Source organism: Pseudofrankia saprophytica (assembly GCF_000235425.2).
GTDB lineage: Bacteria > Actinomycetota > Actinomycetes > Frankiales > Frankiaceae > Pseudofrankia > Pseudofrankia saprophytica.
Genome location: NZ_KI912266.1, coordinates 5,076,519 through 5,132,117 on the forward strand (window position 1 = coordinate 5,076,519; position 55,599 = coordinate 5,132,117).

General features: G+C 71.3%; 52 protein-coding genes and 2 pseudogenes (2 of these 54 running past the window's edge). 28 read left to right on the forward strand and 26 right to left on the reverse strand.

Annotated features, from left to right (window positions below; genetic code table 11):
* From FRCN3DRAFT_RS0221435 to FRCN3DRAFT_RS0221460, 6 genes are all read left to right on the forward strand, one after another.
* Window positions 1–1,056, forward strand: partial view of a sugar ABC transporter ATP-binding protein gene (locus tag FRCN3DRAFT_RS0221435; RefSeq protein ID WP_232794101.1) — the 3' portion only. The gene continues 483 nt to the left of window position 1, outside the view; 1,056 of the gene's 1,539 nt are visible here — the last part of the coding sequence; the start codon falls outside the window, past its left edge; its stop codon occupies window positions 1,054–1,056.
* The gene (locus FRCN3DRAFT_RS45565) at window positions 1,053–2,315 is read left to right on the forward strand and encodes an ABC transporter permease (RefSeq protein WP_007510088.1); all 1,263 of its coding nucleotides are present in this window, start codon (window positions 1,053–1,055) and stop codon (window positions 2,313–2,315) included. The genes FRCN3DRAFT_RS0221435 and FRCN3DRAFT_RS45565 overlap by 4 nt, the downstream gene beginning before the upstream one ends.
* 80 nt (window positions 2,316–2,395) lie before the next feature.
* Window positions 2,396–3,469 carry a substrate-binding domain-containing protein gene (locus FRCN3DRAFT_RS0221445; RefSeq protein WP_007510086.1) on the forward strand — a complete coding sequence of 358 codons (1,074 nt, stop codon included), beginning with the start codon at window positions 2,396–2,398 and terminating at the stop codon, window positions 3,467–3,469.
* Window positions 3,470–3,621: 152 nt separating this feature from the next.
* Complete coding sequence (locus tag FRCN3DRAFT_RS0221450; RefSeq protein WP_007510085.1) at window positions 3,622–4,836, forward strand: Gfo/Idh/MocA family protein; 1,215 nt, start codon at window positions 3,622–3,624, stop codon at window positions 4,834–4,836.
* Window positions 4,837–4,921: 85 nt separating this feature from the next.
* Window positions 4,922–5,929 carry a sugar phosphate isomerase/epimerase family protein gene (locus FRCN3DRAFT_RS0221455; RefSeq protein WP_007510083.1) on the forward strand — a complete coding sequence of 336 codons (1,008 nt, stop codon included), beginning with the start codon at window positions 4,922–4,924 and terminating at the stop codon, window positions 5,927–5,929.
* Window positions 5,930–7,343: 1,414 nt separating this feature from the next.
* Window positions 7,344–7,607, forward strand: a complete 264-nt coding sequence (locus tag FRCN3DRAFT_RS0221460; RefSeq protein WP_027140814.1) for a hypothetical protein — start codon at window positions 7,344–7,346, stop codon at window positions 7,605–7,607.
* A gap of 548 nt (window positions 7,608–8,155) precedes the next feature.
* Here FRCN3DRAFT_RS0221460 and FRCN3DRAFT_RS0221465 read toward each other — a convergent pair.
* Entirely contained in the window at window positions 8,156–8,599 is a 444-nt protein-coding gene (locus FRCN3DRAFT_RS0221465; RefSeq protein WP_007510078.1) for a DUF3592 domain-containing protein, read from the reverse strand.
* Window positions 8,600–8,806: 207 nt separating this feature from the next.
* Between FRCN3DRAFT_RS0221465 and FRCN3DRAFT_RS0221470 the strand changes: the two genes are divergently transcribed.
* Window positions 8,807–9,409: a PaaI family thioesterase gene (locus FRCN3DRAFT_RS0221470; RefSeq protein ID WP_007510077.1), complete on the forward strand. Its 603-nt coding sequence runs from the start codon at window positions 8,807–8,809 to the stop codon at window positions 9,407–9,409.
* A 219-nt stretch (window positions 9,410–9,628) separates the two neighbouring features.
* Here the strand turns inward: FRCN3DRAFT_RS0221470 and FRCN3DRAFT_RS45570 are convergent, their stop codons facing one another.
* The 5 genes from FRCN3DRAFT_RS45570 to FRCN3DRAFT_RS0221495 all read right to left on the reverse strand — a co-directional run bounded on the left by FRCN3DRAFT_RS45570 (window position 9,629) and on the right by FRCN3DRAFT_RS0221495 (window position 15,610).
* Window positions 9,629–10,834 (reverse strand): RCC1 domain-containing protein, encoded by a 1,206-nt coding sequence (locus FRCN3DRAFT_RS45570; RefSeq protein ID WP_198536013.1) that lies wholly within the window; start codon window positions 10,832–10,834, stop codon window positions 9,629–9,631.
* 681 nt (window positions 10,835–11,515) lie between these two features.
* A complete protein-coding gene (locus FRCN3DRAFT_RS0221480; protein WP_007510075.1) occupies window positions 11,516–12,025 on the reverse strand; it encodes a hypothetical protein in 510 nt (169 codons plus the stop codon).
* A gap of 287 nt (window positions 12,026–12,312) precedes the next feature.
* Window positions 12,313–13,197, reverse strand: a complete 885-nt coding sequence (locus tag FRCN3DRAFT_RS0221485) for a carbohydrate ABC transporter permease (RefSeq protein WP_232794102.1) — start codon at window positions 13,195–13,197, stop codon at window positions 12,313–12,315.
* Window positions 13,198–13,208: 11 nt separating this feature from the next.
* Window positions 13,209–14,276 carry a carbohydrate ABC transporter permease gene (locus tag FRCN3DRAFT_RS0221490; RefSeq protein WP_035928953.1) on the reverse strand — a complete coding sequence of 356 codons (1,068 nt, stop codon included), beginning with the start codon at window positions 14,274–14,276 and terminating at the stop codon, window positions 13,209–13,211.
* A 5-nt stretch (window positions 14,277–14,281) separates the two neighbouring features.
* Window positions 14,282–15,610: an ABC transporter substrate-binding protein gene (locus tag FRCN3DRAFT_RS0221495; RefSeq protein WP_007510072.1), complete on the reverse strand. Its 1,329-nt coding sequence runs from the start codon at window positions 15,608–15,610 to the stop codon at window positions 14,282–14,284.
* A gap of 150 nt (window positions 15,611–15,760) precedes the next feature.
* Here FRCN3DRAFT_RS0221495 and FRCN3DRAFT_RS0221500 point away from each other — a divergent pair, with 150 nt between their 5' ends.
* Window positions 15,761–16,534, forward strand: coding sequence for a DeoR/GlpR family DNA-binding transcription regulator (locus FRCN3DRAFT_RS0221500; protein ID WP_007510070.1), 774 nt, complete (start codon window positions 15,761–15,763; stop codon window positions 16,532–16,534).
* 9 nt (window positions 16,535–16,543) lie between these two features.
* Here FRCN3DRAFT_RS0221500 and melA read toward each other — a convergent pair whose 3' ends face one another.
* The gene (gene melA / locus FRCN3DRAFT_RS0221505) at window positions 16,544–17,869 is read right to left on the reverse strand and encodes an alpha-galactosidase (RefSeq protein ID WP_007510067.1); all 1,326 of its coding nucleotides are present in this window, start codon (window positions 17,867–17,869) and stop codon (window positions 16,544–16,546) included.
* Window positions 17,870–17,967: 98 nt separating this feature from the next.
* Here melA and FRCN3DRAFT_RS0221510 point away from each other — a divergent pair, with 98 nt between their 5' ends.
* Genes FRCN3DRAFT_RS0221510 through FRCN3DRAFT_RS0221530 form a run of 5 tightly spaced genes read left to right on the forward strand, consistent with a single transcriptional unit; the run spans window position 17,968 to window position 22,862 of the window.
* The gene (locus FRCN3DRAFT_RS0221510; RefSeq protein ID WP_051466331.1) at window positions 17,968–18,978 is read left to right on the forward strand and encodes a carbohydrate kinase family protein; all 1,011 of its coding nucleotides are present in this window, start codon (window positions 17,968–17,970) and stop codon (window positions 18,976–18,978) included.
* On the forward strand, window positions 18,975–19,937 hold the full coding sequence (locus FRCN3DRAFT_RS0221515; RefSeq protein ID WP_007510063.1) for an SIS domain-containing protein: 963 nt from the start codon (window positions 18,975–18,977) through the stop codon (window positions 19,935–19,937). The genes FRCN3DRAFT_RS0221510 and FRCN3DRAFT_RS0221515 overlap by 4 nt, the downstream gene beginning before the upstream one ends.
* On the forward strand, window positions 19,934–20,875 hold the full coding sequence (locus FRCN3DRAFT_RS0221520) for a 1-phosphofructokinase family hexose kinase (protein ID WP_007510061.1): 942 nt from the start codon (window positions 19,934–19,936) through the stop codon (window positions 20,873–20,875). The genes FRCN3DRAFT_RS0221515 and FRCN3DRAFT_RS0221520 overlap by 4 nt, the downstream gene beginning before the upstream one ends.
* Window positions 20,872–21,738 carry a class II fructose-bisphosphate aldolase gene (locus FRCN3DRAFT_RS0221525; protein WP_007510059.1) on the forward strand — a complete coding sequence of 289 codons (867 nt, stop codon included), beginning with the start codon at window positions 20,872–20,874 and terminating at the stop codon, window positions 21,736–21,738. Before FRCN3DRAFT_RS0221520 ends, FRCN3DRAFT_RS0221525 begins: the two co-directional genes overlap by 4 nt.
* Entirely contained in the window at window positions 21,738–22,862 is a 1,125-nt protein-coding gene (locus FRCN3DRAFT_RS0221530) for an ABC transporter ATP-binding protein (RefSeq protein ID WP_007510057.1), read from the forward strand. Before FRCN3DRAFT_RS0221525 ends, FRCN3DRAFT_RS0221530 begins: the two co-directional genes overlap by 1 nt.
* 388 nt (window positions 22,863–23,250) lie before the next feature.
* Here FRCN3DRAFT_RS0221530 and FRCN3DRAFT_RS53205 read toward each other — a convergent pair whose 3' ends face one another.
* The 5 genes and pseudogenes from FRCN3DRAFT_RS53205 to FRCN3DRAFT_RS57450 form a co-directional block, all read right to left on the reverse strand.
* Window positions 23,251–23,685: an HflX-like GTP-binding protein gene (locus FRCN3DRAFT_RS53205; protein WP_007510055.1), complete on the reverse strand. Its 435-nt coding sequence runs from the start codon at window positions 23,683–23,685 to the stop codon at window positions 23,251–23,253.
* Between the two features lie 209 nt (window positions 23,686–23,894).
* Window positions 23,895–25,133 carry a hypothetical protein gene (locus FRCN3DRAFT_RS49715; protein ID WP_106410499.1) on the reverse strand — a complete coding sequence of 413 codons (1,239 nt, stop codon included), beginning with the start codon at window positions 25,131–25,133 and terminating at the stop codon, window positions 23,895–23,897.
* A gap of 536 nt (window positions 25,134–25,669) precedes the next feature.
* Entirely contained in the window at window positions 25,670–26,296 is a 627-nt protein-coding gene (locus FRCN3DRAFT_RS57445; protein WP_342435344.1) for a WD40 repeat domain-containing protein, read from the reverse strand.
* 84 nt (window positions 26,297–26,380) lie between these two features.
* Window positions 26,381–26,548, reverse strand: a pseudogene (locus FRCN3DRAFT_RS57800) (hypothetical protein); the annotation flags it as partial.
* Window positions 26,541–27,167 (reverse strand): annotated as a pseudogene (locus tag FRCN3DRAFT_RS57450) (toll/interleukin-1 receptor domain-containing protein); the annotation flags it as partial. The pseudogenes FRCN3DRAFT_RS57450 and FRCN3DRAFT_RS57800, both read right to left, overlap by 8 nt.
* A gap of 290 nt (window positions 27,168–27,457) precedes the next feature.
* Between FRCN3DRAFT_RS57450 and FRCN3DRAFT_RS0221555 the strand changes: the two are divergent.
* The gene (locus FRCN3DRAFT_RS0221555; RefSeq protein WP_007517273.1) at window positions 27,458–28,936 is read left to right on the forward strand and encodes a VWA domain-containing protein; all 1,479 of its coding nucleotides are present in this window, start codon (window positions 27,458–27,460) and stop codon (window positions 28,934–28,936) included.
* Window positions 28,937–29,380: 444 nt separating this feature from the next.
* Here FRCN3DRAFT_RS0221555 and FRCN3DRAFT_RS45590 read toward each other — a convergent pair whose 3' ends face one another.
* The 3 genes from FRCN3DRAFT_RS45590 to FRCN3DRAFT_RS0221565 form a co-directional block, all read right to left on the reverse strand.
* Complete coding sequence (locus FRCN3DRAFT_RS45590) at window positions 29,381–29,704, reverse strand: carbonic anhydrase (RefSeq protein WP_007517272.1); 324 nt, start codon at window positions 29,702–29,704, stop codon at window positions 29,381–29,383.
* Entirely contained in the window at window positions 29,608–29,823 is a 216-nt protein-coding gene (locus FRCN3DRAFT_RS57805; protein ID WP_425343349.1) for a carbonic anhydrase, read from the reverse strand. The genes FRCN3DRAFT_RS45590 and FRCN3DRAFT_RS57805 overlap by 97 nt, the downstream gene beginning before the upstream one ends.
* A gap of 413 nt (window positions 29,824–30,236) precedes the next feature.
* The gene (locus FRCN3DRAFT_RS0221565) at window positions 30,237–31,112 is read right to left on the reverse strand and encodes an AraC family transcriptional regulator (RefSeq protein ID WP_007517271.1); all 876 of its coding nucleotides are present in this window, start codon (window positions 31,110–31,112) and stop codon (window positions 30,237–30,239) included.
* Window positions 31,113–31,175: 63 nt separating this feature from the next.
* Between FRCN3DRAFT_RS0221565 and FRCN3DRAFT_RS0221570 the strand changes: the two genes are divergently transcribed.
* A complete protein-coding gene (locus FRCN3DRAFT_RS0221570; protein ID WP_027140816.1) occupies window positions 31,176–31,604 on the forward strand; it encodes a DUF2000 domain-containing protein in 429 nt (142 codons plus the stop codon).
* 165 nt (window positions 31,605–31,769) lie between these two features.
* Here the strand turns inward: FRCN3DRAFT_RS0221570 and FRCN3DRAFT_RS0221575 are convergent, their stop codons facing one another.
* Window positions 31,770–32,132: a YybH family protein gene (locus FRCN3DRAFT_RS0221575; protein ID WP_007517268.1), complete on the reverse strand. Its 363-nt coding sequence runs from the start codon at window positions 32,130–32,132 to the stop codon at window positions 31,770–31,772.
* Window positions 32,133–32,234: 102 nt separating this feature from the next.
* Here FRCN3DRAFT_RS0221575 and FRCN3DRAFT_RS0221580 point away from each other — a divergent pair, with 102 nt between their 5' ends.
* Both FRCN3DRAFT_RS0221580 and FRCN3DRAFT_RS0221585 read left to right on the forward strand, forming a co-directional pair.
* A complete protein-coding gene (locus tag FRCN3DRAFT_RS0221580) occupies window positions 32,235–33,143 on the forward strand; it encodes a LysR family transcriptional regulator (RefSeq protein ID WP_007517266.1) in 909 nt (302 codons plus the stop codon).
* A gap of 290 nt (window positions 33,144–33,433) precedes the next feature.
* Window positions 33,434–34,270, forward strand: a complete 837-nt coding sequence (locus tag FRCN3DRAFT_RS0221585; RefSeq protein ID WP_007517264.1) for an acyl-CoA thioesterase domain-containing protein — start codon at window positions 33,434–33,436, stop codon at window positions 34,268–34,270.
* Window positions 34,271–34,322: 52 nt separating this feature from the next.
* Here the strand turns inward: FRCN3DRAFT_RS0221585 and FRCN3DRAFT_RS0221590 are convergent, their stop codons facing one another.
* Window positions 34,323–35,330, reverse strand: coding sequence for an antibiotic biosynthesis monooxygenase (locus tag FRCN3DRAFT_RS0221590; protein ID WP_232794103.1), 1,008 nt, complete (start codon window positions 35,328–35,330; stop codon window positions 34,323–34,325).
* Window positions 35,331–35,560: 230 nt separating this feature from the next.
* Here FRCN3DRAFT_RS0221590 and FRCN3DRAFT_RS0221595 point away from each other — a divergent pair, with 230 nt between their 5' ends.
* The gene (locus FRCN3DRAFT_RS0221595) at window positions 35,561–36,127 is read left to right on the forward strand and encodes a nucleoside deaminase (RefSeq protein WP_007517261.1); all 567 of its coding nucleotides are present in this window, start codon (window positions 35,561–35,563) and stop codon (window positions 36,125–36,127) included.
* Between the two features lie 57 nt (window positions 36,128–36,184).
* On the opposite strand, the gene FRCN3DRAFT_RS49720 is transcribed toward FRCN3DRAFT_RS0221595, so the two are convergent.
* The 3 genes from FRCN3DRAFT_RS49720 to FRCN3DRAFT_RS0221610 form a co-directional block, all read right to left on the reverse strand.
* The gene (locus FRCN3DRAFT_RS49720; RefSeq protein WP_051466333.1) at window positions 36,185–37,321 is read right to left on the reverse strand and encodes a phosphotransferase family protein; all 1,137 of its coding nucleotides are present in this window, start codon (window positions 37,319–37,321) and stop codon (window positions 36,185–36,187) included.
* 91 nt (window positions 37,322–37,412) lie between these two features.
* Complete coding sequence (locus FRCN3DRAFT_RS0221605) at window positions 37,413–38,162, reverse strand: SDR family oxidoreductase (protein WP_007517259.1); 750 nt, start codon at window positions 38,160–38,162, stop codon at window positions 37,413–37,415.
* Window positions 38,155–39,639 (reverse strand): DHA2 family efflux MFS transporter permease subunit, encoded by a 1,485-nt coding sequence (locus tag FRCN3DRAFT_RS0221610; RefSeq protein WP_232794104.1) that lies wholly within the window; start codon window positions 39,637–39,639, stop codon window positions 38,155–38,157. The genes FRCN3DRAFT_RS0221605 and FRCN3DRAFT_RS0221610 overlap by 8 nt, the downstream gene beginning before the upstream one ends.
* A 313-nt stretch (window positions 39,640–39,952) precedes the next feature.
* On the opposite strand from FRCN3DRAFT_RS0221610, the gene FRCN3DRAFT_RS0221615 reads away from it, so the two are divergent.
* Complete coding sequence (locus tag FRCN3DRAFT_RS0221615) at window positions 39,953–40,969, forward strand: sigma-70 family RNA polymerase sigma factor (RefSeq protein ID WP_007517255.1); 1,017 nt, start codon at window positions 39,953–39,955, stop codon at window positions 40,967–40,969.
* Window positions 40,970–41,118: 149 nt separating this feature from the next.
* On the opposite strand, the gene FRCN3DRAFT_RS0221620 is transcribed toward FRCN3DRAFT_RS0221615, so the two are convergent.
* Window positions 41,119–41,472, reverse strand: coding sequence for a DoxX family protein (locus tag FRCN3DRAFT_RS0221620; protein ID WP_007517254.1), 354 nt, complete (start codon window positions 41,470–41,472; stop codon window positions 41,119–41,121).
* 40 nt (window positions 41,473–41,512) lie between these two features.
* On the opposite strand from FRCN3DRAFT_RS0221620, the gene FRCN3DRAFT_RS49725 reads away from it, so the two are divergent.
* The 5 genes from FRCN3DRAFT_RS49725 (at window position 41,513) to FRCN3DRAFT_RS51690 (ending at window position 47,107) form a co-directional block, all read left to right on the forward strand.
* A complete protein-coding gene (locus FRCN3DRAFT_RS49725) occupies window positions 41,513–42,175 on the forward strand; it encodes a TetR/AcrR family transcriptional regulator (RefSeq protein WP_007517253.1) in 663 nt (220 codons plus the stop codon).
* Window positions 42,176–42,427: 252 nt separating this feature from the next.
* On the forward strand, window positions 42,428–43,270 hold the full coding sequence (locus FRCN3DRAFT_RS0221630) for an NAD(+)/NADH kinase (RefSeq protein WP_232794105.1): 843 nt from the start codon (window positions 42,428–42,430) through the stop codon (window positions 43,268–43,270).
* Between the two features lie 199 nt (window positions 43,271–43,469).
* Window positions 43,470–45,491 carry an FUSC family protein gene (locus FRCN3DRAFT_RS0221635; protein WP_007517251.1) on the forward strand — a complete coding sequence of 674 codons (2,022 nt, stop codon included), beginning with the start codon at window positions 43,470–43,472 and terminating at the stop codon, window positions 45,489–45,491.
* Between the two features lie 213 nt (window positions 45,492–45,704).
* Window positions 45,705–46,739: a DUF3592 domain-containing protein gene (locus tag FRCN3DRAFT_RS45605; protein ID WP_007517250.1), complete on the forward strand. Its 1,035-nt coding sequence runs from the start codon at window positions 45,705–45,707 to the stop codon at window positions 46,737–46,739.
* A 236-nt stretch (window positions 46,740–46,975) separates the two neighbouring features.
* Window positions 46,976–47,107 carry a metal-sensing transcriptional repressor gene (locus FRCN3DRAFT_RS51690; protein ID WP_198536015.1) on the forward strand — a complete coding sequence of 44 codons (132 nt, stop codon included), beginning with the start codon at window positions 46,976–46,978 and terminating at the stop codon, window positions 47,105–47,107.
* Between the two features lie 249 nt (window positions 47,108–47,356).
* Here FRCN3DRAFT_RS51690 and FRCN3DRAFT_RS0221655 read toward each other — a convergent pair whose 3' ends face one another.
* Entirely contained in the window at window positions 47,357–48,769 is a 1,413-nt protein-coding gene (locus FRCN3DRAFT_RS0221655) for an MBL fold metallo-hydrolase (RefSeq protein WP_007517247.1), read from the reverse strand.
* Window positions 48,770–49,123: 354 nt separating this feature from the next.
* Here FRCN3DRAFT_RS0221655 and FRCN3DRAFT_RS45610 point away from each other — a divergent pair, with 354 nt between their 5' ends.
* From FRCN3DRAFT_RS45610 to FRCN3DRAFT_RS0221670, 3 genes are all read left to right on the forward strand, one after another.
* Window positions 49,124–49,414, forward strand: coding sequence for a YgaP-like transmembrane domain (locus FRCN3DRAFT_RS45610; RefSeq protein WP_007517241.1), 291 nt, complete (start codon window positions 49,124–49,126; stop codon window positions 49,412–49,414).
* Window positions 49,411–51,519, forward strand: coding sequence for a TSUP family transporter (locus FRCN3DRAFT_RS58215; RefSeq protein ID WP_007517239.1), 2,109 nt, complete (start codon window positions 49,411–49,413; stop codon window positions 51,517–51,519). Before FRCN3DRAFT_RS45610 ends, FRCN3DRAFT_RS58215 begins: the two co-directional genes overlap by 4 nt.
* 243 nt (window positions 51,520–51,762) lie before the next feature.
* Window positions 51,763–53,130 (forward strand): phosphoribosyltransferase family protein, encoded by a 1,368-nt coding sequence (locus FRCN3DRAFT_RS0221670; protein ID WP_007517237.1) that lies wholly within the window; start codon window positions 51,763–51,765, stop codon window positions 53,128–53,130.
* An 87-nt stretch (window positions 53,131–53,217) separates the two neighbouring features.
* Here FRCN3DRAFT_RS0221670 and FRCN3DRAFT_RS0221680 read toward each other — a convergent pair whose 3' ends face one another.
* Genes FRCN3DRAFT_RS0221680 through FRCN3DRAFT_RS0221690 form a run of 4 tightly spaced genes read right to left on the reverse strand, consistent with a single transcriptional unit; the run spans window position 53,218 to window position 54,443 of the window.
* Complete coding sequence (locus FRCN3DRAFT_RS0221680) at window positions 53,218–53,469, reverse strand: acyl carrier protein (protein WP_007517235.1); 252 nt, start codon at window positions 53,467–53,469, stop codon at window positions 53,218–53,220.
* Window positions 53,399–53,770 (reverse strand): 2-oxo acid dehydrogenase subunit E2, encoded by a 372-nt coding sequence (locus tag FRCN3DRAFT_RS57820; protein ID WP_083401928.1) that lies wholly within the window; start codon window positions 53,768–53,770, stop codon window positions 53,399–53,401. Before FRCN3DRAFT_RS57820 ends, FRCN3DRAFT_RS0221680 begins: the two co-directional genes overlap by 71 nt.
* A complete protein-coding gene (locus tag FRCN3DRAFT_RS0221685) occupies window positions 53,677–53,937 on the reverse strand; it encodes an FCD domain-containing protein (protein WP_007517234.1) in 261 nt (86 codons plus the stop codon). Before FRCN3DRAFT_RS0221685 ends, FRCN3DRAFT_RS57820 begins: the two co-directional genes overlap by 94 nt.
* Complete coding sequence (locus FRCN3DRAFT_RS0221690) at window positions 53,934–54,443, reverse strand: DUF4440 domain-containing protein (RefSeq protein WP_007517233.1); 510 nt, start codon at window positions 54,441–54,443, stop codon at window positions 53,934–53,936. Before FRCN3DRAFT_RS0221690 ends, FRCN3DRAFT_RS0221685 begins: the two co-directional genes overlap by 4 nt.
* Window positions 54,444–54,912: 469 nt before the next feature.
* Here FRCN3DRAFT_RS0221690 and FRCN3DRAFT_RS45615 point away from each other — a divergent pair, with 469 nt between their 5' ends.
* A protein-coding gene (locus FRCN3DRAFT_RS45615) for an MMPL family transporter (protein WP_232794106.1) crosses the window boundary here: on the forward strand, window positions 54,913–55,599 show its 5' end (the start). The gene runs 1,530 nt beyond the window's last position; the window shows 687 of its 2,217 coding nt (coding positions 1–687); the start codon lies at window positions 54,913–54,915; the stop codon falls past the right edge of the window.

Here is a 55,599-nt window from a genome sequence, read left to right on the forward strand (position 1 = left end):
AGCATGGCCCGCGCGCTGTCGCACGACGCGCGAATGATCATCATGGACGAGCCGTCCGCCGTGCTCGACGCGGACGAGGTCGACAACCTGTTCCGGCTGGTGGGCGACCTGACCGCGCACGGCGTCGCCGTGGTCTACATCTCGCACCGCCTCGCCGAGATCCGCCGGATCGGCGACCGGGTGACCGTCCTCAAGGACGGCCGCACCGTGGCCCGCGGGCTGCCGGCGCGCACCACGTCGACCGAGGACGTCATCCGGTTGATGACCGGCCGCGCGATCGAGCACGCGTTCCCACCCAGGGTCGGACCTGCCCCGGACGCCCCCGAGGTACTACGGGTCAGCGGCCTCGGCCGCCCGCGCGAGTTCCGCGACGTGTCGTTCGCCGTGCGGGCCGGGGAGATCGTCGGCCTGGCCGGGCTCGTCGGCTCCGGACGCTCGGAGATCCTCGAGACGGTCTACGGCGCCCGCCGGGCCGCCACCGGCGAGGTGCGGGTGGCAGGCCGACGGCTGCGCCGGGGCTCGGTCGGCGCCGCTGTCGCCGCCGGCGTCGGGCTGTGCCCCGAGGAACGCAAGAGCCAGGCCCTGCTGCCCGACGAGCCGGTCTACCGCAACATCACGCTCGCCACGCTGACCCGGTTCGCCGCCGGGCCGTTCACCCGGGAAGGCCACGAGTCGGCGGCCGCGAGCCGGCAGGCCGACGCGCTCGACATCCGGCCGGCCGGAGTCGCCCGCCCGGTGCGCACCCTGTCCGGCGGCAACCAGCAGAAGGTCGTGCTGGCCCGCTGGCTGCTGCGGGACTGCCGGGTGCTGCTGCTCGACGAGCCGACCCGCGGCGTCGACGTGGGTGCCCGCGACGAGATCTACGCCCTGATCCGCCGGCTGGCCCGGTCCGGGGTCGCCGTGGTGCTGGTCTCCAGCGAGGTGCCCGAGGTGATCGGGCTGGCCGACCGGGTGCTGGTGGTCGCCGCCGGCCGGGTCGTGCACGAGGCGGCCGCCACCGGCATCAGCGAGTCCCAGGTCCTCGACCTGGTCATGGAGGAGGGACGCGCCGCGTGAACGAGCCACGCCTGACCGACGCTCCGGCAACGGACCCGGCGGCGGCCGAGGCCCCGGCCGCCAAACCACTCGAACCGCCGACCGCGGCCGCGGCGGCCCCGGCATCGCCAGCCGAGGCACCGCCCGTCGCGGCAGGGCCCGTCGCGGCACCGCCGACGGATGAGCGGGCACGGGTCGAGCGGGCCGCGGTGGAGGCAGACGCCGCCGTCGCCCCGAGCCTCACCGGCGTTCTCACGCGCAAGACCGATCCCGGCGACGCGAGCCGGGCGCCGGGCGCGGCCGGGCGGGCGGCGCTGGGGCGGTTGCTCGGCACGGGCGCCGGCCGGAACCTCGGCCTGATCGCGGCCCTCGCGCTGATCTGCGCGGTCGGGCTGGGTACCGCCGGCGACCGGTTCGGCAGCACCGACAACGCGCTCACCATCCTGCGGCTGGCGTCGGTCATCGGCGTCGTCAGCGTCGGCATGACGTTCGTCATCGCCGGCGGCGGGATCGACCTGTCCGTGGGCGCCATCGTCGCGCTCGCCTCGGTCTGGTCGACGACGCTCGCCACCCAGAACATGGCCCGCGACTCGACGTTCCTGGTGATGGTGTTCGTGGCGCTCGCGGTCGGCGCCGTGTGCGGACTGGTCAACGGCATCCTGGTCGCCTACGGCGGGATCGTGCCGTTCATCGCGACGCTGGCGATGCTGGCATCGGCCCGCGGCCTCGCCGAGGAGATCTCGAACCGGCAGACGCAGGTGGTGCGGGTCCAGGGTTTCCGGAACTTCTTCCGCGCCGAGCCGGGCGGCATCCCGGTGCTGGTCATCATGTTCGCGCTCGTCGCGCTGGTCGGTTGGGTGGTGCTGAACCGGACCACGTTCGGCCGGCGCACGTTCGCGGTCGGCGGCAACCCCGAGGCGGCCCGGCTCGCGGGCATCAACGTGCGGCGCCAGACCCTGTGGCTCTACACGCTGCTCGGGTTCTGCTGCGGCATCGCCGCCGTCATGATCACGGCGCGGACGACGTCCGGCACGTCCACCCATGGCCTGCTCTACGAGCTGGACGCGATCGCCGCCGTGGTCATCGGCGGCACCCTGCTCTCCGGCGGGCGCGGCACGATCGTCGGCACGGTCCTCGGCGTGCTGATCTTCACCACGGTCAGCAACATCTTCACCCTGAACAACCTGACGACCTCCACCCAGGCCCTGGCCAAGGGCCTGATCATCGTGGCCGCCGTGCTCCTGCAGAAACGGCTGGCCCGGGAGTCCAGGCGGACGTGACGGCCACACAGACGCAGTGGCCACACAGACGCAGTGGCCGCACACCAGAACAGCCGCACAACGGGACAGAGGAGCAGGACATGGCACAACTGCGCGGCACATCGCTCGGTCGGCGGCGGTTTCTCGCCGGCGGCGCGGCCTTAGGCGTGGCGGGCGTCGCGACGCTCGCCGGCTGCACCAGCAACGACGACGACAACCCTGGCGACGCCGCCAACGTCTCGACCGGCGGTGGCGGCGACAACGCCGCGGCCGGCAAGCAGATCACCATCGGGTTCTCCGCCCCGGCCGCCGACCACGGCTGGATCGGCGCGATCACCCGCAACGCCCGCGCCCAGGCCGGCACGCACACCGACGTCACGCTGAAGGCGACCGAGGGCACCAACGACCTCAACCTGCAGATCAGCCAGGTGGAGACCCTCATCAACGAGGGCGTCGACGTGCTGGTGATCCTGCCGCACGACGGCAAGGCGCTGACCGAGGTGGCCCGCAAGGCGATGATCGCCAACATCCCGGTGATCAACCTCGACCGCGTCTTCGACAGCTCGCTGGCCTACCGGACCTGGATCGGCGGCGACAACTACGGCATGGGCGTCGCCGCCGGCAACTACATCGCCGGGCAGCTCAAGGCCAAGGGGGTCAGCAACCCCGTCATCGCCGAGATTCCCGGCATCGACAGTCTGCCGCTCACCCAGCAGCGCAGCCAGGGCTTCAAGGACGCGCTCGCGACCGCCGGTTTCAAGGTCGGCCCGCGGGTGCCCGCCGAGTTCACCGTCGAGTCCGGGGAACGGTCCGCCGCGAACCTGCTGCAGGCCGCGCCGCGCATCGACGCCCTCTGGAACCACGACGACGACCAGGGCATCGGCGTCCTGTCCGCGATCGACTCCGCCGGCCGCGACGAGTTCTTCCTGGTCGGCGGCGCCGGGTCCAAGGACGTCATGGACCTGATCAAGGCAGACGACGGGGTCGTCAAGGCCACCGTCACCTACCCGCCGACGATGGCGTCCTCGGCGATCAACCTGGCCCGCCTCGTCGCGCAGGGCAAGACCCTGTCGGACCTGGTCGAGAACGACGTCCCGTCGTCGATCACCCTCGCCTCCGTGACGGTCACCAAGGACAACGTCGACAGGTATCTCAAGTTCGGCTTCGCGTCCTGACGAAGTTCGGCTTCGCATCCTGACGCCCGGCGCGCCGCCGCCCTGGTGCCCGGCGCGCCGCCGTCCAGCTGCACGGCACGCCGCCGTCCTGACACGCGACGCGCCGCCGGACGAGGCATCCGAGCGACGTCCCTCACCTGGAGAATCTCTCAATGACGGAACGACAGCGGCTGGGCGTCGGGATGGTGGGCTACGCCTTCATGGGCGCCGCCCACTCCCAGGCGTGGCGCTCGGTGAACCGGTTCTTCGACCTCCCGCTGGAGGTCGACCTCGCCGCGGTGTGCGGCCGGGACCAGGAGAAGGTCGCGGCCGCGGCCGCGAAGCTGGGCTGGCGCTCCCACGAGACCGACTGGAAGGCACTGCTGCGCCGCGACGACGTCGACCTGGTCGACATCTGCACCCCCGGCTCCAGCCATGCCGAGATCGCGCTCGCCGCGCTCGCCGCCGGCAAACACGTGCTGTGCGAGAAGCCGCTCGCGAACACCGTCGAGGAGGCGCGGGCGATGGCGGACGCCGCCGAGCGGGCGGCGGCGGCGGGGGTGCGTTCGGCGGTCGGCTTCAACTACCGGAGGATCCCCGCCGCGTCGTTCGCCCGCGAGCTGGTGGCCGCCGGCCGGCTCGGCACCCTGCGCCACGTGCGCGCCGTCTACCTGCAGGACTGGCTGGTCGACCCGGAGTTCCCGCTGGCCTGGCGGCTGCGCCGGGAGATGGCCGGGTCCGGCGCGCTCGGCGACATCGGCGCGCACATCGTCGACCTCACCCAGTTCATCAGCGGCCAGCGGGTCACGGGCGTCTGCGCGCTCACCGAGACCTTCGTGCGGGAGCGGCCGCTGCCGGTGGCGGCGTCCGGCCTGTCTGCCAGCGGGCTGTCGGTCACTGAGCCGGGCGGCAACAGTGAGCAGGGCGGTGGCGGTACCGGAACCGTGACCGTGGATGACGCGGCGCTGTTCCTGGCCCGGCTCGACGGCGGGGCGCTCGCCAGCTACGAGGCGTCCCGGTTCGCGCTCGGCCGCAAGAACGGGCTGCGGATCGAGCTGAACGGCTCCGAGGGCTCGCTGGTCTTCGACCTGGAACGGCTCAACGAGCTGGAGTTCTACGACGGCCGGGTGGACGACGAGGCCGCGGGCTTCACCCGCATCCTGGTCACCGAGCCGAGCCACCCCTACCTCGACGCGTGGTGGCCGCCCGGCCATGCCCTCGGCTACGAGCACTCGTTCACCCACGAGGTCCGCGACCTGGTGGCCGCCATCGCCGCCGGCACGCCGCCGACGCCGAGCTTCACCGACGGCCTGCAGGTGCAGCTCGTCCTCGACGCGGTAGGCCGCAGCGCCGCGGGCGGCTCGTGCTGGACCCCCGTCGAGACATGACCGCGTGAAGAACTGACCGCGCGAGGAACCGGCCGCGTCGAGAACCGACCGCGAGCGAAGGTCACGAAGAAGGCGAGGACAGATCATGGCGCGACCGGTCACCCTGTTCACCGGCCAGTGGGCGGACCTGCCGTTCGAGGAGGTCGCCCGGCTGGCCGCCGGCTGGGGCTACGACGGGCTGGAGATCGCCTGCTGGGGTGACCATCTGGACGTGCGGCGGGCCGCCGAGGACGACGCCTACGTCCGGTCCCGGCTGGACATCCTGGAGAAGAACGACCTGAAGGTCTGGGCGATCTCCAACCATCTGACCGGGCAGGCGGTCTGCGACGACCCGATCGACGTCCGCCACCGGGACATCGTGCCCGCCAGGGTGTGGGGCGACGGCGACCCGGAAGGCGTGCGGGCCAGGGCCGCCGAGGAGATGGTCGCGACCGCGCACGCCGCGGCGCGCCTCGGGGTGGACACCGTCGTCGGCTTCACCGGGTCGGCGGCGTGGAAGTACGTGGCGATGTTCCCGCCGGTGTCACAGGAGCTGGTCGACGCCGGCTACCGCGACTTCGCCGACCGGTGGAACCCCGTCCTGGACGCGTTCGACGCCGCCGGGGTGCGGTTCGCGCACGAGGTGCACCCGAGCGAGATCGCCTACGACTACTGGACGACGGTGCGGGCGCTGGACGCGATCGGCCGGCGCCCGGCTTTCGGGCTGAACTGGGACCCGAGCCATTTCGTCTGGCAGGACCTCGACCCGGTCGGGTTCATGTGGGACTTCCGCGACCGGATCTACCACGTCGACTGCAAGGACGCGAAGCGCCGGGTCGGCAACGGCCGCAACGGCCGGCTCGGCTCGCACCTGCCCTGGGCGGACCCGCGGCGCGGCTGGGACTTCGTCTCGACCGGCCGCGGCGACGTCCCCTGGGACGACTCGTTCCGGATGCTGAACACGATCGGCTACGACGGTCCGATCTCGATCGAATGGGAGGACGCCGGCATGGACCGGCTGGCCGGCGCCCCGGAGGCGTTGGCGTTCGTCCGCCGCCTCGCCGTCGACCCGCCGTCCGCCGCGTTCGACGCGGCCTTCAGCTCGGGCGGCTGACCGACCGACGGCGTGTCAGGCGGGCGGCCACATCCTCCGTGAGTACTCCCCGTTGAGCGCGCCAGATCGACAGTGCACCCACCACGGCCCGTGCACCCACCACGGCCCGTCCGACTCCTCGAAACGCCACCCGCCCTCCCCAACACCCACACGGCCACGACGACACCACGTCCGAGCATTCCAGCACCCGTGTGGATCGCCGAGTCCGACCGACGCCGCCGAGCCGACGCGTCGTGGCCCAGACACTCCCCATCCACCAACCGACCGGGCCCAGGCGGCGACCTCGACCGGAACGCGTGTCCCGGCCGAGGCGACCGCCCGCGTGCGCCGCCCGCGGGAGCCGTCGTGCTCACCCGCGTCGACATCGTCTTCACGACCATGGCCCGACGACGGCGGCCCGGTCCATGTCCCATGGCGCCGGAAGCCGGTACCTGAAGGTGCGGAGTCATTCCCCAGTTCGTTAGTGGGGAGTGTAGAGCCCCACGCAGCCAATGTGACCTGCTATGTCGATACAGATGCCGATTCCACGGGTCTCCGCCGAAGCGGGAACCGCCGACGGGTCGACTCGAATCGTGCAGGGGATGCTGATGGGCTCATTCCCGAAGCCCGACTGAGAAGACGCGCTCTCCAAAGCCGAGGCAATGATGAAGCGCGCCCAGGACTCCGGCGTATGCGCAATACCCTGCATTTCATGAAGATCAATTCCCGACTGCACTGTCCCCGTCGCCATTGACGTCTCCAATCGAACGGTCCGAATATTTCAGGGATCCCGCCGCCGCGCACCCGGAGTGCGCGGTCCCTCGGGCCGCATTGTCAAGCCGCAAGCCCTTCCAGGCAACATGACGATCATTCGCGAGTCGTGCCCTGACTATTGCCACGCTCACGCACTCCATCAAACCCCCACAGCCCAACGCCGTCGGGAAAGAACGACAGCCAACGGCCCCGGACGATCCCGTCGCGCCGGCCACCGCGGGAACGATTCCATTCGCCGGCACCACCGGGCCGGCCGAGCCGGGTATCCCGTTTTAGGTCCAAGGCCGGTTCTCGGTCGCTAGATCGCCTCCTGAAGCGTGGAGCTCTGCTCGGTGACGACCATCGGGCAGCGTGTACAGGAGTCGATGCCGACCTCGGCCCACCACCGGCACCGGAACCTCAACCGACAGGCTGGTGGAGAGGCGGCTACCGCGGGAACAGCCGCCACGATCCGGCGCGCGAGGTCACATCGATGCCCATCGAAGTTCTGGCACCTCTCTCGCACACACGGGGCCCCGATCCTGAAGACCTCGGAGGGTCGCGCGGGCGCTGCCAGCGCCAGAACATCCGGTGTGACCGGTACCGGCGCGTCGAGATAGGCCAGGCGAGGGGCCGACGTAGAACCTCCCACAACTCCGAAGATGGAGGCACCGGGCATGTCGTGCGGAGCACTGGGGCAATAGAGCTCGCCCTCCAACATGGCACCGAGGTGGCCGGACGAGTCCTCGTTCGGCACCGACTAGCCCTTCCGGGCCGCGCTGTCCGGCTTGCCCTGACCAGCGGAGTACTGCTCTCCGAAGAGATCCTCGGGATACAGGATCAGCCCGAGGACGATCGGTGGCCGATGCGGGACGACAGCGCCCGCACGGGCTTCAACAGCTCGCATGGCACCACGGAGCGCGGCCTCGACCAGGTCGTCCACTGATATGCGCTGGGGAGTATCTGGCATGTTTCAATCACCTCGATACATCGGCGTCTCGGCCCGCGCAGAGTACCGACATTGATTCCGCCTCGACCGCACGACCGCCCCGGTCGGAGGGTTTTGTTTAAACCGGACACGCATACCTATGGGCACTCACCGCACCGATCCGACTCACGTTCAAAGGACCGTGAATGCCCGTCTCGGGGGCCGCCGGATTCCGGTTCCCTCCGGATGCGACCGCGCTCATGATCCGGTCGTGCCCGCGGCTCGCCTGGTCGAACTGAGATTCCGAAGATCTACTCATCGGACGAGGGACCGCCATCGACCGCTTGACGGTCCACCGCCGGTCGCGGCGCGCTGCCTCACCGGTCGTCGACGCGACCTGGATCCGATCCGCCATTCGTTCATGCCAGACCACCGTCCACCTGGCAGAACGCACCGACGCAACGATGCCCAGAATTCAGCGCAGCCGGAGTCGTCACGTCCCTCCCGACCGCGATCTCCGCATTTCGGTGGCGTTCGGACTCGGCCCGCCACCAGCCCAGCCGGTGTCAGTCGGTGAGCATCCTGATGCCGAAGTAGAGGCAGAACGGGCCGGCCGTGAAGTAGACGGGAAGCAGGAACATCGCTGACAGGACCGCGCCGAACCAGTCCGTCCTGGTCACCCAGGTCGGATCGCCTGGTCGGTACACCACCCTGACCTTGGCGCCGATTCCAGGAAAGGACGTGTCCGGGCTGCGCAGCGCGGCGGCGCGGACCTGCTCGCCGGCCCGGGTCGTGTAGTCGACGATCGGGGTGTAGATCGAGCCGCCGTCATCGCTGTCGCGTTCGATCACCTCGAAGTCGACGATGGTGGCGAGAGCGGTGTGCCCGGCGAACCGCAGCCAGAGCCGCTGGAGGATCTGGCGGAGCGTGAAGAGGCCGAGCGAGAGGAACAGCGCTCCGGCGAACACCATGCTGATGGTCGCCAGCGTCGCGATCGTCCCGACACTCATCGACCCGCGCTGGTTCGACCTGCCCGTGCACCACAGCGGCTCACGTACCAATCATCCTGTTTTGTTACCGCCCTGGCGACGTCCATTCCCCGACAGGGCCATTTCCCTGGAGGCCCGGTCCGGAGGGAAATCGGGCGCCACCGCGGGGTTCTCGACGCCAGACCCACCCTAGATTCACCTATTGAACCTAGATGGTAGGGTGCGGCCATGACGATCGCGGATCCGTCCACGTCGCCCTCGTCGGAGTCGGTGCCACCGGCACCGGAACCGGATCGGCCGGTGAGCCCGCCGCCGGCCTACGGCGCCTGGGGAGAGCCACGGCACAAGACCGTCAGCTGGCATGACCCGCTGGCGACGGCCGCGCGCGCCGCGACCATGAGTGGTCTGGAGTTCCTGCGCGCGATGCAGAACGGCGAGGTCCCGCCGCCGCCCATCGCCGCGATGTTCGGCTTCCGGCCCGTGGGCGTCGAGCCAGGAGACGTCCGGTTCGCGTGCGTCCCGGACGAGTCCGCCTACAACCCGATCGGGGTCGTGCACGGTGGGCTCGTCTGCACCCTGCTCGACACCGCCGCGGCCTGCGCGGTGCATTCCACGCTGCCGGCCGGCGTCGGCTACACCTCGATCGAGATCAAGGTGAACTACCTGCGCCCGGTGCGGGTCGAGCCGGGGACGCCGGCGGAGCTGATCACGCACGGCTGGGTCACCAAGCCGGGGCGACGGGTGGCCTTCGCGGAGGGCGACGTCCGCGACGGGGCCGGCCGGGTCGTCGCGACCGCGAGCACGACCTGCCTGGTCTTCCCCATCGCGTAACGGCGAGCCCGGGCCCCGGGTCTTCGAGGTCGCCCGATGGCCGGGCTCGCCGCCATGAGCGGGCGTCCGCGGCGGCGGCACCATACGCGCGGCGGCCATCCTCCGGGCGGGTTGATCCCGGAGAATGGCTGCCGGTCGGCGCGGTCCGGCCGGCGCTGCCGGCCAGGTCACTGGCCGGTCGCCAGGGTCGGTGGACCGGAGGGGCGGGTCAGCCGTTCGTCAGCCCTTGCCGCCCTTGTCCGGGTCTATCTTTTCCAGAATCGGCGGGGCGACCGCCAGGGTGAAGTCCATACCTGCGGAGACGTGGACGGCGCCCGTGAGCCCGGGGACCTGCGCGGGGCCCACGGGATAACCACCGACAGGGCCATGACCCAGCTGACCGTCGCTGTTGGAGCCCGAGGTCCACACGGTTCCGTCGGAGGACCGCGCCGCCGTGTGGTAATTGCGGTTTGACACCTCGGTCATGGTGGCGGGCAGGCCCTCGACCGGCCGCGGGATGGAGCCGTCGTGGTGCAACCCCAGCTCGTTGTGCTGGTTACAGCCCCAGCCGATCACCTGGCCCTGCTTGCCGTCGTGAGACGAGATGACCAAAGTGTTGGCGTCCCCAGTGGTGATCTTGATGACGTTCTCGACCCGCGGGATCCGCACCGGATCGGCATAGACCTGGTTCTGGTCGGTGCCTGGTCTCACCAGGCCGCACTCGTTGTTGCCCCAGGCCCAGACGGTGCCGTCGCCACGCACCAGCGCGCTGCTCAACTCGCTCCCGCTGATCTGGACGACGTCGGGGCCGACGCCATGGATCTCCACCGGGCTGTCGAACCATGGCTCGCTGGTGGTACCGGCACCAAGCTGGCCATCGCCGCTCTTGCCGAAGCCCCAGACCGTGCCGTCGTCCTTCAGCACAAGGCTGTGGTTCGCGCCCGCGGCGACCTGCCGGACACCATCCAGATGGGGCACCGGCTCCGGCCAGGACCTGTTGGTGCCCGCGTGCCCGTCGCCGAGCGCCCCGACGCCGTTATAGCCCCACGTCCACACGGTGCCATCGCCGCGGAGTGCCACGACGTGAGCCCGCCCGGTCGCGATCTGAACGACGCCGGTGAGCCCGGGCACCTGGGCCGGCTTGGCACGGGAATATTCCGCCGACCCGGTGCCCAGCTGGCCCCATGAGTTGATGCCCCAGGTCCAGACCGTTCCGTCCACGTCCAGCCCCACGCCGAACCCTTGACCGGCCGAGACGGCGGTCAAGGCAGGCAGGCCGACGGACTGTACAGGGCTGGACCTGTCTTCCTCCGTCCCGTCGCCAAGCTTGCCCTCGTAGTTGTCGCCCCACGCGAGGCCCGTGGGGTCATAGACGGTCGGAGCAGGAGGCCCCGCATGCACCGGTGCCGCCGTCAGCGCCAGGGACATCGCCGTCGTACTCACCACGGCGGCCACCGCCGCCCAGGCACGCCGGCGGGCACCCGGCGAGGCCGCGCCCCGTCCGGCCGGGGCCATACCCGGCCCAGGAACCGCTTCCGGTTCCCCCGATCGAGACTTCATTTCCGCCTCCTCGCGAGACATTCATCAAGGAGACCAACCACCCACGCGTACACGCCGGGGCCGGCCGCCGTCCCGATCTGGGATATCGAGACGAGGGCCAGTGAAACAAAACACCGTGTGAGAAAGCGTGTGAGGAACCCACCTGTCCGCCGACCGACAGGTAGCCGTGAATTCTGGTCAACGGCGACCAGCCAGGCGGAAAGGCACTCCGGTCGTCGGCGAGGACCGGCGACGTTCTCGTTGTCGCCGACGCCGCACCAGAGAAGCGCGGCCGTTTCAAAAGACCGTGCCGGAATGCCGGATCGGATCGTCGGCGCGGATCAAGAATCGTTCTTGGTAGGTCACGACCAGTGCGTCACCGACGAAGTCGTAGCGCCACCCCTCGCCCTGGAGGGTCTTGTCTTCGTCCTCGGAGCCGGCGAACGAGGCAACGATCTCACCCGCTCCTGGGTGACCGGGGTCCTAGGGTCAAAGGAAACGGCCCGCAGGTCCGCGAGAAACGCGGCGTGGCGCGCGGCCTGCTCCCAGGTCGGCCGCCGCACCTGGTGATCATGGTGACCCGCCTGCCTACTCGGCGGGGACCACCTTCAGCTCGACGCGACCGCCGGCGTGGTCATGCACGTCCTCGTGGCCGTGATCGTGGCCGCAGCCGCAGGCGTCGTCATCGTCGGCGAGGGAGTCGGCGAACTGCTCGATGCGCTCGAACAGGTCGTGGGCGGCCGGGATCAGCGAGTAGTACTCATGCATCATGTGATCGGCGAGGAAGATCGCCTGAGATCCGACCTCCTGGCCAACCAGCGCTCGCGCCTCGTCAAGGATCTTCTTGAGCGACGCGCGCTCGGACTCGTCCAGATCGTCGTCATCCTCGAGCGAGCTGACCAGGTCCTCGTCGATCGTGAGGGGGCCGACGTAGGCCCCGGCCGGCGCAAGGTCCTTCGCGGCCTCGAGGAAACCCTGGAGGTCGTCCTCCCAGCTGACGACCGGAAGGTCCTCATCGACCTCCGGCTCATCGGCGACGACGGCAATCCCGAGCGCCCGCAGCGACTCGGTCACCTCCCGCACCTCGACTGCCGTCATCAGTGCTCTCCTCTGCTCGGGCCGGCCAGATGACATCCGGGGCCGCTCACGATCCGTCGTCTCGACGGGACCCTACCGGTCCGCCTCCGCGGGCCAGGACAGGGAGCCACTCCCCCGCGTCGCCCTCCACCGACAGCCCAAGCCCGCGGGCTCAGGCGGTACGCGCGCCGTCCCCGCGTTCCGCGGAGCGCAAAGATGGCCGGCGCGGTTCCCGGCGGCGTTCGCCCAGCTCCAACCCGAAAGATCGCCAGGACCGTACTGGGATCCGAACGCCGGGCCCCGGCCGGTCACTTGATTCCCGTGTTCGCGATCGAGCTGACGAAGTACCGCTGGCCGGCGAGGAACAGCAGCATCACCGGGATCTGGCTCATCAGCGTCGCGGCCATGAGCACCGGCCAGTCCGTGAAATGGGCGCTCTGGAAGGTCGCGAGCCCTATCTGGACGGTCATCACGTCGGATGAGGACGTCACGACGAGCGGCCACAGGAATTCGTTCCAGACCGTCAGGAAGGTCAGCACGGCCACGGTGCTCAGCGGCGGCCCCATCAGGGGCAGCAGAACGCTGCGCAGGATCCGGAGACGGCTGGCGCCGTCGATGAGTGCCGCCTCCTCCAGCTCGACCGGCAGCGTCAGGAAGAACTGCCGCAGCAGGTAGATCCCGAACGGCGTCACCAGGTTCGGGACGATGAGCGCCGGCAGCGTGTTGACGATCCCCAGGTACTTGACGATGAGCAGCGTCGGGATCATCAGAATCTGGAACGGGACCATCAGCGTCGCGAGGATCGCGCCGAAGGCCAGCCGGCTGCCCGGGAAGCGGAGCCGGGCGAACGCGTAGCCGGCGAGGCTGCACAGAACCAGGTTGGTCACCACGCAGGTCACCGACACGATCGCGCTGTTGAGCAGCCAACGGCCGAACGGCGCCTCGGTCCAGGCCTGCGAGAAGTTGTCCCAGTGCAGCGCGTGCGGCACGCCCGGCGGGAACCGGCGGGTCTCCTCCAGCGTCGAGAGCGACGTCCCGAGCATGAAGAGCAGGGGCACGATCATCAGCAGCGACGAGGGAATGAGCACGAGGTGCCAGCCCGAAGGCCGGCGCCACCGGCGTCGTCCTGGCGGCGCGGCGGCCGGCGCGACCGGTTCGGTCACGACCGGCTCCAGCATGACCGGTTCCGTCACGACCGGTTCCGTCATGACCGGCCCCCCGCGGAGACGTCCCGGGTGAGCCGGGTCTGCGCCCAGGTCACCAGCGCGATTATCAGGAACAGCGCGGTGGCCATCGCGGCGGCATAGCCCGCGTGGAAGAGTTCGAACGCCTGCTTGTAGAGGTAGTAGACGACGACGTTGGTCGCGTTCAACGGCCCGCCCCTGGTCGTCACGTAGACCTCGTCGAACAACTGCAGGGCGTTGATCGTGAGCCACACCGCGAGGAACCCGGTGACCGGCCGCAGCAACGGCACCTGGATCCGCCAGAACGCGCCGGCCTTCGAGCAGCCGTCGATCTGGGCGGCCTCGATGACGTCGCCCGGAACGCCCTGCAGGCCCGCGAGGTAGATCAGGGTGCCGAAGCCGACCCAGCCCCAGACGGTCATCGCGACGACGGAGAGCAGCGCGGCATGCGGCGAGGCGAAGAATCCCGACGTCGGCAGTCCCACCTTCGCCAGCAGGGTGTTGATGAGCCCGTACGCCGGGTCCAGGAGCCAGGTGAAGACGACCCCGGTCGCCACCGTCGACGTGACGACGGGAATGAAGAACGCCAGCCGGTAGACCGACATCCCGCGGATCCGCCGGTTCAGCGCGGCCGCGGCCAGCAGGGACAGCAGCAGGGTCACCGGCACGAAGACGGCGGTATAGAGGAGGGTGCGGCGAACCGCCGCGAGAAACACGTCGTCGTGGACCAGGTCACGATAGTTGGCGAAGCCGGCCGACGTCGCCGGTGTCTGCAGGTCGTTGTTCTGGAACGACAACACGAACGACCAGATGACCGGGACCAGCCCGAACAGGCCGATCAGCAGCACGCTGGGCGACACCATCGCCCAGCCGACCAGCCCGTCGCCGAGCGCTCGGCGCCCCGGCCGCTCTCCCCGGCCCAGCCACCCCCCGCGCCCCGGCCGCCGCCGGCGCGCGGGTGCCTCGGCCGGCCCCTTCTCGGCCCGTCCCTGCCCGGGCGGCGGCCGCCCGGGCAGGATCGTGCGCCGCGGGACCCGGGAGCGCGTGGCCGGCGACCCGCGCTTTCCGACGCCGCCGGCGGAGCTCACGGAGCTCACGAGTGGCGGGACAGCGCGGACGCCACCTGCCCCTTGGCGGAGTCGAGGGCCGCCTGCGGCTCGGCCTGCCCGAGGAGCACGGACTGGACCATCTGCCCCACCGCGGTGGACACCTCGGCGTACGAGGGGATGTTCGGGCGGACGTGCTCCACGTTGTCGAGGTTGTCGACGAAGACCTTCTCGCCCGGGTACTTCTGCAGGAACGTCTGGTACTCGGGAAGCTGGGTCTCGGACTTGCGCAGCGGCAGGTCACCGGTCGCGATGGCGAACTTCAGGTGCACCTTCGCCGAGGTGAGCCAGGTGATGAAGTCGAGCGCGACCTGGTGCCGCGGGCCGGAGTGGTCGAAGACCATGTAGATGTCCGGCCCCGAGATCGTCTCGTGGTTGCCCTGGTAGCCCGGCAGGATGCTCACGCCGTAGTCGACGTCGGAGGTGATGCTGGACAGGTCCCAGGGGCCGGTCCACAGCATCGCAATCTTGCCGCTGTTGAACAGGTTGAGGTAGTTCTGGTTGCCGGTGTCCAGGTACACGGACTTGTCGGTGACGACCATGTCCCGCAGCTGCTGCAGGGCGGCGAGCCCGGCGGCGGAGTCGAACGCGGGCGCCTTGTTGTCCTCGGTGAGCAGGTCGCCGCCGGCCTGCCAGAGCAGCGGGAGGTACCGCCACACCGTGTCCTCGCTGCCGTCGTTCACATAGGACCAGCCGTAGGACTTGCTGGCCGGGTCGGTGAGCTTCTTCGCCGCAGCGCGGAAGTCCTCCCAGGTCCAGGAGTCCGTGGGCGGCGCGACCCCGGCCTGCTCGAACAGCTTCTTGTTGTAGACCAGGCTCAGGTTGTCCACGAGCGCGGGAATCCCGACGACCCTCCCGTCGACGGTGGTGGCCTCGCGCTCGGACGGGTAGAAGTCGTCCCAGCCGAAGGCGGGCGCCGCCACCGTGGAGGTGAGGTCCACCAGCTTCGGCTGCCGGGCCAGCTGGGCGGCCGACGAGCCGAACTGGTAGGCCACGTCGGGATAGTTGCCGGCGGTGAAGCCCGCGACGGTCTTCTGCAGCGCGTTGTCGTTCCCGCCGTTGAACTCGAGCTTCACCTTGGTCGTCGGGTGCTCGGTGTTCCACTCGCCGACGAGCGACGTCAGCGCCTTCGACTCGGCGTCGGTGTAGCCGTGCGTCAGGGTGATCGTCGTCGGGTCGTCGGCGGTGCCGCTGCCACCCCCGCCCCCGCCGCAGGCGGCGACCGTGGCGGCCACCAGCAGGGTGCTCGCTGTCAGCGCCCCCAGCCGCCGCCCCCGTGTCGTGATCCAGGTACTGGCTATAGGGCGGGAAGCCATGGTCGGCACTCCTCGGTCGACGCGGCTGGGCCGATCGTGCGGGCAAATCGCGCATGATCGATCAACTATTGTGCGCAGTGTTGCACTTACTGCCCAAATGGGTCAAGACGTGCGAGCAAACGTGCAGCAAGGTGCGCGTATCGTGCAGGCATGCGCCGCGAAGACCGTTTAGGGATCATCCTCCAGCGGCTCAACGAGACCGGCTCGGTCGGAGTCGACGAGCTCGCCCGGGACCTCAAGCTCTCGCGCGCCTCGATCCGCCGCGACCTGCATCTGCTGGAGGAGCAACAACTTCTGACCCGCACCCACGGCGGGGCGGTCGCGTCGGGCGTGCTCTACGAGCTGCCGATGCGCTACCGGGGCGGCCAGCGCCACGAGGCGAAACGCGCAATCGCGCAGTGCGTCGCGCGCCTGCTCCCCGACGACGTCGGCTCGCTGGGCATCAACGGCGGCTCGACCACGACGGAGGTCGCCCGGATGCTCGCGTCCCGGCCGGGCCTGCGGGTGGTGACGAGCGCGCTCAACATCGCCTCGGAGCTGGCGGTCCGCGCGAACATCGAGCTCGTGGTGTGCGGCGGCAGCGTGCGCGGGGAGTCCTACGAGCTCGTCGGCCCGCTGGCCGACCTGACCCTGTCCAACATCAACGTCGACGTCGCCGTGGTGGGCGTCGACGGCGTCGACCCGGTCGCCGGGTTCACCACCCACCACGAGGTCGAGGCGCACACCAACCAGTCCCTGCTGCGGGCGGCCGAGCGCGTCATCGTCGTGGCCGACTCCAGCAAGATCGGCAAGCGCGGCTTCGCGAAGATCAGCGACATCGCCGCGGCCTCGGACCTGGTCACCGACTCCGGCATCAGCGCCGAGGAGGTCGCCGCGCTCGAACGCCTCGGCCCGACCGTCCACGTGGTGGACCCCACCGCCTAGACCCCGTCGCTAGGAACCACCGGGGTCGCCGAGGCGCGCCCGTAGCGGTTGCGGCAGCCGCTCGCCGTGCGCCGCCACCAGCTCGTCGGCCAGGCGCCAGATCTCCTCCACGGAGAGGCTCGCCGCGGTGTTGGGGTCGGCCATCAGCGCGTGCCGGATGTGGTCCGGCCGGCCCAGGGTGGCCGCCCGCACCGTCAGGTCGACCACGGACAGGAACGTCCGGTTGAGGGCGGCGCACTGCGCGGGAAGGTCGCCGACCGGCAGCGGGGCCGCGCCGTTCGCGTCGACGCGGCACGGGACCTCGACCGCGGCGCCATCCGGCAGGTTGTCGATGAGCGCGTCGTTGCGCACCGTCGCCTGGATCGTGCGCGCCGTCCCGGTGACCATGCTGTGGATCACCTGCGGCGCGTACTCGGCCGCCTCCTCCTCCGGCTCGACGTACCCGCCGGCCGCCACCACGGGCATCAGTGCCTCGACGTCGGCCAGGTTGCGGGCGCTGATCCCGACGTAGTCGTCGATCGGGATCCGCAACCGCTCGATCTCCCCCGGCTCGCGCAGGTACCAGGGGACGTACTCGGCGGAGTGCTCGCTGGTCTCGGTCGGGTAGAAGCCGAGCCGGCGGTACATGTCGACGCGGACGCGGCGGCGCAGCTGCGGGTCCGCGGCGATGCGGCGGTCGAGCTCGGGGTAGAGGTCGACGCCGTCGCGCTCGAAGCGCAGCACCCAGGCCTGGTGGTTGACCCCGGCGCTGTGGAACGACACGTCGTCGAACGGGACGTCGATCAGCTCGCACAGGTCGTGCACCGTCCAGTAGACGGAGTGGCACAGCCCCAGGACCTTCAGCTCCGGATGGCGAACGCTGAGGAACTGGATGTTCATCGCCATCGGGTTGGTGTAGTTCAGCAGCCAGGCGTCGGGCGCCTCGGCGCGCAGGTCGGTGGCCAGGTCGTCGAGGAAGCCGAAGGTCCGCAGCCCGCGGAAGACCCCGCCCGGGCCGAGGGTGTCGGCGATCGTCTGGCGCAGGCCGAACCGGGCCGGGACCTCGAAGTCGGTCAGCGTCGCGGCGTGGCCGCCGATGTTGACCGCGTTGATGACGAAGTCGGCGCCGTGCAGGGCGGCCGCCCGGTCGAGCGACCCGCGGATGGTGGTGGTGGCGTCGCGGCCGTGCCGCTCGACGGCGATGCGCGCCAGGTTCTCCGCGAGCTCGAGACGGCGGGGATCGACGTCGTGCATGACGAGGGTCAGCGGCCCGAGGTCGTCGTAGGTCAACAGGTCGCGCAGCAGCTGCCGGGTGAACTCGGCCGAGCCGGCGCCGACGAAGCAGACGGTGGTCACGCGGCGAGCATGGCACGGCGACGCGCGAAAGGGACAGGATCAATCATCTTTTCTGAGCGTTTGTGGACACAAAGAACGGCTTACGACACACTGGCGCCATGTCCGAGGACGGCGTGGGCGCCGAGCGGGTGGCCGCCCAGCGTGCGGACAGCCCGCGCGTACTCGTCGTGGGTGACCTGAACCCCGACCTGGTCCTCGGCGGCGACGTCGTGCCCCGGTTCGGCCAGGCCGAGCAGCTGCTCGACACCGCCGCGCTGGTCATCGGCGGCTCCGCGGGCATCACCGCCCACGGCCTCGCCCGGCTCGGGCGCCCGGTCTCGCTCGCCGCGGCGATCGGCGCCGACAGCTTCGGCGCCACGATGACGAGCGCCCTGGCCGACGCCGGCGTCGACACGAGCACCCTCGTCGTCCGGCCGGGACAGCCGACGGGGCTGACCGTCGTCCTGTCCACCGGGCCCGACCGCGCCATCCTCACGCTGCCGGGGACCATCTCGACGCTTACCGCCGCCGACGTCCGCGCTGCCGTCGCGCGGCTCGGGCAGCGGGAGCCCGCCGGCCCGCGGCACGTCCACGTCTGCTCGCTGTTCCTGCAGCCGGCACTGGCCGCGGGGCTCGCCGAGCTGCTCGCCGAGCTCAGGGCGGCCGGTGTGACCACGTCACTGGACACCAATGACGACCCCGCACAGACCTGGGCCGGCGTCGAACCGCTGCTGCCCCACGTCGACCTGCTGCTGCCGAACCGCCGCGAGGCACTCGCGCTCGCACGCGTCGCCGCGGCCCACCTCGACCTCGACCTCATCGCCGCCTGCCGCGTCCTCGCCGACCGCGGCCCGCTCGTGGTCGTCAAGGACGGCGACCAGGGCGCGTCCGCGGTCGGTGCCGACGGTGAGCTCGCGAGCGCGCCGGCCGTGCCGACGATCCCGGTCGACGCCACCGGCGCCGGCGACAGCTTCAACGCCGCGTTCCTCGACGCCTGGCTGCGCTCGCTGCCGCTGCCCGAATGCCTGCGGCGCGGCGTCGTCGCCGGCTCCCGCTCGGTCCGCGCCGTGGGGGGCACCGCGGCCCAACCGACCCTCGACCTGCTGGTCGACGACCGAAGGGCATCATGACCGAGACCACGTCACACATCGGCCGCGAGATCGCCCGACAGCCGCGGGCGTGGGCGCGGGCCTGCGAGCTCCTCCCCCAGGTCGCGGACCTCCTGCCCCAGCCCGGCGAGCGGGTCGCCGTCCTCGGATGCGGGACCTCCTGGTTCATGGCCGCCGCCTACGCCGCGCTACGGGAGTCCGCCGGCGCCGGTGAGACCGACGCGTTCGCCGCCGGGCAGTGGCCCGCGGCGCGGCGCTACGACCGCGTCGTCGCCATCAGCCGGTCCGGCACGACGACCGAGGTGCTGCGGGCGATCGACACCGCCGCGGCCCCCGTCACCGTCCTCACCGGCGTCGCGGACTCGCCGGCCGCCCTCGATGCCGAGGCCGCGATCGTGCTCGACTTCGCCGACGAGACCTCCGTCGTGCAGACCGTCTTCGCCACCACGGCGCTGACGCTGCTGCGGGCGTCGCTCGGTGACTCCGTCGAGGCGGCGGCGGTGCAGGCGGCGCGGATCCTGGCCGGCGAGCACGGCCTCGCCCCGGAGGTCGAGACGGCGAGCCAGTTCACGTTCCTCGGCAGCGGGTGGGGTGTCGGCGTCGCGAGCGAGGCCGCGCTGAAGATGCGCGAGGCCGCGCGCGTCTGGACGGAGAGCTATCCCCAACTGGAGTACCGGCACGGGCCGATCTCCATCGCCGAGCCGGGACGGGTCGTCTGGATCTTCGGCGAGCCGGTGCCGGGCCTGGTCGGCGACATCGAGGGCACCGGCGCGACGATCGTCAACGACGACCTCGACCCGGTCGCCGATCTCGTCCGGGTCCAGCGGCTGGCCGCGGCGCTCGGGCGGCGCCACGGCCTCGACCCGGACCGCCCGCGCAACCTGACCCGCTCCGTCATCCTGTCCCCGGCCACCGCCACCTCCCCGGCCAGCGTCGCCTCTTCGGCCGGTACCGCGTCCCCGGCCGTTGCGGCGCCGTGATCCTCTGCGTCTCGGCGAGCCCGGCGATCGACGTCACCTACCGGGTCGAGCACCTGACGGTGGGCGCCACGAACCGGGTGGAACAGACGGCGCGCCGGCCGGGGGGCAAGGCCACGAACGTCGCCCGGCTCCTGCGCCAACTCGGCGAGGACACCCTGCTGCTCACCACCGCCGGCGGCGACACCGGCGCCGAGCTGATGGCCGACCTCACCCGCCTGCGCATTCCCCATGAGCTGGTGCCCACCGCCAGCGCGACCCGGCGGACCGTCGCCATCGTCGACGAGGCCACCGGCACCGTCACCCTGCTCAACGAACCGGCGCGGGTGGACGACTGGTCCCGGTTCCTCGCGCGGGCCGCCGAGCTGATCCCGAGCGCAGCCGTCGTGGTGATCAGCGGCACGCTGCCCGCCGACGCCCCGGTCGACGGCCTCGCGCAGCTGATCCGGGTCGCCCGCGACGGCGGCCGGCCGGTCGTGCTCGACGCCAGCGGGCCCGCGCTGGTCGCCGCGCTCGCGGCCGGGCCGACCGTCGTCAAGCCGAACGCCGACGAGCTGCGCGACTGCGTGCGCGGGGTCGGTGACGCGGTCGATCCCGCGGATCCGGCCGTGACGGCCCGGGCGGTCGCCGGGCGATGGGGGGTCACGGTCGTGGCCTCGTTCGGCGCCGACGGCCTGGTCGCCGTCGAGGGCGAGAACGGGTGGCGGGCCAGGCCACGGCGGCGGCTGACGGGGAATCCGACCGGTGCCGGCGACGCGGTCGTGGCCGGCCTCGCCCGGGGGCTGCGGGCCGGCACGGCGCTCGGGCCGCTGCTCGCGGACTGCGTCGCGCTCGCCGCGGCCGCGGTGCTGTCGCCTGTGGCCGGCGAGCTCGACACCGCCGACTACCAGCGGGAGTCCGTCGGCGTGACCGTCGAGCCCCTGACGCGGACTGGCCGATGACCATCGCCAGCACGGGCGACCTCGTCGCCGCGGCCGCCGCCCGGGGACGCGGCGTCGCCGCCTTCAACGTCATCACCCTCGAGCACGCCGAGGCGATCGCGCGCGCCGCCGAGATCCGCGGGACACCGGTGATCTTTCAGATCAGCCAGAACGCGGTGTCGTTCCACGGCGGGCAGGTCGTCCCGATCGCCGCCGCCGCCGGCGCCGTGGCCCGGCTCGCGGACGTTCCCATCGCGCTGCACCTGGACCACGTCACCGAGGACCGGCTGGCCGCCGAGGCCGCGGCGGCCGGGTTCAGCTCCCTGATGTACGACGGGGGGCCGCTGCCGTACTCGGAGAACGTCGAGCGCACCAGCCGGGCCCGGTCGGCCGCGCAGGCGGCGGGGCTCTGGGTGGAGGCGGAGCTCGGCTACGTCGGCGGCAAGCCGGACTCCCCCCGAAGCGCGCACGAGCCAGGCGTGCGGACCGACCCGGACGAGGCGAGGCGGTTCGTCGACGAGACCGGCGTGGACGCGCTGGCCGTCGCCGTCGGCAGCTCGCACGCGATGACCTCGCGGTCCGCCGTCCTGGACATCCCGCTGATCGAACGGCTCCGCGCGCGGCTGTCCGTTCCGCTGGTGCTACACGGCTCGTCCGGTGTGCCGGCCGAGACGCTGCGCGCCGCCGTCACCGCCGGTATCAGCAAGGTGAACATCGGCACCGCGCTGAACATCGCCATGACGGGCGCCGTCCGGCGAGCGCTCGCGGGCGACCCGAAACTCGTCGACCCGCGGCCCTACCTGGCGAAGGCTCGCGACGAGATCACGGCGACGGTGCTCGATCTACTGTCCGTCATCTCGGGAGACTCGGGAGGGTCACGCTGATGGCCGAGGTCAGGTACATAGGCGCGAGCCGCCGGTACGCCGGCAGTTCCGCCGCCGCGTTGAAGGCTCTGGACCTGGACATCGCGGACGGCGAGTTCATGGTGCTGGTCGGGCCGTCCGGGTCCGGCAAGTCGACCGCGCTGCGGATGCTCGCCGGCCTGGAGGACGTCGACGAGGGCGAGATCCGCATCGGCGACGACGACGTCACCCGGTGGGCGCCCCGGGAGCGGGACATCGCGATGGTGTTCCAGAACTACGCGCTCTACCCGCACCTCTCGGTCGCGGACAACATGGCGTTCTCGCTGAAGTTGGGTGGGATTGGCAAGGAGGAACGCAAGGCGAAGGTCCTGGAGGCGGCGAAGCTGCTCGACCTGGTGCCCTACCTCGACCGCAAGCCCAAGGCCCTCTCGGGCGGCCAGCGCCAGCGGGTCGCGATGGGCCGGGCGATCGTGCGCGAGCCGCGGGTCTTCCTCATGGACGAGCCCCTGTCCAACCTCGACGCGAAGCTGCGGGTGGAGACCCGCGCGAACATCGCCGCTCTGCAGGCCAGGCTGGGAACGACGACCGTGTACGTCACCCACGACCAGACCGAGGCCATGACCATGGGCCACCGGGTGGCGTTGCTGAACGACGGCGAGCTGCAGCAGGTCGACACCCCGCGTGCCATCTACGACCGGCCCGCCAACGTCTTCGTCGCCGGCTTCATCGGATCGCCGGCCATGAACCTGCGCCGGGTCGCCAGCGCCGACGCCGACGGGTCCGTTCACCTGGGCGGCGTGCCTCTCCCCCTGGCGCCATCGGTCCGTTCCGCAGCCCGGCTGACGAAGGGCGCGGAGGGCCGGGAGAGCGGAGACGTCATCGTCGGGCTTCGCCCCGAGTCCTTCGCCGTCGCGACCCCGGACACGCCGGACGCGCTGTCGCTGCGGGTCACCCTCGTCGAGCACCTCGGCGCGGACTCCTACGTGCACGGCACGCTGCCGGGAGACGACGACACCCGCGACAAGCCGTTCGTCGTCCGGGTGGACCGCCGCGTCGACCCAGCCCGCGGCGAGACACTCCTCGTCACCCCGACGGGAGCCATCGAGCACGTCTTCGACGCTGACTCCGGCCTCCGCCTCGGCTGAGGTTCTGCCTGACGGCCTCGGCGCCCGCCTCGACGACCCCACACGCGCAAGCCATTCATGATCCGGTGGGATTTTCGGAGTCCGAGCGAGGACATGAAATTACTCAAGTCCGAGCCAGCAGGCCTGCGTGACGTCGGTCACGCCTGCGTCTCGCCTGAACTACCTGTCTCTCCCGGTCAGCGGCGGTCGGCGCCTCTCCTGACGGCGTTGTCGGCCGCCGTCGTGTCTCGGGTCCGCGGGGCCTAGGTCCTTCATGCCCCGAGCTAGGCCGGGTTCCTGGGGCAATCCTCGGGTGCCTGCTTGGCAGCAGAGACAGGCGTCGTCGCGCCTTTCCTCGCCGCTGGTGGCTGGTCGGCGTCCGGGGCTGAGCCCTGGGGCTCCTCCTTGACTATCGGCGACGGTGCCGGCGATGAGGGCTGCGCCCCTGACCTGCATGAGGATGAGATCGGGTCGGGCCGGTCAGGCTCTCTGCTGACCGGTCGAGGTCGGCCTGGGTGAGCACCGGACGCCCGAGTCGGGTCGGCAGCCAACGGCGCTGGTGGGCGCTCAGATCATTGAGGAAGATGACGGCGTCGATGTTCCTGCTCGAACAGGTCGCCGCGATCTGGTCGAGTTTCCCCGGGCCGATGAGGAAGCGCCGGGACAGCGGGGCGGTCATCAGCCGTACCCCGCCGTCGGAGACGCCCCGGCGCTGGACGAACCGCTCCAGCACATTTCCTCCCAGCGCCGTCACCCGCGCGTCGAGGACGTCGAGCCGGGCCTGGTAGTCGCGCTCCTTCGCTGAGAACAGCCCCACCAAAACCACGGAACGGATCGCGGTCACCTGGAAAGCATCCCAGGTCAGCAGCTTCGCGCCGCAGGGATATTCGGCGGTCGGCTGGTGCCGCGGCCCCGCGTGAACGAGCGTGCATGATGGCCGACGGCCGGTCCGCCACCGGGTCGACCGGGTCACCGGCCTGGTACAGGTCGCCTTCGGGGTCCGGATGGCCGTCGAGCCCTGACCCCCTGCCGCCTCGACGGCGGTCCACACGCTTACTGTTCGCTGGACAGGCCGATCTCTTCGTCGCCGTTCCACAGAGATGCGGTCACACCGTGGTCGGCCTGAGCGAGGACCTCACGGATCGCCGCCCGTGCCGCGGGGAGATCGTCACGTCCGACGACAACGGGCAGGCGCAGTTCGTCCGGCCCGACGGCGTCAGCGCGGCCGACGCGAGCCAGCACCTCGGACCGTTCGAGTTTCTCCAGGCCGTTCCTGATCCGTGCGAACGACCTGCCGACGTTGACGAGGCGGAGGTCGAGCTCCCACAACCGCAGGTGATGCATCGGGCTCTCGCCGAACCAGCGCGCGATGACCGACCCCTGCGCGGCCCCGCTGAGTACCTCCAGTACCCAGGCGGTCTCCACCGGTTCCGTCGGGGCCTCCAGCGCGCGAAGCACCACCGCGTTGCCGTGCCAGGCATCCTCGACGTAGAAGGCGTCGTCGTCGTACTCGATGTCATCGCCGTACCCGACGTCTCGAAGTGCGTTCGCCAGCGCGGAGACGTCCTGGTCCCGGATCGCGACCTCGAGCGCCGACCGGACCGCCGGTTCCGTCAGGGGGGCGGCCGCCGCTACCGCCGCCACCGTGGCCCTGGCCGCGTCGAAAAGGCCGGCCAGCACGCCGAACGGGAAGTGCTCCGCCTCGGGCGTCCGGTAGGAGTTCAGGGGAGGCCAACCCGAATTCGTGACGGCCAGGTGCCCGTCTGGTCGGGTGACCCAGGTGGTCCCCTTTGGCGGTGGCCACTTGAGCCGCGACCGCGTCTCGGACCGCAGGCCATGCCCCGGCTGGGGCCTTACCAGGCGGAAGGCGGCGTCGAGAACTGGGCTGACGGCGTCCAGGGACTCGCTGCCGTCGCGGAGAAGGTAGGGCAACAGTAACGCGGCCACGGGCCCGGGATGTCGAATCTCCGGGTCACGCAACGCGGACGCCCGGCAGACCAGCTCCAACTCCTCCCACCGCAGCGCCTTCGGCATGGGATGCGCCCCGTCGACGTACCCGATGTCCTCACCGTCGGCCGACCCTGGCGCGTAGATCTCCAGCGACTGCATCCCGGAACCCAGCATGACGTTCGTCCCGATCCCGTAATCGTCACCGACATCGACTGCGAAACGCACACTCGGTTTCCGGGCGGCCTGCGGGACCCAGGCATCCTCCCAAGCGTCCTCCCACAGGACCTCGGACCAGAACAGGTCCTCGCGCATCTCGGTGATCAGCGGCTCGGGCAGCGGCACGATCCGCACGATATCGACATCGGAGTCCGCCGACGGCCGAGCCCCAGCCCGCTGACGGGCATGGATCTGCCCGCTTCCTGGAGCAGGACATGCTCGCCCGGCGCCGCCGGATCCCGGAAGAAGATCACCTGGGCACAATCCGCGCCGAGGCTACGCTCGCTCGTCTTGAGGACAGCTGATCGTAGGCCTCACGGTCGCGGCTTGGACACCAACACGATCGCGCCTCGCGTACTTGGGTTCTTGCGCGTCAGAGCGAGGAAACGAGATTACTCAAGTCGTGGCCTGGAGGTTTATGTGACACCAGTCACGCGGGCGTCGAGCACTCGCCGCAAGCCTCAAGGACACGCGTGCAGGTCGACGACCCATGCCTGGCCGCGTGACGTTCACCATGGTGACGTCCGCCATCACCATAAGCGGCAGGACACCAACCCGCGTCCGTTCATGGCTTTACCGAAGTCAATCCCTGCTGACCTACCATGCGCCACCTGGGGAGACAGCAGTGTCCGGGAGCGGCTGGGCGCTCGGGCTGTGTCGGCTCAGCGCGTCCGCCAGAGCCGCACCGTCCGGTCGTAGCCTCCGGCGGCGAGGGTGCGCCCATCCGCTGTGAACGCCACCGACGACACCTCTTTGCTGTGGCCGGTGAGGGGTTGGCCGATCTTCTGGGGTCGGGTGGGGTCGGTGACGTCCCAGAGCCGCACCGTCCGGTCGTAGCCTCCAGCGGCGAGGGTGCGCCCATCCGCTGTGAACGCCACCGACGACACCTCCTTGGTGTGGCCGGTGAGGGGTTGGCCGATCTTCTGGGGTCGGGTGGGGTCGGTGACGTCCCAGAGCCGCACCGTCTCATCACCTCCGGTGGCGAGGATGCACCCATCCCCCGTGAACGCTACCGATGCCACGTATGGAAAGTGGCGTCTGCGGAATTGGCCGATCTTCTGGGGTTGGGTGGGGTTGGTGATGTCCCAGAGCCGCACCGTCCAGCATTCGCCTCCGGTGGCGAGAGTTTGTCCATCCGGTGCGAACGCCACCCACAGCGGGGTGGCGATGGGGCCGATGACGAATCCGGCGATCTGCTCGGGCTGGGCGGGGTCGGTGACGTCCCAGAGCCGCACCGTCCGGTCGTAGCCTCCGGTGGCGAGGGTGCGTCCATCCGCTGTGAACGCCATGACTTTGGCGTGGCCGGCAAGGGGTTGGCCGATCTGCTGAGGTCGGGCGGGGTCGGTGACGTCCCAGAGCCGCACCGTCTTGTCGGCGCTACCGGTGGCGAGGGTGCGTCCATCCGCCGCCGAACGCCACCGACCCGACGCCTTTGGTGTGGCCGGTGAGGGGTTGGCCGATCTGCTGGGGTCGGGTGGGGTCGGTGACGTCCCAGAGCCGCACCGTCTTGTCGGCGCTACCGGTGGCGAGGGTGCGTCCATCCGCCGCGAACGCCACCGACAGCACGGGCAGGGTGTGACCGATGAGGGGCCGGCGGATCGGTTCGGGATTGGCTGACAGCGGCTCGGGGGCTGGTCGGGCGAGACGGGGGAAGGCGGGTGCGTCGATGGGAGGGGCGCTGCGTGCGGGTACGGGGAACTCGGGAGCGGAAGTGGGCTTGGCTCGGCCGGTCACGGTGCCACGAATCTGATCAAGAATGTGCCGATGGGCGTCCTCCGCGCTCCGGTTGAAGAGGTCGATGGACACGACAACGCCAAGCAGACCCGGGCGTGGGCAGTCCTCGATACGGACCGGCAACAGTTTGCGGGCGAAGCCGTTGGGGTCGGCGGCCTGGGCGGCTTCCCACTCCTGGCGGCCGTAGATCGAGTCCAGGTAGGCGGCAGACAGGATCGCGATCGTCCGCTCGGAATGTTGGACGCCTTCGCCCATGCGGAACCGCCAGTTCGAGCCGGCAACGAAGTCCCACGCCTGAATCAGAACGCGGTATCCGGCGTCCTCCAACTGCCAGGCCACCCACTCCGCCCAGCCACGGTCCACGCTCGTGTAGGAGACGAAGAAGTCCCATCCCTCGTCCCGCGGCGATGCCCCCAAATCCACCACACCACAGATCTTCGCACCGCGTCAGGACCGCATGACGCCAGACAGGACATGGCGCAGCGGCGGCAACTCACCAACTGATGGTGGCAGCACGGGAGGCCGCCGGTGATAGCGGCTGGGGTCGAGTTGTCGAGTAGGGCAGCACGTCGAGCATCTTCCGGGATCAAACATGGAACCGTGAAGTCTCGCCGGCCGCCGGCCCGTTGCCAGGTCAAGGACCTCGGTCGAGCCAGCACCTCCGAAGGTCATGTTGGCGATATTCGGAATCGGACCCGGCGCACGATACTGGCCGCGTGGAACTGGCCAAGGGCGCGAACACCGTTCTCGGTGACCGGCATGTCGAGATCATCGTGAGCTGGCCCGCCGCCGACGCCGCTGGACGCCCGTCCCCGTCGTTGGATGTGTGCGCGCTACGGCTCGACGCCAACGGGAGGGCTCGCGAGGACGCCGATCTGGTCTTCTTCAACGCGCCGAGCAGCCCTGACGGGTCGGTCCGCCACCGCGGCCGCACGCCGGACGGCGCGGGCGAGGCGGTCACCGTCGACATCAACCGCCAGCCGGCCGACGTGGCGTCGATCGTCATCACCGCCACCGTCGACGTCGCCACCCCGCACCTGACGTTCGGCGGGCTGACCGTGTCGGCCCGGGTCACCGGCCTCGCCACGGGTACGGAGCTTGTCCGCTTCACCCCGCCGCGGCTGGACGCGGAAAGGGCCCTCATCCTCGTCGAGATCTACCGCCGGTCCGGTGCATGGAAGATCCGCGCGGTGGGCCAGGGCTACGCGTCCGGCCTCGCGGGCCTGGCCACCGACTACGGCATCGACATCTCCGCGGACGTGGGCGTCGCCGCCGCGCCGTTTCCGGTGACGGTGTCCGCGGCGTCGGTGTCCGCGGTTTCCGCGGCGTCGGTTTCGGCGGTTTCCGCGGCGTCGGCGTCCGCACACGCCGCGGCCGTTCTGCCGCCGCGGTCAGCCGCCGCGGCCGACCCGCCGTCGACGGAGAGTTCGGGCCTCGACATGCGCACCCGGCTCGATCTGCGCAAGAGGACCGTCCACACCGTTCTGACCGGGCACGGCATCCCTGAACACCGGGCCCGTGTGGCGCTGGCGCTCGACGCCAGCGGCTCGATGACGACGCATTACCAGACGGGCATCGTCGCCCGCGTCGTGGAGCGGGTGGCGGCCGTCGCCGCGACCATGGATGACGACGCGACGCTCGACGTCTGGTCCTACGCGACCATGCCACTCGCGCTGCCACCTCTGCGGGCCGACCAGCTGGCCGAGTGGATCCCGCTGTATGTCCGGATGTCCTACCCGGGGACCGGACAGGGCGGCAGGGACGCGACGCTCGCCCGCGAGCGCGCCGCGCGGGCCGCCGGCCGGCGGATACCCAGGTGGTATCTCCTCGGCGAGGAGAATGTGGAACCAAGGATTATGAGGCGGATCGTCGCGCATTACCAGCGGCTCCCATCCCCACCGCCCGCACTCGTTCTGATACTCACCGACGGTGGCATCTACCATAGCGCGCAGATCGCGAAGCTGCTGCGGAAGACATCGAATCTGCCGATCTTCTGGCAGTTCGTCGGCCTCGGGCAGGCCGAATACGGAATCCTGGAGAAGTTCGACACGCTCTCTGGCCGCGTCGTCGACAACGCGGGCTTCTTCGCCGTCGACGACATCGACGCGATCGACGACGAGACGCTCTACCGGAGACTTCTCGGCGAGTTTCCGACCTGGTTGCGGGCGGCCCGCGTCGCTGGTATTCCAGCATGACGTACGAATTCCGGCGGCGTGGCGTATGCGCGTGGGCGTGGGCGCCGGTGATCGGGCGGGATTCTCGGCGCCAGAGCGAGGAACCCTAATTACTCAGGTCTCGCATCGGATCTGGTCATGGGTTGTGGGGCGGATCCCGGCTTCCCGCCCGCCACAACCCATGGGTGGATGGACGTGCGCAGCGGAGCGGCGGCCCGGGCGCCCGGGAAATCCCGGGCGTCGCGTCAGACGTCAGGGGCGCCAAACGGCGCTGGTCGTGACTCTGACGTCGGACAGGACGAGCACCCAGCCGCCCGAGCGCCCGGGCGGCGCCCCGACCGGGCCCGGGCCGGGCTCCAGGCGGGGTTGACTCCGCGATCGCCAAGACGATCCCAGGGCGATTGCGTTCTTGCGTGCCAGGGCTCCGAGGATCTCACCGGATCATGAAATTCGACGCCGACGTTTCTAGCCGGTGGGCACCTGGGTGGGTGCGACGACGGATTCGACCAGGCCGGTCGAGACGTCGTAGACGAGGCCCGACACCAGGTAGCCGGGGCTCCGGACCTCCTGCCTGATGACGCCGACGTCGACTCGTACCGAGCCGTACGGGTCGCTGACGGCCTTGGCGCCTGGCTCATCGATCGGGATCTCGAAGTAGCCGGCCAGCAGTTCGGGGAAAGAGGCGAGATCCGTCATCCCGCAGTCGGTGTGATGCAGGATGACCAGGTTCCAGTCCCCTGGGCGGCGGCTTTCCGCATTGGCCTGGCCGACCTTTCCCAGCATCGCCATCGTGCGGAGTGTCGCGGCGTGATCCGCCCTCCGACATTGCGGATCACGGCGGCCTCGCCCTGCTCGAGGCCCAGCACGTGGGTCGGGTCGACGCGCGGGTCGACGCAGCCGACGACCATCAGGTTGCCGCTGGGGTTTATGGTCAGATTGGCCGAGAATCGGCTGGCGGCGAACTCCGCGTTGCGCCCGATCAGGTCAGCGGTGCCGGTCACGACGTGCCCCTCACAGGTGTGTGGTGCTCGATGTTCCCCGAGGCTTCCTTACGGCCGGTGCGCGGCGGACCCATCAGACCGAGCACCCACCGATCTCCGGCAGGACATCGGTGCCGCCGGAGGACCACGTTCGGCGACGATATCGGCGGCCCCTGCCTTCAGGCGGTAGGCAAGCTCGGAGACACGTGGGCTCGGCCGTCGGTGACCGCCACACGCCCTTGATCGCCAGCGACGTGTTGCCAGCGTCGTGATTTTGGCGCATTCGCGACGACGGCAACACGTGCGCGGCGATCACGGGGGTGAACGTGGCCGAGGCGGCGCTAGTCGTCCGCTCGGCGCGGCGGGTCCATGGGTGGGAGCGCTCGGGACTCCGCCCGGCCGGTTCCGGTGATCGGCTCCGGTACCACTCCCCTGGCGTAACGCCCGGGCCCGGTCCCCACCAGGCGGGTGAGGTGGCGCGTCAGGTGGGACTGGTCGTAGAACCCAGCCATCGTGGCCGCCTCCGCCGGGCGGTGGCCGGCGAGGAGCAGGCGGCGGGCCAGGTCGAGGCGGCGACCGATCAGGTACTGGTGCGGCGGCAGACCGTACTCCCGCCGGAATGCGCGCACGAGGTGTGCCGGGTGGGCGTTCAGGGCCTGGGCCGCCTCGTCGAGCGACAGGCCCCGCGGCACGCTCCCGTCCAGGAGGTCCCGCAAGCGGCGGGCCACCCCGGAGTCCCGACGGACGGGCGGGTCGCCGAGCCGAGGACGCAGGTGCCCCAGCAGTCGCTCCCTGATCAGCGCGAGCCGGCTCTGCGCCTCGAGCAGCTCATGCGGACGCGCGAGCAGGTTGTGCAACTGGTGGACGCCGTGGCGCAACGCCGCGTCCCGCAGGCTCGGGGCGTCGACCGCCGCGCCGACCAGGCGATCGTCGAGCAGAGCGCGGTCCAGGTACAGGACCCGCTTTCGAAACCCCTCCGGACGGACCGAGCGACCGTCATGGGGGACATCCGGCGGCAGCAGCGTCACGAACGGGGGCACCGCGCCGTGCTCACGCCGATCGAGGTCGTACCGCACAACCCCTTCGTCGATGACGAGCAGGGTCCAGGCGTCATGGGTGTGCGACGGATACGCGTGCTCGGTGAAACGGGCGTGGAAGACCTCGACGATTCCGCTCACCGAGGGCCGCCACGCCGCGATGTCCGAGCGTGCGGCCATGTCAAGAACGTACAAGACACCCGTGCCGGCGCCGGACAGATTGCACCCATGCCCCCTGCACCCATGTCAACAGACGGATCCGTCCCCTTCACCACCAAGATCGCCGTTGTGGTGCGCGATGATCTGGCGACCTGGCAACGGCTCAACGTATGCGCGTTCCTCGTCAGCGGCATCGCCGCCGCGAATCCGGAGCTGATGGGCGAGCCGTACGCCGACGGCGACGGCACGCCGTATCTGCCGATGTTCCGCCAGCCAGTCCTCGTCTTCTCCGGGTCGAAGGAGACCATCACGGCCGCGCATTCCCGTGCGCTGGCACGGGGCATCACGCCGGCGGTCTTCACCTCCGATCTGTTCGCGACCGGGAACGACCGCGACAACAGGGCAGCAGTGCGGGCGGTCCTGCGCGATCGGCTCGACCTGGTGGGCCTCGCCGTCCACGGCCCGCGGAACGCCGTCGACAAGATCCTCAAAGGAGCCCACCTGCATACCTGATCGACGCCAGGTCGACCTACCGCGAGCGGCGGATACAGCCCCGAACGGTTCGGAAAGGCCACAGCCCCGAGCGGTTCGGAAACGCTGACGCCGCCGGCGGTCTGGCGCGGCGGGCCGTGGAGGAGTCCGGACCGTCCTGGAGGCCAGGGCTGGTCCGTCACGCGGTCAGCGGGTCGGTGAGACGAACTCGGGCTGGTCGAGCACCCGCAGCCAGCTGCCGTCGGGCTGGCGCCGGACGACCTGCGCCCGGGCGCCGGCCCCGTCCCCGGGCGGCGTCGAGGTGAGGGCGATGTCGCCGCTGACCAGGGTCGGCAGCGGCTCCTCCGGCTCGAAGCGAGGACGGTTGGCCAGCACCTGTGCCCACAGCGCACGGATCGCCTCCCGGCCCACCGTCTGGCCGCCCGGCGGGTAGGCCAGCACCGCGTTCTCCTCGTAGAGCTCGGCGACTCCGGCCGCGTCACCGGCGTTGGACCGCTCGACGAACAGGCGGGTGATGTCCTCGGGCCGCATGGCCTTTTCGTAGGGCATGTTCCGCTCCTTCCAGGGGTCCGGCTCGTATGCCTCTCAGACTGGTCACTTGCCAGCCAGAAGTCCAACAGATGATTCTTCTGGAAGCTAGAATCTGGAGTCATGGAACTGCGGCAGCTGGAGTACTTCGTCGCGGTCGCCGAGGAGCGGAACTTCACCCGCGCGGCCGAGCGGGTACGGATCAGCCAGTCCGGCGTCAGCGCCCAGATCCGCCAGCTCGAACGCGAGCTCGGCGCCGAGCTGTTCGACCGCTCGGCGCGCGCCGCGACCCTCACCGTCGCGGGCAAGGCCGCGCTGGAACACGCCCGCGCCGCGCTCGCCGCCGCGGCGGCGGTCGACGAGGCGGTCGACGAGGTGACCGACCTGATCCGGGGGCACCTCACCGTCGGCATGGTCTCCGGCTGCACGCTGGCGCCGCTGTTCGACGCCCTCGCCGCCTTCCACCGGGCACATCCCGGCGTGGAGCTCGCACTGCTGGAGGACGGGTCCACCCAGCTCATCGAGGGAGTCCGCACCGGGACGCTCGACCTGGCCCTGGTAGGTACCGCGGGCACCACACCGCCGGGACTGGAGGCGTTCACCATCTTCAGGGACCGCCTCGTGGCCACCGTCCCGGCCGGTCACCCGCTGGCAGTGCGCGCGACACGGGGGTCGGGCGTCGCCCTGCGCGAGGTGTGCTCGTACCCGGTCGTGTGCATGCCGCCCGGCACAGGCCTGCGCACGATGTTCGACCAGGCCCGCGCCGAGCAGCGGATCGAGGCCAGGGTCGCGTTGGAGGCGAGCGCGCCGGACGCCATCGCCGGCCTCGCCGTCCGCGGGCTCGCCGTCGGGATCCTCAGCGACTCGATGGCCGCGTTCTACCAGGATCAGCTCACCGCGCTGACCATCGAGGACGCGCCGGCGCCCGTCCTGCTGTCCCTGGTCTGGCGCACGGCTCACGGTCCGGCGGTGCGCGAGCTGGTCGGGCACACCCGGCGGACGTTCGCCGACCAGGGACCAGGCCCGGCCTGACGGCGGGTCCGCCCGGACCAGCCGACGGTCGGACGAGGACCAGACGGTCGGACGCAGCCTGGACGGTTGGACGAGGGCAACGGTTGGACGCAGCCCGATTAGTTGGACCAAGGCCAAATAATTGACGAAGGCCACACGGCCGGACGAAGGCGGCGCGCGTGGGCGGGTTCCTCCTACGATGCGACTGCGCGTCGCCGCCGGCGACCGGCCCGTGGACGACGTTGCCGCCCTGCTCACCGCGGGTGGTGGTACGCCGTCCGGCGGCCTTCTCCCGCGAATGAGGAACTGCCATGATGATCGATCTGGACCCGGTTCTCGACACGTTGGCGCTCACGCGGGTCGCCGACGACCGCTATCGCGGGGAGAACCTGCCGATCGGCACGGGCGTGGTCTTCGGCGGGCAGATTCTGGCGCAGGCGATCATCGCCGCGCTGGTCGGGCAGGACGGGAAGTCGGTCAAGACGGTCCACACCGTCTTCGCCCGCGGCGGGGTCCCGGACCGGCCCATGGAGATCAGCGTCGACCGCGTGCACGGCGGGCGGACGTTCGCGAGCAGCACCGTGACTTTCAGCCAGGACGAGAAGGTGCGCAGCCGATCGATGGTCCTGCTGTCCGCCGAGGAGCCCGACCTCATCCGGCACGCCGACACCCCGACGCCCGCGCCGTCGCCCGCGCCCACCGAGAAGGCGGTCCGTCGCCTGCAGAGTGTGATCGTCGGCGATGTCGACCTCAACAGCCCCGACCTGGTCGGCCCGCCTGACCTCGACGTGTGGTCGCGCTGGGCCGACGCCCCCGACGACCCCGGGACGAGTCAGGCGCTGATCGCGTTCGCGAGCGAGAGCTTCCTGATCGGGACGGCGATGCGCCCGCACGAGGGGGTCGGCCAGGCACAGGGTCACGTGACGCTGTCGACCGGCGTCATCAGCCACACCATCACGTTCCACCAGGCGTGTGACGCTGGCAGCTGGTTGCTGTCGCGGCTGCACAGCTCATACACGGGCGGCGGACGTGCCTACGGACGCGGCGACATCTTCACCGAGGACGGCCGCCTGGTCGCGTCCTTCGTCCAGGACAGCATGATCCGTGCCATGCAGACGTCCGTGGACGGCTCCCGGCCAAGGTTGTAGGCGCCCAACACCGACGATCCGGCGGACCGCTGACGGCGGGACCGCGGGATCGTCAGCCGACGGTCAACCCGAACACCAGCAGCGAAAGCGCGTAGCAGGCGACCACGAGGGCGGCGCCGACAACCTGCCTGCGCCGGCTCCTCGCCACGCCGGGCAGCAGCCAGAAGGCGAATGTCCGGTTCACCAGCGGCATGAGGATCCAGGTCAGTGCGGCGACGCTCAGGACGTTGCCGAGGAAGAAGACCAGGAATTCGGGTACACCGCCGCCGGCCAGCGCATCGCCGACGGTGACGGTCACTACCATGACCGTCGGGTAGAGCGCGAGCAGGACCATCATCGCCTGTTTCCAGTTCGGCGGCTGCTCCGCCCGGCCGCTGGCGTCGCCGAATCGGAACCAGCCGCTGAAGGAGGAACCCACCTTCCGGACGTCGAAACCGCTGACATGGTCGCGGCCGTCCTCGATCAGGCGGCGCCGGGTGGAGGAGTCCAGCCATTCCTCCAGGTGACGCATCGAGTCGTACCGGAACACGGCGACCCACCGTTCCTGCACGCCGCGAACCGGCTGGAACAACTCGTAGCCCAGGAATCCAGGCGTGGTGGTCTGGACCTTGCGCACCTTCTCCTGCCAGGCGAGGAATGCCCTCTCGTGGCCCGGGCGGACGTCGTGTGCGACTACCGCCGACACGATGTCACGGTCGGGCGGCTCACCCGCGAGGATCTCCTGCCTGCCCGGACCGCTGAACAGGTCACGGCCCTCGTCGAGCAGGCGCCTGCGGTCGGGCGAAGCCAGCCAGTCGCGGAGCTGGGTGACGGTCCCGAACCGGAACACCGCGACCCAGGAACGGTCATTTGCGGACGTGGGTGGGTAGAGCTCCGCGGCCTCGAAACCGGGGCGCCGCCGAGCCGCGTCGTCTGTTCGCTCCTGCCAGCGCAGATAGTCGCGTTCCCGTCCTTCGCGCACGTCGACGATCATGACGGCGGTCGCCGCGCCGCCATCGACATCGGTGCCGACTCCGGTGCCGGAACCGACACCGATGTGACCGTTCCGCGAGTTCTCCACCACGCCGAGAGTAGGCCGACAAAACGAGCCCGGCGACCGCGCCACCCCTTATTCACCATTTTGCGTTCTCAGCGCTCCGACGCCGCGAACGACGCCAGGAACAACGACGCTAGGAACAACGCGGACATGGGTACACCCGAACATTGCAAAGACGCCGCCGGCGCGCGGCGGCACGGTAGTACGACGCGGCGGCACGGCTGTACGACCAGACGGCGGAAATGAGGGCGGAAATGGACAAGCGGGCATTGATGGGCGAGGCGGCGCGGCTGGCGACCCAGTCGGTCCAGAACGGCTGGGGCGGACCGTTCGGTGCCGTGATCGCCAAGGACGGTGACATCATCGCTCGCGGCCAGAACCGTGTCCTGCTGACCGGCGACCCCACGGCGCATGCCGAGGTCGAGTGCATCCGCAAGGCGATCCAGGTACTCAACCCGGACGGCCCGACGATCAGCCCGGACGAGCAGAACCGCACGACACTTCAGCTCGTCCCCCGGCCGCCAGGCTCCCCCGACCTCGTCCCCGAGCGGGCCCGGATGCTGCTCGGCTATTCGCTCTACACCGCCGGCATCCCGTGCCCCATGTGCATGAGCGCCATCTACTGGTCCCGGATCGACGACGTCTATTTCAGCAGCGACCTCGACGCGACCCAGGGAATCGGCTTCAGCGACGCCTTCCAGTACGAGGACTTCAGCCGGCCGCTCGACGACCGCTCGATCCACGTCGAACAGCTCAGCCCCGAGCTGGGCGAACAGGCGTACGCCACCTGGAACGAGAAGCCCGACCGCCATCCGTACTGACCGGACCGCCGGGCACGTTCCCGACAGGCCGGCGCGGCCCCGGCCCGCCCCACAGGATCAGCGGAAGGCGGGGGCGAGCGGCAGTGGCACGGGGCCCCATTCGCGCAGGGTCGCGGCATGGAGTGTGGCGGCGAGCTGGCGCAGGGCGGGTAGCGGGGCGTCCGTCTGGTCGGCGGCCCACCGCAGGCGATGCTGCAGCAGGGCCCGGCGGGTCGGGACGAGGTCATGGCGGGCGGGATCGGCCGGGCGCGGGTCGCCGTCGAGGGCGGCCTCGAGGAACCAGCCGGCGGAGATGAACACCCACGTGAGTGCGGCCTTGACGAGGTCGCGGTCGAAGGTGGAGGTCGTCACGACCGGCAGGGTGGGCGCGAGCGCCGCGCGCCAGTGCTCCAGCGCGGTGGCGGCGACCGGGGCGGGCAGCCGCCAGCCGCACCAGCACGACGGCCAGGGCACCCTCAGGTAGGCGGCGTCCCAGGCGACGTGCCGGTACTCGGCACCCTCGAAATCGATCAGTACCGGGCCGTCGGTCGTGACGATGGCGTTGTCGGGGCAGATATCGCCCGGGGTCATCGCGCCGGGTCGACCGGGATCCGACACGTCGAGGCCGGTGGCGACCGCGTGCAACTCGTCCCAGGCGGCCGGGTTCGCGGCGACGTCGAGCCGGGGCAGCACACGACGCAGCACGGCCACCGTCTGGCCGACCGTCTCCGCCGAGGTGTCGAGGCTCGGCGTTCCCAGCGGGGACAGCGCGGCGAGTTGTTCGGCGAAGGAGTCGCGTAGCCCGGCGGTATCGGCGTGGAACGAGCCGAGCGCCCCTGCCCAGGAGAGCAGGGACGTCTCGGCGGCGCGCGGTGTCGCACCGAGCAGCCGGTCGGCCAGCGTCGGTCCCGTGCCGAGGTCGTCGAGGACCAGCAAGCTCGGATCGGATCCGGCGGCCAGTAGCCGCACGGCCCCTGGAACCGCGCGGGCCGTAAGAAGCCGCAATGCCGCCTCCTCGCGAGCCGCGCCGTCGCCCGCACTCACGGCCGTCTTCACCACCAGCCGGTGGTACCGGCCGTCCCGGCCCTGAGCCGACACGCGCAACACCTGGTTCCGGTTGCTGCCTCTCAGCCGCTCCCCGACCATCACATCGACCACGCCAAGGACGGGTTCCAGCGCGGCCTCGACCGCTCGCCGCATCGCCTCGACGGACACTCCCCCAGCCTTTCAGACCGCGGCCGACCGCGACCCGCGCCTTTGGCCTATGGCCTTTGGCTCGCCGGCTTCGTCGCGGGATTCCCTCGGCCTACGGAGCCAACGCCCTCAGGCCGTCGCCGGTCAGCAGGTAACCGGGCGCGACGGTGGCGGTGTCGGCCCGCACCAGGCCGACCAGGGCGGTCCCGGCGATCTCGGGGGTGAGGGGCTCACCCAGCTGGCGGAGGTAGTCATCCTCGGACTGGCCACCGCGCGCCGCGTAGGCCCGGACCGCGGGGCGCCCGAGGTCGGTCAGTGGCGTCAGCCGGGGAAGCACCGCGGTGAAGGTGATTCCCAGACCGGCGCGGTCCGCCTCGTCGCGCGCGTAGCCGGTGATCAGGCGCTGGGTGGCCTTGGCACCGGCATATCCGCCGCTGAGCGGGGACCCGGCCATCGCGGCGCCGCTACTGACCACGATCACCGTGGCACCAGGCCGCAACGGCCGGAGCAGCGCCTCCCGGAGCCAGTGGAACGCGATCCGGACGTCGGTGTGCCAGTTGGCCGAGAACGTCTCCCAGGTCTGGTGGTGCAGCGGACGCATCAACGGGCTGGCGCCGGCGACCAGAACGACGATCGACGGCTCGTGGCGGTCGAGGAGGCTCCCCGCCGCCGCGGCGTCGGCTGCGTCGGCGACCTCGGTCCGGATGCGGGCGTCGGTGGCGGCGAGCTCCGCCAGCGCCGCGCCGGTGCGGGCGACCGCGACGGTCGGGGCCCCCGCCTGGGCGAAGGCCCGGGCGATCCCCCGTCCCAGGCCCCGGCTCGCGCCGACGACGAGCGTGGTCCGGTCCGACAGGTCACTCATGGCTTCCTCCGGTCGATGCTGTCGGGATCGCGGTGAGGTCGCGGCGACCGGGGACTGCCGCGGCGGCGATGATCCCGACGGCGGAGAACGCCGCCCCGATCCACAGGGCCGCGGTGAAGTGGTCGACGAACGTCCGCGTGGACGTGTAGACGCCGGAGCCCGCGAAGACGGATGCCAGGATCGCGATCCCGAACACGCCGCCGATCTCGCGCACCGCGCTGTTGGTGCCCGACGCGACGCCCATCTCCGAGGCGGGCACCGAGCCGACGACCACGCCCGCGACGGTCGGGAAGCACAGCGATATCCCGACGCCGGCGACGCCGAGCGCCACCGCCAGCCACCGGTAGCTCATCCCCGGTTCGGCGATGGCGGCGATCCAGCCCAGCCCGGCGGCCTGCAGGGCCAGGCCCGCGACCAGGAAGGGACGGTTCCCGAACCGGTCGGCCAGCGCGCCGGCGATGGGCGCGACCACCATCGGGGCGCCCGTCCACGGCAGGGTCCGCAGGCCCGCCGCGAGCGGCGAGTATCCGAGCCCGGTCTGCAAAAACTGCATCATCAGGAACAGCACGCCGAACAGCGACGCGTACATGAAGAAACTGACGCCGTTGGCGGCGTTGAACGCCCGCGACTGGAACAACCGCACCGACAGCATCGGCGTCGCGGTGCGCCGCTCCCACACCACGAACGCCGCGACCAGGACGACGCCTGCTCCGAGCGCGCCGATGGTCTGTCCGCTGTCCCAGCCGACCCGGCTGGAGCGGATCAGGCCCCAGGTGATGCCGAAGAACCCGGCGGCGGCCAGCGCCAGCCCGACGATGTCGAGCTGCGACCGGGGACCGAAGCTCTCGGTAAGGCGTGCCATGGACAGCGGTACCAGCGCCAGGCCGACGGGGACGTTGAGCCAGAAGATCCAGTGCCAGCTGATCCCGCCGACGATGGCGCCGCCCACGACCGGCCCGAGCGCGACCGCCAGCCCGGTGATACCGCCCCACAGCCCGATCGCGGCGCCCCGCCGGTCGGCCGGGAAGGCCTCGCTGATCAGGGTCAGCGTCATGGGCATGACGGCCGCCGCCGCCACGCCCTGCACGCCGCGGGCCGCGATGAGCACGCCGACGCTCGGTGAGAGCGCCGCCGCGGCGGAGGCAAGGGTGAACCCGAGCAGGCCGATCCAGTAGGTCCGCTTGCGTCCGTACCGGTCGCCGAGGGCGGCCCCGGTCAGGAGCGCGACCGCGAACGCCAGGTTGTAGGCGTTCACCGTCCATTCGAGGTCGCCGAGATCGGCGTGCAGGCTAGCCCGCAGCGCGGGCAGGGAGTTGGCCACCACCAGTGTGTCGAGCGCGGTCATGAACACCCCGAGCGAGGCCAGGATCAGCGTCCAGGCCCGGCGCGCCGGCTGGGCGCCCGGCTCGGCGGGCAGTGCGGTCGAAGCAGTGCGGGTGGTCGGGGCCCGGTCGCTCCGGCCTGGGTCCGGCTCCACGCCCGGACCCGGAGCCGGAGCCGGGGCCGGAGCCGGAGCCGGGGCCGGCTCGGCGCCGGGCCCGGTAGTCGTCGATGACACTGACATGTCGCGTCGTTTTCCCTTCGGTCGCGCCCTCGTGGGCGTCCGCACGCCGTCGACCGCCGGGGCCGCCAGGTCGCGCTGCGGTCCGCGGTCGGTGCGGATGCGTTCGAAGGAACAGAACCGGCGCTCGCCGGAAACTGGGCGGCCCGACGGCGACCAGTTCCGCCCACGCCCGGTGTCAGTAGGTGGAGAGGCGACCAGACGGCGGTGGCAGACACGGAGGTGGCAGATGTCGGCGGAACTGCTCCAGCGGGCCCGCGACGGTGACCGCGACGCGTTCGCCGACCTCGTCGAGCCCTACCGCGGCGAACTGGCCGTGCACTGCTACCGAATGCTCGGTTCGCTTCAGGACGCGCAGGACGCGGTGCAGGAGACGCTGCTGTCCGCCTGGCTCGGCCTGGCCGGCTTCGAAGGACGATCGTCGGTGCGGACCTGGCTGCACCGGATCGCCACCAACCGGTGCCTCAACCTGCTGCGCTCGTCCATGCGGCGGCCGACGACCACGTCGCCGCTGCCCGCGCCACCGCCCGAGCCGACCCACCTGGGTCCGGAGCCGACGCACCTGGGTGAGGTCCCATGGCTGCAGCCGTATCCGGACGCCCTGCTGGAGGGGCTGCCCGACGAGGCGCCGGGACCCGAAGCCCAGTACGCCTCCCGCGAGGCCGTCTCGCTCGCGTTCGTCACCGCCGTCCAGCTGCTGCCGCCAAACCAGCGGGCCGTCCTGATCCTGCGAGACGTGCTCGGGTACCGCGCGAGCGAGACCGCCGACCTGCTCGGGCTCACCGGCGACGCGGTCACCAGCGCGCTGCGGCGCGCCCGCGCGACGATGGACCCGGCCCGTTCGCCTGGCCCGCCGCCGCCGGCGCCGCGCAGTCCCGAGGAACGCGCGCTGCTCGACCGCTTCGTCGCCGCCTTCACCGACCTGGACGTCGACGCGCTCGTGGCGCTCATGACGGACGACGCCTGGGTGCGGATGCCGCCGCTGCCGTTCGAGTACCGCGGCCACGAGGCCATCCGCCAGTTCTTCACCGCCATCCGCTCCCGCCTGCGGCGGATCGACCACCTGGTGCCTGTGCGCGCGAACGGTCAGCCCGCGTGGGGCGAGTACCTGCGCGATCCGGTCACCGGCGGCCTACACCTCGCCGGGATCATCGTGATCGATGTCGCCGGTGACCTGATCTGCGAGCTCACCCGCTTCGAGACGACGGTCGCCCCGTACTTCGGCCTGCCCCGAACCCTCGACTAGGGCGCCTTCACCCAGCGTTGACCCAGCCGCACCACCGCGCCACGGGCCGATCTTCGAGGCACCGACCGACCGGCGTTGCTGTGGATGACTGTGCCCACTCCTCACATCCCACAGGTCGCCGCCCGCTTCGGCGCGCTCAGCGGTATCGGTCAGGCCGTGACGGCGCGCAGCACCGCGACGACTACGGCGAGCGCGCCTACGGCGATCGGCGGTGCCAGGGCCGCCCCCAGAAACCGCGCCCGCAGGTGCAACACGACGGCGCCGGCCATGAGCAGCGCTGCGCCGACGGCCGCGGCGATGCCGAGGGGCGCCCGCCACAACCCGGCCACCAGGCCGACGGCGGCGAATGCCTCCGGGAGACCGACCGCGGTCCACAACCGCGGCGACACGCCGAGGCGGTCACGCAGCAGCAACGTCTGCTTGTCTGGATTGGCCTTGCGGACCGTGGACTGTGCCATCACGGCGGCGAGAAGCACGGACAGCACGGCGGTGAGAACGAACATGGAAGACCCTTCGCTATAGTGGCGGTGAAATGAGGTGAGCATGACTGTAGCGAAAAAATCGCGGCCTTACCATGCCCCGCGACGGGCAGAGCAGGCCGCGGCGACCCGAGACGCGATCATTTCGGCCGCGTCGGCGTTGTTCGCCGAGCACGGGTACGCCACCACCACGATCGCGGCGATCGCGAAGCGCGCCCGGGTCACGCCGAAGTCGGTCTATGCGGTGGCCGAGAAACCTCAGCTGCTACTGCTCGCCGTCGACCGGGCAATCGTCGGCGACGACGAGCCGGTCGCGCTGGCCGACCGGCCCGAGATGCAGGCGCTGTTCGCCACTCGCGATCCGGAGGCGCAGGCCCGGCTCGCCGCTCGGATCGGAGCGCCGACCCTGCTGCGGCTCTACCCGATCTACCGCGCGTTCGAGCAGGCCGCCGTCACCGACCCAGCGCTGCGCGAGGCGTGGCGCGAATCCCAGCGCCAGCGCCACGCCGACGTGCGGCGGGTCGTCGGTGCCGTGGCCGAGGCCGGCGGTCTGCGGCCCACCCTGTCCGTCGACGACGCCACCGACACGCTGTGGGCGCTTGTGGGCTGGCACGCGGTCGCGCTGCTCGTTGAGGAACGCGGTTGGGACCTCGCCCACCTCACCCGCTGGCTCGAAGATGTCTTCGTGTCATTGCTCGGCCCGGCGTCTGAGGGCAACCCCCGCTGAGGACGGCGTGGACGGCGTCGTCCTACCCGCGCTCGCCGCCCTCCCCAACCAGATCACGCCGCTGATCGTCTGGGACGCGCGAGAGAGGCAGCGTTCCTGGAAGGCTGTTGGGCGGCCCGCCGCGATCGTCAGCAGAATGAGGCTGGGCCGCGGCTGTACGCGGCCGTGGGACCGGTGGCGGCGAGGAGCGGAGCGAAGCGGATGCACACGGTGGGGATCGTGCTGCACCCTCTTCGCGACTCGTCTGAAGCGGTGACCGCCATCGTTGACTGGGCCGCCGGCCGCGGTGCCCAGGTGCTCGGCGTCGAGGAGGAGATCCGGCGGTTGGGATGCGCCGCCCTTCCGGTGCCGGCGGCGGAGCTGGGCGGTCGCAGCGACTTGATCGTCAGTCTCGGCGGCGACGGCACGATGCTGCGGGCGATGCGGCTGGCCGACGGCGGACACGCGCCCGTGCTCGGCGTCAACCTCGGCAGGCTGGGCTTCCTGGCCGAGGTCGACGTACCCGACCTGCCCGACGCCCTGTCCGCGATCGACCAACATCTGTACACGGTCGAACCGCGGCTCGCGGTCGACGCCGAGGTGCACGGCGAGACGGTCACCGCGTTCAACGACGTCGCGGTCGTACGGGTACCCGGTCACGGCATCGCCGCGGTCTCCCTGCTGGTCGGCGGCCGGCCGTTCGTCAGCTACGCCGCCGACGCGGTGGTCGTCGCCACACCGACCGGATCGACCGCCTACAGCTTCTCCGCCGGGGGGCCGATCGTCAGCCCGTCGGTCGAGGCGCTGCTCGTCACCCCGGCGGCGCCGCACTCGGCGTTCAACCGCGGGCTCGTGCTGTCGGTGCAGGACGCGCTGGCTCTGGACGTTCTGCCGACGAGTGGCCGGCTCGCGGTCGAGGTCGACGGCCGCGTGTCCGGCTACGTCGAGCCGGGCGCGTGCGTCATCCTGCATCCACGGCCCGCCGCGGCGCACGTCGTCCGCCTCGGCCGGACGACGTTCTACGAGCGCGCGCAGCGCAAGCTGCGGCTGATGGGATCAGCCGAGGTCGAGCCTGCGCCGGCCCGGCCGCGCGACGGCCGTTCCACACCGTCATGATCCGCTGACCCGCTGACCCGGCCGGGACATCGACACGTCCCACGCGGGGTGGCGACGCAGGGCCGGGTAACCCGAGGTGTCGCTGCTCTCGTCGACCCCGCCATGCGCCTGAACGCCGGTTCGCCGCGGCCAGGCACCGCGGTCGACTGGCCGGGCTGGGGAATGCTTGCGGTGTGGTGCCGAGCCCTGCCGCCGCCTCATGACGAGCGACCCGCCCCGGCCGCCGGTTCCCGCGCCCGCTGGCCCGAGCCGGATCGGCGCGGTGTTCGGCGTCGCCCGCCCCCGCGGACGGCTGCGGATAGCCGTGGTCTGCGCGGTCGCGTTCGCCGTGCCGTTGACCGTCGGTGAACTTGCCGGAAAGCCGCAGGCCGGACTTCTGGCGACGTTCGGCGCCTTCTCCGCCGCGTACTTTCCGGACGCGGCCCTGGCCTTCCGGGCCCGGGCGCTACCGGTGATCGGCGTTGGCCTCGCCCTGTCCGCCGCGATCGGGGTGACGGCGGCGGGAGCCAGCTGGACGATCGCGGTGGGGATCTCCGGACTGGCGGCCTTGGCGACGCTACTCGTGCGCGCGTTCGACGTGCCCGCGCCCGGGGCATACCCGTTCGTCATCAGCTGTGCCGTGGCGACGCAGCTTCCGCAGGACGTCGAGCAGCTCGGCGAACGCGTCGCACTCACGCTGGCCGGTGCCGGTTTCGCCTGGCTGCTGACGATATCCGCGTCGTTCCCGGACCGGCACGGGCCGGCGCGGCGGGCAGCCGCGAAGGCCCTGACCAGCCTCGCCGACATGCTGGAGGCGATCGGTACGCCGGACTACGACTCCGCGCGGCACAACGCCGCGCAGGCCGTTCGCCTTCTCAGGACGGTGCTCAGGGAAGGCTCAGGGCAGGACAGGAGCAGGCGAGCGCTGTCGACGGTGGCATACGGGGCGCAGCACGTGTTCGACGCGGCAGTCTCCTACGCGACCACGACCCGGGAACCGGTCCCACCGGTTCTCCCCGCGACCCTGCGTGAACTGGCCGCCGGGATCCAGGTCGGCGCCGGTGGCACCGGTGCCACCGGCGCCGACCTGGTCGACCAGAAGCGGGACCGTGCCGATCTGCCAGGTGTGGGAACGTCGGCCTCGAGGGCGCGGGCTGGCCTCTGCGCGGCCGTCGCCGGGCTGGCTCATCCCGCGCCGGACCGGCCGTCGGACCGACCGCCGGCCCCACTGCTGCCCTCCGCCCGGGCCGAGCGGCGCCGGCGGCTGGACCGGGAGGCGTTGGCCTGGCCGCTGGCGGCCCGGGCCGGTCTGGCCGGGCTCGTCGCGGCGGCGCTGGCGATCGCCGCCGGGGTGGACCACCCCTACTGGGCTCCGGCCGCCGCGGCCACGGTGGTGCAGGGGACGACCGTCCGCTCCGCCGGCCGGCGGTCACTGCAGCGAGCCGCGGGCACAGCCATCGGAGCGGTGGTCGCGCTGGGCATCCTCAGCGTCCAGCTGCCCGCCTGGTGGCTGATCGTCATGATCGCCGTGTTGGAGGGGGCCGCCCAGATCCTCATGGCCGCGAACTACGCACTGGCCACGGTGCTCATCACACCACTGGCCCTGATCCTCGTGGAGTTCGCCAGACCGGGCACGCCCCCAGCCGAGCTGGTCGCGCCACGACTGCTGGACACGCTGCTGGGATGCGCCGTCGGCCTTGTCGTCGTCCTGCTGCTCTGGCCGCACGCCGCCGAACGCAGGCTGCCGAGAGCACTGGCGAACTCCCTCGACGCTACCGGCGACCTGCTCGTCCTTCGGCTCACGGCAGGCGGTAAGAACCCAGGCGACGCCAGTCGCGCGACGGGAGTCGCCGCTGCCCGTGAACGGCTGGAAATGGCCCTCGCGCGGATGACCGCCCTGCATGTCGACGCCGAGGACGAGCGGATACGCGGACCACGGACGGCCGACCTGCTCTGGCCCGCTGTGGTCGCCGCCCGCCGGCTCGGCTATCTGGTGCTGGCCGATCCGGCCGGTCTCCACGGGCCGCTGCCCGCCGGACCGGCCGCCGTCCGCGCCGCGTTCCAGGCGTGCGCCGACGCGATGACCGGCCGGCCGGGGGCCAGTCGTCCGGGGGCCGGCGAGGACCCGATGTCCGCGCTGCCCGCCTTCACCCCCCTGCGGACCGAGTTCGCCGCCCTGGCCGAGGCGGTGACGGCCGCCCGCGCGGCCGGAGCGCTACCCCCGCCCGGTCCGCGTTCCTGACCCGGTCGAAAAGAGCCGATACGTACTCGGGTTCGAACGGCGTGCACTCCCAGCTAAGCCCTCAGCCGATGCAGATCCGACCGCCTGTCACCCGTGTGCATGCCACCATCCTGGCCACTTGTCCGGTATCAGCCGCAGCACCATCGTTCCTGATCGGTGTGCCGGGAAGTCTGGTCGGCGGTCTGGTTCGGATGCTGACTCCTGGAGGCCCGGATGGCCGGCACGTTTTCCTCCGACAGGGCTCCCAGCGAAACGGCTCCCGGCGACGCGGGATACCCGGGCGGCCCTCGGAGCTGGTGGCGCCCCGAGACACGGGTCGCGGTGCTCGCGCTGGCCACGGCCCTGGTCGCGGCGGTGGTGGTTGCTGGTTTCTCCTGCCGGGGCCTCTGGGCCTACCACCACGCGCGCGCCCGGGCGACCGCGCAGGCGAACGGCACGATCACGGCCGTCAGCTCGGATGGGACGATCCGGCTCCGCTGGACCGATGGCGCGGGTGTGGCCCACACACGGTCGGTCGACGTCGACGGCCCCCGTGCGGTCGGCGAAAAGATCCGCATCGCATACGACCCGGCGGCGCCCGCTCGGATCTTCCCCGCGGACTCCGGGGACACCTCCGCCATCACGCGCTATTACCTCGAGCTTGCGGGCGCGGTCATCCTGGCCGTCCTCTATTCGCTCGTATGGACGGCCCGGTTGCTGCGGCTGCGGTCAACCGGCCAGCCAGGCCGGCCCGCGGCGGCGACCCTCTGGTCGGGCAAGGCATCCATGTTCAGCCGTAGTCCAGGCGCCGGCCCGAGCACCTGGCTCCGCCTCATCGAATCTCCGGGTTCGCCCCACCGCGGGGAACGAGAACTCGGATGGCAGCGGGTCATGTGGAACCCCGCGCTCGAACGACTCGAGCCGAGGACTCCCGTCACGCTGTCCGGCTCCATGACCACTCGCAGCCTGCTCGCGATCACGCTGCCCGACGGCACCCGGCTGTTGTCCATCGGCCGTCTGCGCCGTCGGCGACCGGACTGGCGATGGAACCTCGACCGCAGGCCGGCCGCCGACGGCCGGGCCTTCAAGCACCGTCGAGTCGTACCCGCGCTCTCCTGGGCGCTGCTCGGCGCGACGACCGGCGGGGTCGCCGTCGGTCTCGTGTCCGGGCACTGGATGTACGCCCCCCTTGGCGTCATCGTCGGCGCCGCGTATCTCGTGAACGCCTGGGCGCTCACCGGCGGCGCGCCCAGACTGCCGCTCCTCTGATCCCCGGCTACCCACGCTGTCTGGCCCATCACGCATGACCGGTATAGGCCGCGGTCTGCCTCTACGGGCAGCTCCGGCTGTTCCGCGAGGAGGTCATGCCGCTGGTCCGGCGCAGGCGGCGGTCCCGGTCGCGCAGTCGGCGCTGTGCCAGTCCCCTGCCGAGTAGAACAGCGTGAACGTCCCGTCGCGGGCGAGCATCGCGGGGCCTTCGATGACGCCGTGCTGCCACGGCAGGTGTGGTCACCCAGCTCGCCGCGGTCTCCCGCGCTCTCGACCGCGCGGGATTCAAGATCGTCGCTAGCGGCATGCGTCAGTGCATGACGGCCAGTGCCACCGACACTGCGCCCATGACCGAAGCCGAACTTTAAAAAGCTCTTCCTCGCACTGGCCTGACACCGGACCAGCCGCCTCGCCGAGCATCGCGATTTTCGCGGCGTCAAGGCCGGCACCGCGTCCGCCGATGACCCCGGTCGGCGTTCTCCCATCAGCGAGCGGCACGAGCCAACGCCCGTCACGCCCACCTCGTCATCTGTCCCGGCCGATGGCGGTGCGGGTGGTTGGTGCTCCCGGATCGGGTGACGGCGTGGGTGGTGCAGCCAGTGGCGGGGGCGGTGCGCTCAGACGGTGGTGGGGGTGAAGGCCTGCGCCCAGGCGGTGTATCCACCGAGCAGGTCGGACACGTCGCCCCGTCCGGCGGCACGCAGCACGCTCGCCGCGACGGAGGAGCGGTAGCCCCCGGCGCAGTGCACGACGACCGGCCGGTCGACGGGCACCTCGGCCAGGCGGCGGGCCAGTTCCGCGAGCGGGATGTGCAGCGATCCGTCGATCGCGCCCAGCGCGCGCTCGCCCGGGTTGCGCACGTCGAGCACGACGGGTGCGCCGCCCTGCTCGGGCTTCCGACCGATCGCGTCCCGCAGCTCGTCGGCGGTCAGCCGGTTGGCCGGGACGATCTGGCCGGGCGCGGCCCCGTCGGCCATCTCACGGAAGGCGCGCTCGGGCTCGCGCAGGTAGCCCGTGGCCTGGTCGAAGCCGATCCGGGCGAGCCGCACGACGATCTCCTCCTCGCGGTCGGGTGGAGCGATGACCAGCACCGTGCGGCCCGGTTCGACGACCATGCCGGCCGTCTCGGCGAACCGACCGTCGGCTGGGACGTTGAGCGAGCCGCGCAGGTGTCCGTCGGCGAACTCCCGCGGGTCGCGGGTGTCGACGACCAGGGCGCCCTCGGCGCGGGCCGCGAGGAACTCGGTGGTGGTCATCGACCGCGGCGGCGCCGTCGGGTCGAAGACGGCGTGGTCCTTGCGGTTGAGGACCGCGTCGAAGACGAAGTAGCCGGGCGCGGACGGCTGACCGCCGGTGACGAGGGTGAGGAACTGTTCGACGTCCATGGGCAGGCAGGCGTAGTTGGTGCGACGTTGACCGCCGATCGTGGAGGATCGTTCGGTGGACAGGTTCTTGCCGCAGGCCGAGCCGGCCCCGTGGGCGGGGAAGACGCGGACCTCGTCGGGGAGGCTCATCAGCTTGCGCTGCACGCTGTCGTAGAGCATCCGGCCCAGCTCGTCCGCGGTGACTCCGAGCGAGGCGAGCAGGTCGGGGCGGCCGACGTCGCCGATGAACAGCGCGTCCCCGGTGAGCACCCCGTAGGGGACGGCATCGGCGGCGTGCTCGTAGACGAGCACGCTGATCGACTCGGGCGTGTGGCCCGGGGTCTCCATGATCTGCAGGGTGACGTCGCCGAGGCTGATCCGGTCGCCGTCGGCGAGCTGGCGGATCGGGTATTCCGTGACGGCGCGGCGGCCGTAGCCGATCCAGGCACCGGTGGCGGCCGCGACCTCCAGGTGGCCGGCGGCGAAGTCCGCGTGGAAGTGCGTGTTGATCACGCCTTCGATGGTCAGCTCGAGCGTCTGGGCGTCGGCGAGGTACTCGGTGATGTCGCGGCGCGGGTCGACCAGCACGGCTCGGCGGCTGCTCTCGTCGGCGATCAGGTACGAGGCCTGGGACAGGCAGTCCAGGTAGTACTGGCTGAACAACACGATGCGTTCCCCCCTTCACACTCGGTCAACTTAATACCCATGGGGGTATCAATCGAAAATCGGCGACCTTCATTCCGGGCCGGCGCGGGTGGGCGGCGAGTTCGGACCTTGCGAGTGGTGCGGCCTCGGCGAGTCTTGCGCAATTTCGATCATGCGGACACGCGCCTCGACGAGGGTCCGCCCACTATACCCCCAGGGGTATAGTGGCCTCATCGTCGGCCACGTTCGAGGGCGTCATGGGACTCGCGCCACGTCCCTGGCGTGAACACCCGGCCGGGTGCGCTTCCGGTGCCCGGACTGTTGGCGAGCCGCCCACTGCGCGACCGAACCTCCGTCGCCGGGCTTGGAGGAGATATGAACAGTTCCGAACTCACCCGCCCGGCCGGCTGGGAACTGGAGCGTCAGGTCCGGTTCGCCGCTGGCCTGATCGTGCTCGTCGGCATCGTCCTCTCGGTCCTCGTGCCCCCGGTCCGCCACGTCGCTGGGGTCATGGGCGCCGGGCTCGCCCTGGCCGCGCTCGCCAACGCCTGCCTGCTGGGCAGGCTGCTCGCCAGGCTTCCCTACAACCCGGGTGCCGCCTGCGACCTGGCCACCATCGTCGGCCAGCCGCGGAACGCGCGGACCCCTGCGTCGAGCCGGCGGTGAGCATCGCCCTGACCATCGGGCTCGCCGTCGCCATCGGGGTGAGCCTGGGCCTGCTGGGCGGTGGCGGGTCGATTCTTGCTGTGCCGCTGCTGGTGTATGTCGCCGGCCTGCCGGTCAAGGAGGCGATCGCCACCTCGCTGTTCGCCGTCGGGGTCACCAGCGCGGTGGCGGTGCTGCCACATGCCCGCGCCGGACGGGTCCGCTGGCGCACGGGCCTGGTCTTCGGCCTCGGTGGAGTGACCGGCGCGTACGGCGGCGGCCTGCTCGCACAGTTCGTCCCCGCGGGGGTTCTGCTCACGGCGTTCGCGTTGATGATGCTCGTCACCGCCACCGCGATGATCCGAGGCCCCCGCACGGTCGAGAGCCGGCAGGCGTCGCACCCGCTGCCGGTGCCGCGGGTCATCGCACAAGGCGTCGCCGTTGGCCTTGTCACCGGCCTGGTCGGCGCGGGAGGCGGCTTTCTCGTCGTGCCCGCCCTCGCTCTGCTCGGCGGTCTGCCGATGTCGGCCGCCATCGGGACCTCGCTGGTCGTCATCGCGATGAACGCCGTCGCCGGCCTGGCGGGCGCCCTGTCCCACGTGGGCATCGACTGGAGACTGGCTGGCGCGGTGACGGCGGCCGCGCTGCTCGGCAGCATCCTCGGCAGCCGGCTCGCGGGCCGGATCCGCGAGAACCTGCTTCGCCGGGCCTTCGGCTGGTTCGTCGTCGTGATGGGCGGCTTTGTCCTCGCCCAGCAGCTTCCCACCGGCGTCTGGACCGAGCAGCGGTTCTGGGCCGCGACCATGGGCACAATCGTGATCGGCGTCGTCGTGGCACGTGCCTGGAGTTCGCGACGGCGCCGGGCCCGGGGCGCCGGCAGTCGTCACCGTCGCGGTGTTCGTCGCCGTCCGATCCGCGGTCGATCCACCTGCCAGTTGACAGCGGCGGACGGGCCGCTCGGGTCGGTGTTACCGGTGAGGCGGTGTGGCAGCCTCGTGGACATGACGACGACTTCCGGGGCGTTTCCGGTACCACGGCTGGGTGGACGCGGTGTGCCTCTGGTGGGCACGTGTCGCATGTACGTGTGCGGGGTGACGCCCTACGACGTCACGCATCTCGGGCATGCCTTCACGTTCGTGTGGGCGGACGCCGCCGCGCGAGTCCTGCGGCTGACCGGGGTGGACGTAGAGGTGTGCCGGAACGTGACCGACGTCGACGACGTGCTCACCGCGGCGGCGGCCCGTCGCGGTGAGCCCTACGACCGGTTCGCCGCCGTCACGCAGTTCCGCTTCGAGCAGGACATGACGGCGCTGGCGGTGCAGCCTCCGCGCAGTGAGCCCCGCGCGCACCAGTTCGTCACACAGGTCCAACGCCTGGCCAGCGCGCTCGTCGACATCGACGCGGGATACGTCCGGGACGGCGCGGTCTACTTCCGCGGCGCGGACGCCGCGCGGCGGGCGGGCCTGTCGCAGGCGGAGGCGATCGAGCTGGCCGCCGAGTACGGCGACAACCCCGACGACCCCGGCAAGCTCGATCCGCTCGACGTCGCGGTCTGGCAGCCCTCGGGTCCCGGCGACCCCGCCTGGGACAGTCCCTGGGGTACCGGCCGGCCGGGATGGCACGCCGAATGCGCGGCCATGGCCCTGAGCACCTTCGGACCGGCGCTCGACCTGCATGCCGGCGGAGCCGACCTGCGGTTCCCCCACCACGCCTACGAGGCCGCCATGGCCGAGGCGGTGACCGGTGTCCGGCCGTTCGCGCGAGCGTGGCTGCACGTCGGCCTCGTCTCCTATGAGGGCCACAAGATGGCCAAGTCGACCGGCAACCTGGTGCTCGTCCGGGACCTGCTGGGACACACGCCCCCCGCCCACATCAGGACGATGCTGCTCGACCGCCCCTACGACACCGCCTGGGAGTACACCCCCGCGGCCCTCGACGAGGCGGCGGACAGACTCGACGCGCTGCGCGTCGCCGGCGGCCGTACCGGACGCGCCGCCGCGAGGGCCGCCGCGCTCGCCGCGCTGCTCGACGACCTGAACATCTCCCGAGCCGTCGATATCGCGATCGAGGACGGCGGGGAAGCCGCCCATCTCGTAGCCTCCGTCCTCGCCCCCGCCCTCGGCTGACGTTTCGCGGCGTCCGAGAGCGGGCTCGAGGATGTCCCAGGCGAAGCCGCCGTCGGCGAACAAGTGGTGGTACTTCGGCCCATGTTCCGACCGTGGCCGCCCTGTCCCTGTCGATCACATCGCCACGCCGCCATGCTGCCGGGCCAGCCCGGGGCCACGGCCCGGCAGCCGGGAGGGTTGCGGTGTCGCCACCGGCCCGAGGGGGGAGGCCTAGGTCATGGCAGGAGGCAACAAGGGGCTAAGATGATCTTTCGACATCGCGCGGACGCGGGCCGGCAGCTGAGCCGGCGGCTGGCACATCTTCGCGGGCACGACGTGGTGGTGGTCGGGCTGCCCCGCGGCGGTGTCCCGGTCGCCTACGAGGTAGCGAAGGCGCTGGGCGCCCCGCTGGACGTCATCCTGGTTCGCAAGCTCGGCGTCCCGTTCCAGCCCGAGCTGGCGATGGGTGCCATTGCCGAGGGCGACATACTGGTCATCAACGAGCAGGCCCGGCGGCTGGCCGACATCACCCCGGAGGAGCTCGCCGCGGTCGAGGCCCGGAAGCGAGCCGAGCTCGACCGGCGGGCACGCCTGTTCCGGGGCACCCGGCCTCGCGAGCCGCTGGCCGGGCGTGTGGTCGTCGTCGTCGACGACGGAATCGCGACCGGGTCGACCGCCTCGGCCGCCTGCCAGGCCGTCCGCGCCGCCGGTGCTGCCCGGGTTGTCCTGGCCGCGCCGGTCGCGCCGCCGCCGGTGGTCGACCTGCTGCGCCGCGACGCCGACGAGGTGGTCTGCGTCGACACCCCCGAGGCCTTCTTCGCCATCGGCCAGTTCTACCTGGACTTCTCCCAGACGCCGGATGCCGAGGTCGTCGACCTGCTGCTGCGAGCCGCGGCGACAGCCCAGCCGGCGGCGCCCAGGGCCGCCACCACGGGAACGCACCCTGACCCTCCGGCCAGCGTGGTCGGTTCGCCCGCCCGGGAGATCGAGGTGGACATCCCCGCCGTCCCGGTACGCCTGGCCGGCCGACTCACCATCCCCAGCGCGGCCCGCGGCATCGTCGTGTTCGCGCACGGCAGTGGCAGCAGCCGGCACAGCCCCCGCAACCGCTACGTCGCCGACGTGCTCACCGCCGCCGGGTTCGCGACCCTGTTGTTCGACCTGCTTACCCCGGCCGAGGAGGTCGACCGGGCCGCGGTGTTCGACATCGCCCTGCTCGCCCATCGGCTCGTGGACGTCACCAGCTGGCTGCGCGGCGAACCGCAGGTGGCCGGCCTTCCCGTCGGCTACTTCGGGGCCAGCACCGGCGCCGCCGCCGCCCTGTGGGCCGCCGCCGAACCCGACTCCCACATCGCCGCCGTCGTCTCCCGCGGCGGCCGTCCCGACCTCGCCGCCTCGAGACTGGCCGCCGTGCGCGCCCCGACCCTGCTCATCGTCGGCGGAGACGACGACCTCGTCCTCGAGCTCAACAACCAGGCCCAGGCGCAGATGCAATGCGAAAGCCGCGTCATGGTCGTCCCCGAAGCCACCCATCTGTTCTCCGAGCCGGGCGCTCTGGAGACCGTCGCCGCGCTCGCGCGCGACTGGTTCGTCCGCCACCTCGACCTGGTCGCGTCACACCGTGGCGGCTGACGAACCGCGGATACTCACCAGCACCAGCCACCCCCACCTCGGCCAGGCGGCGGCGGGCGCGAACCGGGTGAAGACCCGGTCAGGCGGCTACTGACCCGCGGCGCGCTCGTGCAGGTAGGCGACGAACGATTCCACTGTGGACAGGCGTCCGATGTCGTCTTCTGGGATGTCGATGCGGGCGCTGCGCGCGACGGTCTCGATCAGCGACAGCATGTCCATCGAGTCCAGGTCCGCGGCCCGCTGGAGGTTCGCGTCCTGGTCGATCCCGTCAAGGTCGACCTCCGGGGCGATCTCGGCCAGCGCCTCGGTCAGGAGCTGGCGGGCTTCCTGGTCGGTCATGCGGCCGCCCCTGTCGACGGTTTTCCGGTCTGCCGAGCCAGTCGGCGAGACTGGACAGGAACGCTCCGCCGCGGTGGCCGTCGCTGGCCCGGTGGTCGGCGGCCAGGGTGACGGTGACGGCCGGACGGACGCCGAGGCATCCGTCGACAGCCCAGGGCGGTTCACTGATCCGGCCGAGGCCGACCATGGCGACCTGAGGCGGGTAGATCACCGGCAGGACGCTGTCGACGCCCAGTTCACCGAGGTTGGTGACGGTGATCGCCGGGTCGGTGAGCTCGTCCCGGGCAAGCCGGCCGTGGATGCCGTTCCCCCGCCCGCGTACCGCTCGATCGGGTCGTCGAACCTGTCGGCGATGGCGGCCGCCTCCCGGATCTGGTCGAGCTGCTGCGGAGTGCGCCGCTCGGCGGCGAGCCGGGCCGCGGGCACCTCCAGCAGGTCACAGACCTCGATCATCTGGTCGACGGTCACGAGATCGACGCCCGAAAGCGGGCCGAGGCCGCCCAGGCTGGCTCGACGGTGACACCGTCGCGTTCGTCGTCCCAGGCCACGGCGCTGATCCGCCACCCGCCGGTTGTCCGGACGAGCTGCAACGTCTTCATTCCGCGGGCAGTGAAGGGGGTCCCGTCCTGCACACCGGCCTTGGCGTAGCTCCCGAGGTGCTGGGCGATGTCGCCGAAGACAAAGGTCTGCCCACGCAGCTCCCACTCGGTGAAGTCGATCAGGGTACCGCCGGTGAGCAGTTCCCGTCGGGGAGCGATGAAGCTTTCCACGTCATAGACGGCAGGCTCGCGACCACAGGTCCGCACGATCACCGCATCGGGAAGGAACAACATGCGCAGCTCGTCGAGGCGGCCGGCGCAGCCGGGACCAGAGGTGAATGCACCGAAGAAGGTCCGCACTATGCCGGCGATCGCCTCGTGGTCAGCCGTCGTGCCCGTGCCCGGCAGGTCGTCAGACAGACCATGTGCGATCACGCGGTGAGCTTACGGCGGGCGACGCTGCCAGCAGAAGACTCGTCGGATCGTCGGATCGTCGGGCGAGGTTCCGGCGCACGGCCCGCCCCAGCCGGCCCGTTCATGATCTGGTGGGATCGTCGGAGCTGGAGCTCCCAAAAGTCCACCAGATCATGAACGGCGCGGCGCCGAGGTTCGCACGCGGCAGCCGATGAGCCACGGGCGGCCGGCATCCGCGATAGGTCGGCCGCCGGCCTGGACAAGTGGATGTTCTACATCGGCCACGAGGAGTCCACCCGCGACGAGGAGCTCCGGCTGTTCTGCGAGGTGGTCATGCCGCTGGTCCGGGCCGGCTGCGGCTGACAGCCGCGCCCGCCGCGACCGGCATCTCCACGCGGCCGGCCACGGGCACGGGCACAGGCACGGTCGAGGGTGGGCGAACGGTGCCCTGGTGGAACAAACCGCCCGCCCGGCACCTACGGTGTGGCTCGTGACGGAAGCTCGGCCGGGTTCGATGGGCCGCCTCGGCAGGTTCTGTGCGCGTCACGGGTGGTGGGTGCTCGCCGCCTGGATCGCGCTCCTCGTCGCCGCGACGGTCGGTCATCGCGCCGCGGGCGGGCACTACTCGGACGACTTCCAGCTGCCCCGCTCGTCGGCGCAGCAGGGTGCCGACCTGCTCAGGGCGCACGAGCCGCGGGCGGGTGGCCTGACCGGGCAGCTCGTCTTCACCATCCAGGACGCCACGCTGCGGTCATTCTCCTCCCAGCTGACGACGGCGACGGACGACGTCGCGAGGCTGCCGCACGTCCTCGCCGTCGGCGACCCGCTGGCCGCGGCGACCACGTCGAGGGATGGCCGTACCGCGTACGCGACGGTGCGTTTCGACGTCAACCCCAGGATCCTGGGCCCGTCCTACCTCGCCTCCGTCGACCGGGCGGTCGCCGGGGTGCGGGCGGCCGGCGTCGACGTCGACTACGGCGGTGTCCTCGGCCAGGCCGCGCGGCCGAAGGCCAACGAGGCGGTCTCGGAGGTCATCGGCATCGTCGTCGCGATCGTGGTCCTGCTGGTCGGGTTCGGCAGCGTCTACGCGGCCGGGCTGCCGATCCTCACCGCTGTGCTCGGCGTCGGGACCGGCATCGGGGTCCTTGGCATCGTCGCATCGGCCACCACCTTCGCC

Bases quoted from the DNA above. Each gene is read 5' to 3' on its own strand.
- FRCN3DRAFT_RS0221500 (WP_007510070.1), top strand. From the start codon at position 15,761: ATGCGCCGCGAAGACCGTTTAGGGATCATCCTCCAGCGGCTCAACGAG.
- FRCN3DRAFT_RS0221565 (WP_007517271.1), bottom strand. From the start codon at position 31,112: ATGGCCGCACGCTCGGACATCGCGGCGTGGCGGCCCTCGGTGAGCGGA.
- FRCN3DRAFT_RS0221510 (WP_051466331.1), top strand. From the start codon at position 17,968: ATGTCCGAGGACGGCGTGGGCGCCGAGCGGGTGGCCGCCCAGCGTGCG.
- FRCN3DRAFT_RS0221495 (WP_007510072.1), bottom strand. From the start codon at position 15,610: ATGGCTTCCCGCCCTATAGCCAGTACCTGGATCACGACACGGGGGCGG.
- FRCN3DRAFT_RS0221455 (WP_007510083.1), top strand. From the start codon at position 4,922: ATGGCGCGACCGGTCACCCTGTTCACCGGCCAGTGGGCGGACCTGCCG.
- FRCN3DRAFT_RS0221515 (WP_007510063.1), top strand. From the start codon at position 18,975: ATGACCGAGACCACGTCACACATCGGCCGCGAGATCGCCCGACAGCCG.
- FRCN3DRAFT_RS0221450 (WP_007510085.1), top strand. From the start codon at position 3,622: ATGACGGAACGACAGCGGCTGGGCGTCGGGATGGTGGGCTACGCCTTC.
- FRCN3DRAFT_RS0221525 (WP_007510059.1), top strand. From the start codon at position 20,872: ATGACCATCGCCAGCACGGGCGACCTCGTCGCCGCGGCCGCCGCCCGG.
- FRCN3DRAFT_RS0221620 (WP_007517254.1), bottom strand. From the start codon at position 41,472: ATGTTCGTTCTCACCGCCGTGCTGTCCGTGCTTCTCGCCGCCGTGATG.
- FRCN3DRAFT_RS0221530 (WP_007510057.1), top strand. From the start codon at position 21,738: ATGGCCGAGGTCAGGTACATAGGCGCGAGCCGCCGGTACGCCGGCAGT.
- FRCN3DRAFT_RS57445 (WP_342435344.1), bottom strand. From the start codon at position 26,296: ATGGCGTTCACAGCGGATGGACGCACCCTCGCCACCGGAGGCTACGAC.
- FRCN3DRAFT_RS57805 (WP_425343349.1), bottom strand. From the start codon at position 29,823: ATGGTCGTCGGCTGCGTCGACCCGCGCGTCGACCCGACCCACGTGCTG.
- FRCN3DRAFT_RS45605 (WP_007517250.1), top strand. From the start codon at position 45,705: ATGGCCGGCACGTTTTCCTCCGACAGGGCTCCCAGCGAAACGGCTCCC.
- FRCN3DRAFT_RS45610 (WP_007517241.1), top strand. From the start codon at position 49,124: ATGAACAGTTCCGAACTCACCCGCCCGGCCGGCTGGGAACTGGAGCGT.
- FRCN3DRAFT_RS0221465 (WP_007510078.1), bottom strand. From the start codon at position 8,599: ATGAGTGTCGGGACGATCGCGACGCTGGCGACCATCAGCATGGTGTTC.
- FRCN3DRAFT_RS0221445 (WP_007510086.1), top strand. From the start codon at position 2,396: ATGGCACAACTGCGCGGCACATCGCTCGGTCGGCGGCGGTTTCTCGCC.
- FRCN3DRAFT_RS0221575 (WP_007517268.1), bottom strand. From the start codon at position 32,132: ATGCCCTACGAAAAGGCCATGCGGCCCGAGGACATCACCCGCCTGTTC.
- FRCN3DRAFT_RS0221670 (WP_007517237.1), top strand. From the start codon at position 51,763: ATGATCTTTCGACATCGCGCGGACGCGGGCCGGCAGCTGAGCCGGCGG.
- FRCN3DRAFT_RS49725 (WP_007517253.1), top strand. From the start codon at position 41,513: ATGACTGTAGCGAAAAAATCGCGGCCTTACCATGCCCCGCGACGGGCA.
- FRCN3DRAFT_RS0221580 (WP_007517266.1), top strand. From the start codon at position 32,235: ATGGAACTGCGGCAGCTGGAGTACTTCGTCGCGGTCGCCGAGGAGCGG.
- FRCN3DRAFT_RS0221615 (WP_007517255.1), top strand. From the start codon at position 39,953: ATGTCGGCGGAACTGCTCCAGCGGGCCCGCGACGGTGACCGCGACGCG.
- FRCN3DRAFT_RS0221480 (WP_007510075.1), bottom strand. From the start codon at position 12,025: ATGACGGCAGTCGAGGTGCGGGAGGTGACCGAGTCGCTGCGGGCGCTC.
- FRCN3DRAFT_RS0221585 (WP_007517264.1), top strand. From the start codon at position 33,434: ATGATGATCGATCTGGACCCGGTTCTCGACACGTTGGCGCTCACGCGG.
- FRCN3DRAFT_RS0221470 (WP_007510077.1), top strand. From the start codon at position 8,807: ATGACGATCGCGGATCCGTCCACGTCGCCCTCGTCGGAGTCGGTGCCA.
- FRCN3DRAFT_RS0221570 (WP_027140816.1), top strand. From the start codon at position 31,176: ATGTCAACAGACGGATCCGTCCCCTTCACCACCAAGATCGCCGTTGTG.
- FRCN3DRAFT_RS0221595 (WP_007517261.1), top strand. From the start codon at position 35,561: ATGGACAAGCGGGCATTGATGGGCGAGGCGGCGCGGCTGGCGACCCAG.
- FRCN3DRAFT_RS0221680 (WP_007517235.1), bottom strand. From the start codon at position 53,469: ATGACCGACCAGGAAGCCCGCCAGCTCCTGACCGAGGCGCTGGCCGAG.
- FRCN3DRAFT_RS45590 (WP_007517272.1), bottom strand. From the start codon at position 29,704: ATGGCGATGCTGGGAAAGGTCGGCCAGGCCAATGCGGAAAGCCGCCGC.
- FRCN3DRAFT_RS0221635 (WP_007517251.1), top strand. From the start codon at position 43,470: ATGACGAGCGACCCGCCCCGGCCGCCGGTTCCCGCGCCCGCTGGCCCG.
- FRCN3DRAFT_RS0221605 (WP_007517259.1), bottom strand. From the start codon at position 38,162: ATGAGTGACCTGTCGGACCGGACCACGCTCGTCGTCGGCGCGAGCCGG.